The organism is Synechococcus sp. GEYO (assembly GCF_900473955.1).
Classification (GTDB): Bacteria; Cyanobacteriota; Cyanobacteriia; order PCC-6307; family Cyanobiaceae; genus Synechococcus_C.
In genome coordinates this window covers 54,422-97,009 of record NZ_UCNL01000005.1, presented here as the reverse complement: position 1 = coordinate 97,009, position 42,588 = coordinate 54,422, and the positions used below count along the sequence as shown (strand labels likewise).

The window sequence follows — 42,588 nt, the reverse complement described above, 5'->3', positions numbered from 1 at the left end:
GGTGGCTCAACAGCGGCACACGGCCGATGTCACGCAGGTAGGAACGCACAAGGTCCGCATCCGGTAGCAGAGCCAAGGGCGACATCGTCTAATTACGAAACCTATCCATTTCTTAATTTACCATCGTTTACAGGAGCTTCTCGCTAGGAGGAAACTCGGCAGAGACACTGGGTCAAAATGAAAGGACTCTTGGAGTCCCCTGTGACCTCCGCCACCGCCATCAGCAGAACCGCCAACAACATCAGCACTAAGAGCGTCAGCGCTGCACACCTTCTGGTGGTTGAAGACGACACCTCCATCAGAGAAACCGTGAAGGAGGCGCTCAGCGCCGAGGGTTTTGAGGTGAGCGCCTGCAGGGATGGGAACGAAGCCCTGGCCATGCTCACCGGACCGCAAGCCGACAGCATTGATGCCCTGGTCCTTGATCTGATGCTTCCAGGGATGGGTGGGCTAGACCTCTGCCGCAAGCTCAGGCAACTCAATAACACCACGCCGATCCTTGTCATCAGCGCCAGGGACAGCGAAACCGATCGAGTCCTCGGCCTCGAGGTGGGTGCCGACGACTATCTGGTCAAACCATTTGGGCTCAGGGAGCTGGTGGCCCGATGCCGCGCACTGCTGCGCCGCTCCCAGCGACTCAGGCCCGAATCCACGGACAGGGTAGACATCATTGAACATGCCAACCTCTGTCTTTATTGCCAGGAATTCCGGGTTACGCGGGACGGAGAGGATCTCAGCCTTGCTCCCAAGGAATACAAGATTCTGGAACTACTGATGCGCAACCCCAAGCGTGTCTGGAGCCGCGATCAGCTGCTGGAACAAATCTGGGGCATCGACTTCGTCGGAGACACCAAAACCGTCGACGTGCATATCCGATGGTTGAGAGAAAAGATCGAGACCACTCCCTCTTCTCCTGACCACATCCGAACCGTGCGTGGATTCGGTTATCGATTCGGCTGATTGATGTGAGTTCAGCTGCTTCGCTCATACTTGGCATCACGTTCGGTGTGATGAGCGGTTGGGCTTTGCGCAGCCGCTTCAATTTGAACGCCGGATCCCGAAGGCGCTCTGCACAGATCTCGCCGGTGTTGTCCGGTCACTCGCTGAGTACAGCGCAGCTGCTGGCCTGGATCGATGCAGCCACCCAGGGGTGGCTCGTTCTCACACCGGATCTCACCATCGGGTTCATCAACTCAAGAGCGGAACGATTGCTGCAGTTCTCCAGCAATCGGCTCGTGCGCGGACAGGCACTCGACGATGTTCTCAGCGTGCCTCAGCTTGAAGAGGCAATGGTCAGCGTGCGGTATCAACAACGGCCGCAACGCTGTGAATGGGAACAGCAGGGTGTGCCTCTGGAAGCCATCGTTCTGCCCGGTGCGGACGAGTGGTTGCTGGTCCTCCTCCAGAACAGACAATCTCTGGAGGCACAGCAGGAGCAACAGGAACGCTGGGTGAGCGATGTCGCCCATGAACTGAAAACCCCACTCACGGCCCTGATGCTCGTGAGCGATCGACTGGAAACAGCAGTCTCAGCAGATGACGCCATTCTTGTGGAGCGTCTGCAGAAAGAACTCAGACGCCTGCAATTGTTGGTCGAGGATTTACTGGAGCTCTCCAGGCTGGAGAACATCCTTCCCCATGAGCAGGGGGGCTACTCACCGGTCAATCTTGAAGAGCTGGTAGAGGCCGCATGGAACAGCATTCGTCCGCTTGCAGATCAGCACGAGGTGAGGCTCTCCATCAACACCCAAGAGCCAGGACCGCTTTTGGGAGATCAACGCCGATTGCATCGAGCCGTGCTCAATCTGCTCGATAACGCCTTGCGGTTTTCCCCTCAGGGAAGCACCGTGGACGTGAAGATCCTTCCCAGTGGTGGATGGTGGTTGGTCTGTGTCCGGGACCATGGCCCGGGGCTGAGTGAAAGTGATCTCAGCAACATGTTCCAGCGCTTTTACCGCGGCGACCCATCTCGGGTCCGCTCCCACCAAAGTGGCAGCGGCCTCGGACTTGCCATCGTCCAACAGATCGCCGTGAACCATGGTGGCCGAATTCAGGCCAGGAATCATCCTGACGGAGGCTCATCGATTGAACTGTTGTTATCGCGCGGTGACCACTAAGACACAAACGAGCTGAATGCACCAGCGACTTCAGAAATTGATGTCCGCCGCGGGGCACTGCTCACGCCGCCAGGCAGAGGAACTGCTGCGCCAGGGTCGAGTTGACGTCAACGGAACGATCGCAGCACTCGGAGATCAGGCTGATCCCGAAAAAGATCTGATCTGCGTGGATGGGACGCCATTAGCCAAGCAGACTGCGGAGCGAGTGCTGTTGCTCAACAAACCTCCCGGTGTGATCAGCAGCTGCCATGACCCTCAAGGTCGCGAAACAGTGCTGGACCTGATCCCCGCCGAGCTCAGGCAAGGACTGCATCCGGTCGGACGTCTTGATGCCGACAGCCGTGGAGCTTTGTTGCTCAGCAACCAGGGAGAGCTCACCTTGAAGCTCACACACCCCCGCTATGCCCACAGCAAGACCTACAGGGTGACGGTGACCGGAATACCGGATCATTCGAAGCTGGAACGATGGCGACAAGGCCTGGAACTCGATGGCTCTCGAACCCTCCCTGCCAGTGTGAAACTGCTCCACAGCAAACGTGGACACAGCACCCTGGAAGTGATTCTTCGAGAAGGACGTAACCGGCAGATCCGCAGGATTGCCTCGCTGCTCGGTCATTCCGTGCTCGACCTGCAGCGGGTTGCAATCGCTGGACTGGCTCTTGGAGCGACGGAAGAAGGATGCTGGCGCCAGCTATCCAGGCGAGAATGGCAAGGCCTGATCAGCTCTCAGGCAGGTGAGGCGTAAACCGGCCATGGCTTTGTTCAAACGTTCCTTCCCATGGCGCTGGCGTCGAAGTCGCCAGATTGAGACCAATGCAACGGATCAAGCAGCCAAAGAGGCCCCGCTGATCGAAGCTGGTCAACGTCTGAGACAGCACCGTGAACAACGCGGCCTGGGCTTAAGAGATTTATCTCGGGAGGTGCGCATCACAACACCAGTGCTAGAAGCACTGGAACGCGGCTGGTCAGACCGCCTACCAGAACCGGCATACCTGGTGGCAATGCTGCACCGTCTGGAGCAATACCTCCAGCTCGAGCCCAACAGTCTGAGCGGAGCACTGCCTGAAGACTGTTTTCAACAAAGACTGCCCCGAGAGCAGAGGAGGACACGCTTCACGCTTGGAAGCATTGACATCTTCACCACCTGGCAAGGAAGCCTCGTCTACATCGTTGTCATCAGCGTGTCCTTGCTCGCGCTGAATCAACAGCAACGGCAACTGGCGATCGACAACACCAAATTCTTCACTCCTGTTCCTCTGAATCTTCAGCAGGATTCCGATGCACTGTTGCAAGGCCTGCGCCCGATCGCTGAGCTCAGAAGACAGAAACCGACTGACTCCGTCGCAAAACTCCTGGGCGACCAACCGCTGCCTGGTGTGCTTGAAGTCACCCTCAAGCAACCAAGCACGTTGACCCTCAGCAGTGAAGGCGGCGATCGCATTTCACTTCAAGGGGCAACGGGCACGCTCACCCTTCAGCTGTTGCCTCCTCTTGAGCTCAGCGTTCAACCAGCACCAACCGCAGGAGATGTTCGATGGGACGGACTCCCGCAAGAGGCGCTGAAGAATCGACCAGGGATTTATCGCCTTGACCAGACGTCGGCACGCAATCCATAACCCTGAAGTGCACCTTCAACCGCATCGTCAAACGCCGCTAAGCGCCAGTTCCAGTTACCTCCGACCGTGCCTGGGGTGTTGAAGCGGGCGACATCGTCGAGGTGCAGCAGGTCCTGCAGCGAAGCAACCACCAACTGCGCGGATGTCGCGAGACCCAGCTCCAGCAGCTGCCAGCCAGGAGCCTCAATCTGACAGTCGAGACAACTGGCAAAACGAGCACGGGAGTCGCCATCAAGCCGTTGCCACCAGCCCAGAGTTGTGGGGTTGTCGTGGGTTCCTGGATAGACCACCCATCCTGTGCCATGGATATTGGACGGAAGGTAAGGGTTCTGGGGATTGCCATCAAAAGCGAACTGCAGCACTTTCATTCCAGGCAGATGAAAACGATCACGCAGCTGCTCCACATCGGTAGTGATCACCCCGAGGTCTTCGGCCACCAAAGGTAAGCGGCCGCCTGCATCTCGACGCAGACAGCTGAGCAACTCACGACCGGGAGAACGTCGCCAGGTGCCGTTCATGGCTGTGCTGTCCCCACCAGGAACAGACCAGTAAGACGCCAGCGCACGGAAATGATCAAGCCTCAGTCGATCGGCGAGCTGCCACTGACGCCGCAGACGATCCCTCCACCAGCGAAAACCGGTGCAGCGATGCCGGGGCCAGCTGTAAACAGGGGTTCCCCAGAGCTGACCGGTCTCGGAGAAATAATCAGGCGGAACACCACTTTGTTCTCGCAGCCTTCCATCCGCAGCAATGGAAAACAACGAGCGATGACTCCAGACATCAGAGCTGTCGCGAGCCACATAAAAGGGAAGATCCCCGAGAATCTCCACATCAAGCTCACAGGCAAGCTCGCGCAGCCGCGTCCATTGCCGGCTCAGATGCCACTGAAGGAGCTCCTGCTCCAGAAGACGATCCCCATGGGCATCGCGCCACTCCCTTAGCGCGGTCTGATCGTGAACTGCCAACTGTTGAGGCCACTCCCACCAGGGACGACCCTCGTTTTGTTCACGCAGCACCATGAAGGCAGCGTGATCTTGAAGCCAGCGGGACTGATCCCTTCGCCAGCGGTCAAAGTCCGCGTGGTGCGAGTGCGGCAGCTGGTCCCAGCAATGGCGCAATTGCCTGGCCAAAGCTGCAGCCCGCCTGTCTGCGAGTGGGAAATCCAGTAGAGCTTCGGCTGCCTCAACACCCGGAAGAGCCTCTAAATCACCATGTTGAAGAAATCCCTGGTCACTGAGATCCTTGGCATCCAGGAGCCAGGGATTGATGGCAAAACTAGATGGAGAGCTGTAGGGAGACCCCGTTCCGTCTGGTGGTGACAATGGCAAGATCTGCCACACGCCGATTCCCTGCTGAGCAAGAGCCTTGATCCAATCGCGGGCAGGAGCTCCCAACCCTCCGCAAACAGGTGAGCCTGGCAGGGCAGTCGGATGCAACAGAACACCGACGCGACGACGCGGCAGAGAAACAGAGGTCACGCGCGACTCGCTTGGCAAGGCAACGACTGACAATCCAACGACAGGGCCTCAGAACAGAGCGGCATCACCAAGGTCTTGGCCGTCCATCCCGTCACGCACAACGCGTTCAAAAAACTGCTCCAACGTGTCCTTGCCATAGGAGGGCGTCGCTGAACTGTCGTATTGCTGACGCTGTTCGTCCCAGACAAGCATTGACTCCCCAGCGTAGTAGCGGCCGATCTTGCCGAATTCAGCGGCGTCCTCAAGCGAGGGGAACGTCCCGGATAAAAATTCAAGACAGCCAACAGGAAGATCCATCAATGCAATCGGCAGGGAAATCATCCAAGGTTTTTTGCCTAAAGCCTTGAAGAGCATCTCGCCCTGCTGTCGAGCACTTAATGCCTGTCCGGGTCCTCCAATCGGCAAAATTTGATTGATCTTGTCTTGATCAACAACACAATCACTGAGAAAAGACGCCAGATCAGACTCACTGATTGGCTTGCAACTTGCCAGCTCACCATCTCCGAACATCACGTACGGGGCTCCCTTGCGACAACTTTCAACCTGCGCTCCCAGGCTTTTGAAGAACGCCGTCGGGCGAACAATCGAATAGGTCACATCGCTGCCATCGCGAAGCTCAGCCTCCAGCGCAAGCTTCGCCTTCTGAAATTCCAACAGAGGCTTTTGTACACAGATCGCCGACAACAGAACGAAATGCGACAGTCCTGCTTTTTTCCCCTGCTGATACGTGTTGAGGGTGGCCTGGTAGTCAACGGCCCACGAATCCTTGCGTCCGCCAGTGCGCGATGCGAGGCAGCTGATCACCACATCCACTGGCTGATCAAAGGCATGACGCGACAGTGAATCAGCATTCGTGACGTCACCGAAACGAACCTCAGCGCCGGAGAAATCAGCCCTCACGTTGTCCTGATTTTGACGGCCACCCACACCACTGCGCTCACGCGCAAAAGCAACAACGTTGTAACCGCGCGTGATCAGCTCCTTCACCACGAAACGACCGATATATCCCGTCGCACCAAAGACCAAAACACGCACCTTGTCGGGCGAACGGTCTCGGAAGTCGTCGTTCAGAAGCATGGGCATGGGGTCGACACCATCCATTATTCGCTTAGAACCAGGCGAGACTGCGGCTCAGTTCTGGAGGATTCGGGGCAATGAAGGACGAGGGACCGACAGGTGATCCTTCACCAAGCCGATTGAAGCGATGGTTCGGGAGCCATCCCTTCAGAACCATTCTGAGAATCGCTGCTGCTGTGGCGGGAGCGAGCCTGATCGCTGGAGGGCTCGGGGTGATCTGGCCAAAACCTGACCCAATAGCGGCGGAACCGCCCTCCGCGGATGATCCGGCCAGCCTGGCACCACTTCCCAAACGTCCAGTCATGGTGCTGGTCGTGGGCATCGATGCAGATGGCATCCATGATCCAAGCAACAGAGCCGCTCCCCAAGGACCGGCCAATGCCGACAGTCTGATGCTCATCCAGATCAGCCCTGGCGACCCCGTGCAAGTGCTGCAGCTGCCGACAGAACTCGCGGTGAATCTGCCCGGGCGCACAACAATGCAATCGCTGGCTGATGCCTATCCTCTCGGCAGCGTTGCCCTGACTGCCGATGTCATTGCTGAAGTGGTGGGCTTGAAGGAGGGAGAACCAGAACGGTTCGTGGTCATCGCACGCCAAGCTCTTCGCAGTCTTGTGGACGGACTGGGTGAAGTGGAAGTCACGCTCAATCAGTCCTATAAGCACAAGGACTCAGCTCAGAACTACAGCGTGAACCTACAGGCAGGACGGCAAACACTGAACGGCCAGCAGGCCGAACAGTTGGCCCGCTACAGACCTGAGCCCAAAAATGATCAAGCACGGCGCAGCCGGCAACAAAGCCTTCTGAACGGGATTCACGAGCAGCTGAATCAACCCAATGCGATCGCCCTTCTGCCCTATGTGATTGGCGAAGTCAGCGCCCAGATGGAAACAGATCTCACGCCCATGGAGATGATGAGCCTGGCAGCAGCAGCGCTCAGCAGCAATCAGCCGCCGGTGATCACTCAGCTGGAACTGGCACCCCGAACAGGACAGCAAGTGATGCGAGAGCTCAAACCGAACCAGCAGCTTCCGCTCTGGCCAGCACCTCCTGGCGATGCTGCAGACAACTGATCAACCCTCTTGGGTCATCATCAGGACCATGTAGACATCCACACCATGGAAGACCATCGGTGCGTCTTGCAGGGACATCCCATTCGCCGCCAAGTTGCACGAGTCCCAGCAGGGAAAGGTTGAGCGCTCGGGCGAAGGCCACAGACGCTGGGACGATCCCAGCAAAGCGACCATCAGCTCGAGGCTGCGCCAACATCAGCACGGGGATTCGCCAGGCAGCGAGAGCTTCCAACCAGCTGCCCTCGCCGCTTTCGTCCACGCCGGCATCACCGCTCAACCTCAACAAGGTCAAGGCCTTAGAAGCACTGATCTCTGAAGTGAGTTCTCGGAGCAGTGGATGCGGCGCAAGGCCGCAACCCTCTTCCAGGAGAACAGCTCCGAACTCTTTAGCAAGAGAGCGACAGGCTGCGGACATCTGCAGTTCAGGCAGAGCACCGGTGCCGATAACAACCAGGAGGTTCTGGGACATTCCGGCACGTTAAGAGGAGTGATTCAGGAAACGGCCAGGAGGAACGGGACCGCGCACCCTTACGATCGGACAACCAGTTTCTCGTTCGCGGGCATCGTGACCGGATTCCTGACTGCAGCCCGCGCCGAACAGGAGAAGATCCACAACGACACGAGGCGTCTGCGGCTTTTCACTGGAACCTCCAATCCTGCCCTGTCACGTGAAATTGCCGCCTATCTGGGCGTACCGGATGGTCCAAGAGTTTGCAAACGCTTCGCCGACGGTGAGCTCTATGTGCAGATTCAGGAATCCATTCGGGGCTGCGACGTGTTCCTGATCCAGCCCACTTGCGCTCCTGTGAACGATCACCTGATGGAGCTGCTGATCATGGTGGATGCCTGCCGACGCGCCTCCGCCAGACAGGTCACCGCTGTTGTGCCTTATTACGGCTACGCCAGGGCTGATCGCAAAACAGCAGGCCGTGAGTCGATCACCGCGAAGCTGACCGCCAACCTGCTGGCGACCTCCGGTGTTGACCGAGTGCTGGCGATGGATCTCCATTCCGCTCAGATCCAGGGTTACTTCGACATTCCCTGCGATCACATCTACGGCTCTCCAGTTCTTGTCGACTATTTATCCGATCAGGACCTGGGCGAGGTGGTGGTGGTGTCTCCGGACGTGGGTGGTGTCGCACGCGCCAGAGCCTTTGCCAAACAGATGAATGATGCGCCTCTGGCCATCATCGACAAACGGCGCACAGGTCACAACATGGCCGAAAGCCTCACCGTGATTGGTGATGTGCAGGACAAGACCGCCATTTTGATCGACGACATGATCGACACCGGCGGCACAATCTGCGCCGGCGCACGCCTGCTGCGAGAGAAAGGGGCGCGGCGGGTGATCGCCTGCGCCACTCATGCCGTGTTCTCCCCACCTGCGGCGGAGCGTCTCTCAGTAGACGGTCTGTTTGAGCAGGTGGTGGTGACGAACTCGATTCCAATCCCTTCAGACCGTGTGTTCTCACAGCTGAAGGTGCTCTCGGTCGCCAACATGCTTGGCGAAGCGATCTGGCGGATTCATGAGGAGAGCTCCGTTAGCTCGATGTTCCGCTAAATCCGTGTCCAGAGCTCAGCAGCAGCTCCGTCGGACGACCGCAAGCGTGATGGCTGGAATGTTGAGCCTTTGCGCTGCAGCTCCGGCATCAGCACAGCTTCCTTCCGTTCAGCCCAAACGCACCCTGGGAGTCTGGCTGACCAACAGCCCAAGCCGTCTTTACTACGACCGTCAATCTCTCATCCGGGCCATGGATGAGCTGAAAGCAGCAGGCTTCAATGCCATCTATCCCAATGTGTGGAGTCGAGGCACAACCTTTCATCGCAGTCGTTTCGTACCGGTTGAACCAGCATTGAAGAAAGCTGGTCTTCAGCTCGATCCCATCTGCACCCTGACTCAACAGGCTCGTCAACGCGGGATGAAAGTCATCCCATGGTTCGAATATGGACTGATGGAGCCCGCCGATTCGGCGATCGTGCGTCAGCAACCTGAGTGGGTCTTAGCTCGAGCTGACGGCAACACCGTCATGACCATGCATGGCAAAAACATGGTCTGGCTCAACCCCGCCCATCCCGAGGTACGCGAACGTTTTATCGGCCTGGTGGTAGAGGTAATGAAACGCTGCCGAATGGATGGCCTACAGCTGGATGACCATTTCGCATGGCCAGTGAAACTGGGATATGACCCTTACACCTCTGCGTTGTACGAAACGCAGACCGGCGCACCACCGCCGAAGGATCACACCAATCGCTATTGGATGACCTGGAGACGCCGTCAGCTGACAGGCCTGTTGAGGGCACTGAGAGAACGCTTGGAGAAAGAATCTCTGCCTGAACGCATCAGTCTTTCGCCAGGACCTTTTCGATTTGCCTACAACCACTGGCTGCAGGACTGGGAACTCTGGGCAGTTGGAGAACTAATTGATGATCTTGTCGTACAGAACTACGCCTATTCACTCAAAGGGTTTGCCAAAGATCTCAATCAACCTGCTTTGCGTAAAGCGCGTCAGTGGGGATTGCCGGTTCAGATCGGCGTTCTTGCTGGTTTCGGGAAAAGGACAACACCAATCCCTGTCCTTGCCGAAAAAAAACGACTCAGCAATGAACAGGGTTACGGAGTGATTTACTTCTATTGGGAAGGATTGTGGGGAGTTCATAGCGGCAAAGAAGGATCGATCTATCGACGCAAAGCTCTGCAGCAAATGGGTTCTCAGAACCAGTAGCGCGAATCAGCTCTCAAGAGCTGTGCCACCGCCACGAATAACTCAAAGAGGGTCGATGTCATGCCTTACTTGATGACTGGGCTACAAGAGTGGGATGAGTTGAAGACACGCCCCAACTGTCTTCTGGCCCGTACAAGCTTTAAATTCAAATAATGAAGGATCCGACCCTCATTGTTCGAAAGCTGATCAGCGAGCTTCGCGACGAGATGTCAGATGCTGCGAGGGAACTGCGTAATCGAGCCAGCTGGGATCTGCAATGCCCTGTGATTGTGATTGATGCCAGAGAGCATCCCAAACGAGTTCTGAAAACGTCGGTGCGAGGTCTCACTGGAACCATCACAACAAGCAATGTGATCGACAATCCACTGCTGCGATCATTTCTGGCTCGTTCCAAGGAGGTGGGCGCCGACGAAGCCCTTGATGAATTCATGCATGGTCCGGAAGCAGAACACTTCTCCATGCTCTGGGATCGCTATGCCGATGAACGCCAACGTCATGGACTCGCTGTTTGGTCGTATTCCGAAGCAGCCAAATTCGCCCTCAAATCCAAGCAGTGTTTCGAACAAGGGGACATTGCCTGTGTCGCCATCACGGAGGGGAACGATACAGATGATCACGGCATTCTCACGTTTTCAGTGGATTCCAGCTGGCTCTCTTGAAACCAGCGGATACACAACGCTGAATGATCTTTCGCGAGACTTGTCAGCCTTGTTCGAATGGGGGCAAACCAAGAGCGCACATGTCATCAAATCGATCCCGTCTGGACGTCTTGGTGTCTGAGTGCCGGCAGACGTTCGTGGAAGCAGCCATCAAAGTCAGCACTGTGAAGGCGTGGGATTTCTCCTGTCCTTGCGTCGTTCTCGATGGTCGTACGGATGAGATCAAAGCGGTGGTGATCGGCGTAGGAAGCATTGGCAATCTGGTGCCAACATCAGCCGCTATCGATCATCCAGAGGTCAAAGAATGGCTTCGGATCGCCACGGAGAAGAGTCCCGAAGTGGCCTTCGCCGAGATGCTCGATGGCGATGAGGAACACGCCAAACGATTTAATGAGGCTTACGAACGACTGATTGAAGAACGTCGATCCGGAATTAAAGGCCTTTGGTCCGCCGATGATCTCTCATCATTTGTCGCCAGAAGTCAAGCGGCGTTCCCCAAGGCCATCAGCGCGATTGCACTTCTACCTGGGCCAGAAGGTGAAAGTCACAGCATCCTCACGTTTGAGAGTGATATCAAGTCTCTACTGAATTAAAGATCATCAACCAACAAGATTGTTCACCAACAAACACTCTGATTTAAACTACGTATCAAGCCCGCAAGACCTACTTCTATACATACTGAACTCTTTAAAGACGGCTTCAGCCTCGTGAAAGTCTTTGTCTTCCCTTAAAAAATAGAGTTGAGCTTTCCACCATTCCCAGGTGTCTTCATAGATATCTTTTTTCAGGAGATTCTCCAGAACTTCGCTGCTCATTCCTCCTTCCCAGGTCTCTGCAAACTAGAGAGCATCATTCCCGAGTCAATTCAGTTTCACAGGGCGTAACGCAGTGGTGATGAGCGGCACAAAACACCACCCAAACGTTCAAACCTGCTGAACGTTGCACAGCCCAGCACCCTCTGCCGAATCAAAGGAGAATGCGTCAGGCTTCCATCAACGTCACCACTTCACGGGTGTTTGTGGAGAGATCCGCCGAAGCAAGTGTTGACAAGGCCCGCTTCACAGCAGCCTGACGTTCGCTGCCGTAAGTGCGCCAGCGGCTAAACACCTTGGCGAGCCGCGATGCTGTGATGGCATTGCGCTGATCTACGGCGATGATCTGTTCGGCCATGAACTGATATCCACTGCCATCAAGTGCATGGAAGACACGTGGATTACCCACAAGCCCACCCAGCACAGCACGTACTGAATTCGGGGCCATCGGGTCATAACGGGGGTGGTCCAACAAAGCCGCAACCCTCTCAAGAGCATCCGCGCGCGGTGTTGAAGCTTCCAGCGAAAACCAGGTGTCGAAAATCACCGGACGCTCCTGCCAGCGATCGTGGAACGATCGCAGAGCCTGATCGCGTTCATCACAGTCAATCGGCTGCAAGGCCCGCAGGCCTGCACGCGCCAACGTCATCGAGGGGCCTTCCACCGCCTGAGCAGCATCGGAGCGAGCCCCTGAATCACCGGCAGCAGCCAACCAACTCCAGATCAGACCCGTGAGCTGTCGCTCGCCCTGACCCGCAGGCCAGGCTTGATCCAGGCTTGACGCAACGTCATTGAGCCTGGACCTCAGCAACGGTGCCAGCTGGGATCCGAGCAGCTCTCTCAGTTCACAAGTGGCTCTCTCTAGAGCGGGAGGGTCGGCTTCCTTTTGGAGTGACTCAAGTTCGGCAGGACCAGGAAAAGCCAAGAGAGTTGCCAACACGGCAGGGTCTTGTTCGCCGTCAACAGCGAGAAGCTGGCCAAGAGCATCCAGCATCCATGACTCCAGTTCTGACTCAGGAGTTCCTGCTGCACGGGGAAGAATCAGCCGCTTCCACAATTGCTGGCCAGCATCCCAGCGGGCAAAGGCGTCGTTATCCCCGGCAAACAGCGCAAACAGATCGTCGAGGGACTGGCCAGATGCCCAGGTCACCGGAGCCGAAAAACGTCGGAATAACGAGACAACCGGAGGCTGTGCAGCAGGAGACAACCCCTCCAGGACAACGGTCTGTGTCTCCTGATCAAGCACAAACAGCCGTTCTTCTCCAGCACCTTCATTGGCCTGCAGGACAGACCAAAGGACAGGAATCACCAGTGGTTGCTTCCGTTCCTGACCTGGCGTTGGAGCCGTGGACTGCTGCAGCGTCAGGCTCAGACGTCCGGCTTCGCCATCCCAGTGAGATTTCACCGTGACATGAGGCGTTCCCGCCTGGTGGTACCAGAGCCGAAATTGCTCGACATCAAATCCGAGAGGCTGACCATCTGCTCCCGCGCCATCCACAATCGCGTTGACAAAATCCTCTGTTGTGGCGGCTTCTCCGTCGTGCCGCTTGAAATACAAGCTCATACCTCGCATGAAACGTTCAGGCCCAAGCAAGGTCCGCAACATGCGAATCAGCTCCGCCCCTTTTTCATAAATCGTGGTTGTGTAGAAATTATCAATAGCCTGATAAGAGTCCGGCTTCACCGGATGGGCTGTTGGGCCTGCATCCTCACGAAACTGCGTATTGCGAAGCATCGCTGCATCTTCAATCCTCTTCAAAGGTTCGGAATGAAGGTCGGCGGTGAAGCACTGATCTCGAAACACCGTGAGACCTTCTTTCAGCGACAACTGAAACCAATCACGACAGGTAATTCGATTACCAGACCAGTTGTGAAAATACTCATGCCCAACAACACTTTCAATCCGCTCTAGCTCCCCATCTGTTGCGGATTCTGCATCAGCAAGAACCAGCTTGGAATTGAAAATATTCAGACTTTTGTTCTCCATTGCGCCCATGTTGAAGTGGCGCACCGCGACGGTGTTGAACTCATCGAGGTCGTACTCGAGTCCATAAACGGACTCATCCCATGCCATGGAACGCTTCAACGACGCCATGGCATGGGCGGTGAAGGGCTCATCACCTGCTTCCACATGCAGACGCAGCGTGACGTCCCGCCCGGAAGCCGTGGCGTAATGATCCCTGATTTCGCGCAGGTCACCAGCAACGAGAGCAAACAGGTAAGAGGGCTTGGGAAAGGGATCTTCCCAGACCACCTCGTGCCGGGAGGCATCGTTTGCGAGAGCCGAAGCACTGATTTCGTTTCCGTTGGAGAGCAGCACGGGAAACCGTGCGCGATCCGCCTCGATCCGAACCCGGTAGCGGCTCAAAACGTCAGGACGATCTGGATGGAAGGTGATGCGTCGGAACCCTTCTGCCTCACATTGCGTTGTGAGCATTCCGCCACTTTCATACAAGCCTTCCAGTGAGGTGTTGGCCTGAGGATCAAGACGACTGACAGTCGTCAACGTGAAGGGCTGATTTGGCGGTGAAGGGATTTCCAGCTGCTCATCATTCAAGCGATAGCTGCTCGACTCCAGGGGATGCCCATCGAGCGAGATTGACATCAGCTCTAAATCAACTCCACGCAAGATCAGCGGAGTGGCTGCCTTTGAATCAGAGGGCTCAAGGTGCAGATCAGCCGTGACCAAAACCGAATGAGGCTGATGCACCACCACATTCAGCTCAATCCTGGGGATGGCAAATGGGAAAGGCCGATAGTCAGACAAACGCTTGGGCGGGGCAACTCCCGCCCAGCTGATGGCCGACTCAGAGGATGCGGTGGGAACCATGAACAGCTCACTCTGCTTTGATCCTGGCTCCCTGGATCAAGAGGTGGCGGGAGGGAAAACCTCACCAGTCAACAAAAAAGCGCGGGTTTCAGCCCCAGCTTTGCGAAAAATGGTCCTTCAGGGTGGAAAATACGCCGACCGTTCTAATGATTGGAACGTCGATGTCTTGGGAATCACAAAAGAAAAGCTTCAAACAGGCCAAAAAAGTTAATCAATATTTCTCAATTGATTTGAATATCAGCCGCAGCAAAGAGCATAAATGAAACTAACGTTAGAGACCAAATTAACTTAATCAAGAGGCCAGACCTACACCAACAATTACTGGAACAGGCCTGGGCAATCAAATGTCAGCTTCCTGACTGTGACTTCAATAGATTCTCGGCCTTTGTCACCTCTTTCTTGTAATCCTGTGGCAAGTCCTTGCCGCAACGGATGCCAACGACTGGCAACAATTGCATCGCCAGACCATTGGCGACTTCCTCAGCAGTCAACGCCTGCCCTTTCTTAACACCCTTAATCTTGGAACCGTTGACTTCCTTGATGTAACTGACCATTGGAACCATGTTGGCCTGCATTGCAGTCACGAATGGAACCTTGCTTTTCGACAAAATGCACATATTGATTGAAGCGATTGAAACCATCCGCTCGATTTCAATCCCCGTGGCCGGGGTTGTCGATCCAGCTGCCCCTTGAGCGAATGCAATGGAAGTATTGAGAGGAAGCGCTGCGAGAAGCAGAACAGTTCGGAACGCCTTCGGAAGACTGGGACGGGGGATACGCACTGACAGACTTAAGGGAGCGGACCCATGCTGCCTCATATCAGCGAAAAATGGCTAGGAAGTGGTTGCGACAAGATCCATCCCTGACCAACAGCGGAACTGCTCAATATCCGAACAAAGAGGTGCTTCCAGGTTGAGAACAGAACCGGCATTCGTGTCATGACGTTGGTCGGCACTCAGCTCGAACCACTGCCAGACCATAAAGCCAGTCAGGGCTAACGAGGACTTTGAGAACGAGACACCAGTACTGATCCTGACAAACGCTCTGCTTGGGACCGACGTAGATAGCGAAAAAACTCAACTCACTCAGTGTCAATTGGAGCGGAAGCATCTTCAAGACGGGTTTCGTGGTGATGTTCCACGATTTCCAGATCACCTTTCTGCCAGCTGTAGATCGCGCGTGATCGGAAACGATCCTGATCGATCAATCGTGTGTATTCCTGCACATCCCAGTCCAGGTAATGCGATTCGAACACCACTTCATGTTCATCCACCTGGCGAATCCGCGTTCGCGACTCGACTTCTTCGAGATAGGCACGACTGCGTAGCAACTGATGGCCCATCAGCGTTGCTTCCATGACACCTTCACGCTGGTAACGGGGTTTGCGATCGAAGAAATCTGTTTCGTGTTCAGGCCACCAGCTCATGCGGTAGTGGGGCTTGCCAACACGTGATTCCGCAAAAATCTCAACCCGGATCATCATGTCCAGGAAAAGAACTTCCTCATTCTTAAAAACGTATTGACGTCGTGAACGCCAAAGGCCGAGATTTCGCGCAAACCAACGCCTGAGATTGCTGTCGAGGTAAACCCGCTGCGAAGCCTGGGACTCACCATCCGGGGGTGGAGCACCACGGCGTTCAACAGGGAGAAGGGCCATGAAAAGTCCTGACTGACAACAGTCTGTTCAAAATCGTCTTAGCGGTTCTGCTGACCTTTGCAAAAACCCATAAGGTAAGGCTCATCTTTTGGAGCAACACTTGGTGGGCGGGATCGATCCCACACCACGTCAGCAGCTGACTCTGCTCCTGGTCGCAGGTCGTCATCATCTCTCCAGCGGTGATCTGCGTTCGCTGATCCAGTTCCTGGAACAGGAGGACTGCGGTTTTGACGTGACACTCCAGGTGGCTGATCCTGTGGAGCACCCAGAGTTGCTGGAACTCCACCGCTTGGTGGTGACGCCTGCATTGGTGAAGCTTCAGCCAATGCCAAAGCAGGTTTTTGCAGGTAGCAGCATTTTTCAGCAGCTTCGAGGCTGGGTACCTCGCTGGCAACAGGATGAAGTGGTGAGCGGACTTGGTCTGAGCTTGAAGCCCACGGAACTCGACGGAAGTCGCACCCAGCGCGAGCTTCAACTCGAGGATCAGCTGCTGGTGCTGCGGCAGGAAAATGAAACCCTGATTGACCGCCTGCAATCTCAGGAGCGTCTTCTGAGGATGGTGGCCCACGAACTTCGCACGCCCCTAACAGCCGCAACACTGGCACTTCAGAGCCAGCAGCTTGGTCAGATTGATCTCAACCGATTCCGCGACGTCTTGAAACGACGCCTCGATGAAATCGCTTTGCTGTCCAAGGATTTGCTGGAGGTGGGGAGCACACGCTGGGAAGCTCTCTTCAACCCCCAAAGACTTGACCTGGCCAGCATCGCCGCAGAAGCCATCCTTGAACTGGAAAAGCTTTGGCTCGGCAGGGACGTGACCATCAACACCGACATTCCGGCCGATCTGCCGCTCGTCTTCGCTGATCAGCGGCGCATGCGTCAGGTGCTGCTCAATCTTCTGGAGAACGCACTCAAATACACCCAGGACGGCGGCACTATTGCACTAGCCATGGTGCATCGCACCAGTCAGTGGGTGCAGGTGAGTATCAGCGACAGCGGGCCTGGCATCCCCGAAGCAGAACAGCAACGCATTTTTTTGGACCGTGTGCGGCTGCCTCAAACCTCTGGAGGAGCATCGGGATTCGGAGTTGGACTGTCCGTCTGCCGACGAATCGTTGAGGTGCATGGCGGACGCATTGGAGTTGTCTCAGAACCAGGAAAAGGAGCCTGCTTCACCTTCAATGTTCCTGTCTGGCAAGGACAAGGACAAGAGAAGTTGACCGCTGCCTTGACGGAGGGTCAGTCGGAACCGTAATTTCATTTGGTGCTCGGGAGAACACCTGAGAGCACGGCCTCGCCCCCATCGTCTAGAGGCCTAGGACACCTCCCTTTCACGGAGGCGACAGGGGTTCGAATCCCCTTGGGGGTATTGATTGATTTGCTTCATGCAGCATCACATCCAGTCCATGGATGTTTTTTTATGACAATTGATCATTGATTGAGGAGCTCATTTAAGAACCCCAAAAGCTCTACTCAAGAGACTCGCTCAGGCCTCAGTGAATCTGCGAATTGTTTCTTGCTCAACCGCGAGGAGATTGTCATTGAGGTCTTGTCGGAGACGCTGTTCGATCAGTGCAACGGGCATGCCCAGGCATCCCTGAACGGTCAGTTCGTAAAGAACCAGTGTTTGATCAGGAACAGCCTGCAAACGCCAGGCACCCTCGAAACGCCGAAAATCACCTTTCAGCATTTTGAATTGAAGCAATCCTTCGGGACGATGCTCCGTAAGTTCCAGCTGGACTTCAGCCGAGAATTTCAGGCCTAAAACCAGTTGCTGACTGCCAACCTGGGCAAGAGTGACTCGGCTCCCGGAACGCTCAATCAGCTTGCTGCTGCTGAGATTGGGGATGAAATTACTGAGACCTTCATAGTCAGTGAGCACCTGCCAAAGGTGATCGACTGTTTGGTCCGTTCGCAGCTGAACAGCCAGCCGACGAACCCCTTGCGGCAGACGCTCAATGGTCTGCTCAATCGTCTGTTGACGGCCTCTAGTTGCTCGCTGAAGAGTCGTCAATGAGTCGGCGAAGTTCAACCTGAAGAAAGTAACAAAGGAATCCTAAGGAAAGTCAGGCTGAAGACCAGACCGCAATCTGCTGTGAAGGTTGAGTCGACTTAAGGCCGACGTTGATGACACGACTATGATCGCGCGATCTTTCAAGGGAACCGAGATTCCATGCGTGTCAGCTCGGCGGGTACCAGCAGCTACAACGAACGGATGTTCACGCTGGTCGTTGTCTGGCTGCAGGCCGGCAAACACACTCGATCGGAAGAACGCATCACCGTTTCCTACGACCGCCTGCAAACCACTGTTCAGACCATCAATGCCAGAGGTGGCCGGATTCAGTCTGTGATTCCAAACAATGAGCCAATCCAGGCTGGTGAGCAGGCTACAAAAGCTACAACCGCTAAGGCTGTTGCTGCCAAGGCTTCTTCCTCGAAGGCTTCCGCCTCAAAGGGTTCTGCCAAACAGGCTTCAGCAAAGCCTGCATCCAAAGCAGTTTCAGCTAAAGCTTCTACCAAGCCAGTAACCAAAGTGGACGCTTCCAAGGCTCCTGCAAAGCCTGCTCACCAGTCGGTTCCCGTCAATCTTTACAAGCCCAAAACCCCATTCGTGGGAACCGTTCTGGACAACTACAGCCTTCTGCAAGATGGGGCTATCGGACGGGTCCAGCACATCACCTTCGACCTCAGTGGTGGTGATCCACTTCTCGAATATGTCGAAGGTCAATCGATCGGCATCATTCCTGAAGGGACCGACGCCAAAGGAAAGCCACACAAGCTGCGTCTTTACTCGATTGCCAGCACGCGCCATGGAGACGACATGGCGGGCAAGACCGTCTCACTCTGCGTACGCCAGCTCGAATATCAGAACGAGGCAGGAGAAGAGATCAAAGGTGTCTGCTCCACTTATCTCTGCGACATCAACCCTGGAGACAAAGTCAAGATCACAGGCCCAGTCGGCAAAGAGATGCTGCTTCCTGAGGATGAAGAAGCCAATGTGATCATGTTTGCCACCGGCACAGGCATCGCCCCAATGCGCACCTATCTGCGCCGCATGTTTGAAGCCAGCGAACGCGACAAAAACGGTTGGAAGTTCCGTGGTAAGGCATGGCTGTTCATGGGTGCTCCCAAAACTCCAAACCTCCTTTACGACGACGATTTCGAGAAGTATCAGGCTGAATATCCTGACAACTTCCGCTACACGAAAGCGATTAGTCGTGAGCAGAAAAACACCAAAGGCGGTCGCATGTACATCCAGGACCGCGTCCTTGAGCATGCCGATGAAATCTTCTCAATGATCGAAGATTCCAAAACTCACGTCTATATGTGCGGACTGCGTGGAATGGAACCCGGCATCGATGAAGCCATGACAGCGGCTGCATCGTCCAAGGGACTGGACTGGTCAGAGTTACGTCCTCAGCTGAAGAAGGCAGACCGCTGGCACGTTGAGACGTACTGAGTTTTCTCAGTCAAATTCAAGACAAAAGCCCGCCGCATGGTGGGCTTTTTTTTGTTTGGGTTGTCCCGAGACGACGACAAACCGTCGCGGGATGTTCCGGAGCACTGTCAGCGCGGGGATTCCTGGTTAAACCTGCGTCAGAGCTTCCTGTGTCATGAGCGCAACGATGACAAACCCTCTGAGGGTCGGCCTGCGTCAGGAGCGCGTTATCGCTCCCCAATGCCTGGTGATCTTCGGCGCAAGTGGTGACCTCACGCATCGCAAATTGGTGCCGGCCCTGTTCGAGTTGTTTCGACAACGACGCCTGCCCAGTGAATTTGCATTGCTGGGGTGTGCTCGGCGCCCATGGAGTGATGAGGAATTCCGCCAAAAAATGGCGGAAGCCATGGAGACCTCGGTGAATGAGAACCGTGCTGCCTGGGAGCAGTTTTCGGCAGGAATGTTTTACGAACCGGTGGATCTTCAGCATCCCGAGGATCTGGTCAAGCTCGGGCACCGACTGGACGAGATCGACAGGACGCGAGCAACACGCAGCAACCGTACGTTTTATCTATCGGTTTCACCCAAGTTTTATGGCAGTGGCTGCCGCTCTCTCGCCGACGCCGGCCTGCTGAAGGATCCGCAACGTAGTCGTGTGGTGATCGAAAAGCCCTTTGGCAGGGATTACGGAAGCGCCCAGAACCTCAATCGGGTGGTTCAGAGCTGTGGTCAGGAAAATCAGATCTTCCGCATTGACCACTATCTGGGCAAAGAGACCGTTCAGAACATCATGGTTCTGAGGTTTGCCAACACAATTTTCGAGCCGATCTGGAACAGGAACTACATCTCAAGTGTTCAGATCACAGCCGCGGAAACGGTCGGTGTAGAGGAGCGAGCCGGCTATTACGAAACATCAGGTGCACTTAGGGACATGGTGCAGAACCACCTGACCCAGATGCTGGCGATCACTGCCATGGAAACGCCTGGACGCTTTGACCCAGAAGCGATCCGCAGCGAAAAAGCGAAAGTTTTACAGGCGGCACGGCTGGCGGACGAAAACGAACCCTGGAACTGCTGCATCCGCGGTCAGTACGGCCCCGGTGGAACCCAGGACTCACCTCTGCCCGGCTATCGCCAGGAGCATGGCGTCGATGCCAATAGCACCACAGAAACCTATGTGGCGATGAAACTGTTCATCGACAACTGGCGTTGGCAGGGCGTGCCCTTCTATGTGCGCACAGGTAAACGACTGCCGAAGCGCCTCAGCGAGGTGGTGCTCACCTTCAGGGAGGCACCGGTCCATCTCTTTGATGCCGCCGGAGGAGGGCCAACCGCCAATCAATTGGTGTTGAGAATTCAGCCGGATGAAGGTGCTGAATTCCGTTTTGAAGTGAAGTCTCCAGGTTCCGGCATGCGCAGCCGACCTGTGGAGATGGAATTCTCCTACGACGAATCATTCGGAGAGCCATCCGATGAAGGCTATGTGCGCCTGCTAGCCGACGCCATGCTCGGCGATCCCACGCTGTTCACCCGCAGTGATGAAGTGGAAGCAGCCTGGCGTCTCTACACCCCTCTTTTGGAGCTGATTGAAGACAGCCCCTGGCAGCTGCCGATTCACCCCTATGAATCAAGAACCTGGGGACCTGCTGCATCCGATGCCCTCCTTGCCCGTGATGGCTTGCTCTGGCGACGTCCATGACCAGATCCGACTGACCACACCTGTCCCAATCAACCGGCTGCACCATGTCCCCCCAGCTCACACTTCAAACCCCTCTCGAACTGCCGCCCTCTGAGGTCCCCGGCTATCTCGAACAGCTCTGGTCACGGGATCAGCCCAACAACGTCGGTGCCCACACGTTCTGCCTGCTCATCTGGCAACCAGCCTGGGTTGAGCAACAGCTGGTGCGCACCGGCCGCCTGGATGGCCCGATCACTGGCGTGCAGAGGTCGCAGCTGATTGCAGCAGGACGTCAGTCTGTCGTTGATGGCGATCTGCCCATCAGCACACCACCGCTCACCGAAGCAGTGGCGACGTGTCTCGGCCAGATGGACGGGGGGCATACCAGTGAGGATCTGAGAGGCCAGCATGTGGATGCCGCTCTCAGCAATCTGCGCCCGCGGCGCCTGATCACCCTGGCACCCAGCCTTGATTCCGAACAGCCGCTTGAAACACTTGTGGCTGCCTACTGTCCGCTTCCGGAAGAAGGCGGTGGAACTGTTGCCTGCGGGGATGTGGTGGTGTTGCGTGGAGGCAAGCCTGCCCTTCAGGAGGGTCTGGCGATCCTCGATCCTCTGTTGCCAGAGGAGCTGCCCGCCTGGGTGTGGTGGAACGGAGCCCTTGATGAAGCCCCTGAGCTCCTGCAACAACTTGCTAGCTCACCGCGCCGTCTGATTCTCGATTCCGCCCTGGGAGAGCCTGGCTTTTGCCTCAACCTGTTGGCCTCCAGAATCGAAGCGGGGCAGGCAGTCAACGATCTGAATTGGCTGCGCCTTGGCAGCTGGCATCAGACCCTCGCCATGGTCTTCGATCCACCGCATCGCCGCGATGCCCTTGGCCATGTGGTTCAGCTCGACATCGATGTCGAGGGCGACCATCCAGTTCAGGGGCTGTTGCTCGGATCCTGGATCGCCGACCGCCTTGGCTGGGAGCTGCAGCACACCCAGCGCAACCCTGACCAGAGCATCAGCGCCAACTTCAAGCGGACTGATGGAGCTGATGTTCAGATGCGCGTGTCGCCAGTGCCGATGGGGCAACCCAGCATTCATCCTGGTCAGATTGTGGGCCTGCGCCTGATCTGCAAACCAGACAATCAGCCTCCGATCTGCGTGATTCTCTGCGCTGAGTCCGGGGGCTGCATGCGACTCGAAGCTGGTGGAATGGCCAGCATGGAGTTGATTGAAGAGGTCGTTCCAGTGCAGCATTCCCCAGTCGAGGCGGATGTGTCTCGCCAACTGGAAGGCGGTCATGACTCCACCAACCCTCTGCTGGCTGCAGCGGCCCCGCTGGCTGCCAAGCTAATCAGCTAATCCCCCGCTGAGCGGGAGCTCTCCTGATCGCTCCGCTCTAACCATCTCCGCTCACACCATGGCCTGCGTGATCGCTGCTCCGGCCAGCGGCAGCGGAAAAACCCTGCTCAGCCTCTGCCTGATTGCCTGGGCCCGCCAACTTGGGCACAGCATGCAGCCCTTCAAGGTCGGCCCCGACTATCTCGATCCGCAGCTGCTCTCATTAGCGGCGAACCAGCCCTGCCGAAACCTTGACCTGCCTTTATGCGGCGAGGAGTGGGTTCAGCTCAGCTTCAACGGTTATGGCGGGCGTTGTGACATGGCCCTGGTTGAAGGCGTGATGGGCCTGTTCGATGGCATTGGATCCAGCTCGGAGGGGAGTACTGCCGATGTGGCTGTGAGCCTGGGCCTTCCGGTGGTGCTGGTGGTGGATGCTGGAGGTCAGGCCCGATCTCTCGGCGCACTGGTTCGAGGTTTTAAAAATCTTGATCCACGCCTCAATTTTGCTGGCGTCGTGCTGAATCGAGTGAGCAGTCCCAGGCATCGGGAGCTACTTGAGGAGGTGCTCACGGACATCGGTGTGCACTGCCTGGGCTGCCTGCCCGGGGATCCCAACCTGGAGCTACCAAACCGACATCTCGGTCTTGCTCCCGCCCATGAGCTGAGCTCTCTTCAACAGCGACTGGGGCGCTGGTCAGCTCTGGCGGAGCAGCACCTCAACATGGGAGTGTTCGGTCCTCTCCTGAAAGCACCAAGGCCTGGCCCGGACCCGATTCGGCATGTCCTGTCTCCAGAACTGGAGACATCACAGCAACAATCATTGCCCGTGGCCGTCGCACAGGATGAGGCTTTCCATTTCCGCTACCCCGAAATGCAGGAGTGCCTGGAGCTTCTGGGGATGCCAGTGCTGCCCTGGAGTCCCTTAAGCGATACGGCTCCACCAGCAGAAGCGACCGGCCTCATCCTGCCCGGGGGATTTCCAGAGCTGCATGCAGACCAGCTGAGTGGATGCAAAACAACCTTCTCAGCTCTGCACGCATGGATTCGCGACAAGCCGATCTACGCCGAATGCGGAGGGATGCTGCTGCTAGGTCGAGGCCTGGCCGATCCGGACGGAACACTGCATGCGATGGCTGGTCTCCTGCCGTTTGAAGCCAAACGAGGACGGCTGCAGGTGGGCTACCGACAGCTGGAGGCTCGAACCGACAGCCTGCTGATGCGTAAGGGTGAAAGGCTTAGAGGCCATGAATTCCATCGCTGGCAACTGTGCCGTGAATCGGATGAAAGCATTGGCAGCTTTGGGCCGCTGTGGCAGGTTGAAGGTTGGAAAGTTGAGCGAAGAGCTGAGGGATGGAACCTGCCCAATCTCCACGCAAGCTGGGTCCACCTCCACTGGGGCGGATCCTCGACGATCCCCTGCAGATGGCGCGCCGCGCTCGGCTTCGCAGCGAAGCGGAACGTCGCCGCTTTGTGACCCGCCACACCCGGCAGAGATCGGCCACTCTTCAGGAACGTTGGCGTTTTCTGGTGGAAGGAACCGTTCAAGGTGTTGGTTTTCGGCAGGCCTGTCGTCGACGGGCTCTTGAACTGGGCCTCAGCGGCTGGGTCCGCAACCTGGATGACGGCAGAGTGGAAGTGCAAGCCGAAGGTGATCAGCTCCCCCTCAACGAGCTAAGGCTTTGGTGTGAACAGGGTCCCAGCGAAGCGAGGGTTCGTCTTGTTCGGCCCTGCCAGATGCCGATCACCGGTGCCGACTGGTTCGAAATCCGTCACTGAGAACGTGTTGGCCAGAGGTTGTTTGCGAAGCCAAATCAACTCCTGATGGTCACAATCTCAGCAGAGACGGCTGTTTCGGGCCATGACCAATCAACGCCAGCTGTGGCTGCTTCGCCATGGAGCAACCGAGTGGGCTCGCACCGGACGTCACACAGGCAACACCGACATCCCTCTACTGCCAGAGGGAGAAGAGGAAGCCCGGCAACTGGCTCCTGTCTTAAGTCAACAGCATTTCGCGGCTGTCTTTAGCTCACCTCTTCAACGTGCTCGGCGCACCTGCCAACTGGCAGGGCTGGGAGCAAGCATGACCGTAATGAAGGAGTTGCTGGAGTGGAATTACGGAGATTACGAAGGAATCACCACCTCTGACATTCAGCGCAAGGTGCCGGCGTGGAATGTGTTCACCCATGGCTGTCCGAATGGCGAAGACGCTGAAGCCGTGCAAAAACGCTGTGAAACCTCGATACGGCTGGCCATGGAATCGCCCGGAGATGGAGACGTTGCACTATTTGCCCATGGACATCTTCTGCGGGCCTTGGCCGGGACCTGGCTTGGCCTGGGAGCCGTGGGCGGCAAGCTGCTGATGTTGAGCACCGGAAGTCTCTGTCTGCTCGGTTTCGAGCATGGAAATCATGCGATCGTGCGCTGGAATGCGCCCGCTGACGGCCGGTTCTGATGAGCGACACAACCCTCTGGGCGGAACTGCTGGCCTATGGCACCGGCATTGGGCTCTCGCCGATTCATATCGCCGTTCTCTTGCTGCTGCTGCTGGGCCCGAATCCCATCAAACGTGGCGGATGGTTCGTCGCAAGCTGGGTAATCACCACACTTCTTGCCGCCACGCTTCTGGTCACTGTCGGCCATTCCCTTGTGTTGGATATGAGTCATGGCTCCCATCACCGCACGGGCCTGGATCTGCTGGCAGGCGGAGCGCTGGTCGCCATCGGCGGACGGGAACTGATCAAATCCTTCACCGAAGGTTCGGAGCCACCGGTCTGGGCCAAAGGCATCGACCGTTTCCTGGCCATGCCGCTGCCGCTCCTGTTGTTGCTGGGTTCCGTCGGCGAAATCATTAGCCCCGACGACATCGTGCTGTTCGCCAAGTCAGCTGGAGTGGTTCTGTCCGCGCAGTTGCCCACCTGGCAGGAAGCAGTCGGTCTGATTGCTTTCACAATCGGAGCCAGCCTGTTTCTGCTCACTCCTTTGGTTGCCGTTGTGATCGGCCGCGACAAGGTCGTTCCACTTCTCGAGGAAGGGAAAGAACTGCTGTTTGCCCGGGGAAGTCTTGTGGTTGGTGGGGTCAGCCTGGGGCTGGGGATCTACCTGGGATGGCAGGGCGTAAGCGAACTAACAGCGATCTAATCCGCATCGCGAGCCTTAAATAGGGTAGCCATCACCGATTAGCCAATCCCACGTAAAGCCTTGCTCCAGGTGGCTGCATTGCGTTGGCTATCACCCACCAGGTACACCCCATGCCTGGCGCGACTGACTGCCACATAAGCCAGCTGTTGATGGAACACCTGCCTCTCTGGTGCAAGAAATTCAAGGCTGCGAGGGAACACATCATCAGCAACAAAAACCTCACCAAAGCTGCTGCCCTGACTTCGATGCACCGTGAGCACTGCAGCAGGCCCAAGTGATGCAAAAGCATCCCTCACCAAGAAGTAACGGCGCCAAAGTGATCGGCCGCCACGTTTGCCGGCGTTCCTGGCTTCCTGAGCCAGACGCTTCAGCAGTGCATCCAGTTGCTCCCTCGCCTGACTGCCGGAAGGAGGCTGAAGGCGCAGCTTGAGCTCAAGCTCGCCACTGCGAACCTTCGCATTGAGGGTCTCAATCACGGGCACGCCCAGTCCGGCCAACGAGAGCTGCGCTTCACCAGCGACACCGAACTCCGCCAGATCGCAGCGTTCCGGAGACACGTCTTCAACCACGAGTTCTCGGTTGGAGCCCAACACCAGATCGGGTTCCTCACCAGTCTCGCCTCCGTCGCTGGAGGCCGGTGCCATCACCGCAGTGCGCGTGATCAACACCTCGCCTGGCAGCACAGCCATCTGATCAGCCATCTCTCCATGAATGGCCCTGCGGGCATGGGGCACCAACGCTTCCAGGCGGCGATTGGTGTAGCAGAGAATTCTCGCCGCATCGGGGTTATCGCAGGCCGCGGCCCGGCGCAGACCCTCCTGAGCACGCGACAACCAGTCCCCTCGACTCAGCACTCCCACCTGACCGAGATCCGAGCGAACGGGAGGCAGCAGCGGTGGTACTTCGCAGGGCAAGCGACCATCGCGCAGACAACTGGCCAGTTGCAGGACAGGGCCCTGGTGACGAACAACCTCATGCAAGCAGGCGGAAACAGCACGATTCATGCCAAACACCGGGCTTTCGCTTTCACCCACCGGTGGCAACTGGGCCGGATCACCCACAAACACCAGTCGCGTTTTGAACGGGTGGGCACACTGCAAGGCAATGGACAGCAGCGAGCTGTCGACCATCGAGGCCTCATCGACCAGCACCAGTCCGAGATGCTCCAACGCTCCGGCCGTTTGTTCAGTGGGTTCGCACAGCTCCCGATCACCCTGTCGCTTGAGCTTCAGCCGCAACAAGCGATGAATGGTGGAGGGGTACCAAGTGGGCTGAAGGCCTTCGAGGTTGAGTGCCTGCCGTAAAACCCCGACAGCCTTGTGGGTTGGAGCCACAACGGTCCAGCAGAGACCGCTGCTTTCCACTTGCCGCAGCAGGCGCATCGACAGAAAGGTCTTACCACTGCCGGCAAAGCCACTGAGGACGAATGGAAGACCAGCGTCCTGTTGTTGCAGCCAGTCGGAGAAAGCCTCTGCGGCCTTGTGTTGATCCTCGGTGAGGCTCAATTCAGCGTGAGGAAATGACGTCAACCCAGAGCGTTGGTGATCAGTTGCGTCAATTGAAGCGGCGATCCCAGAAAATTGAGGCCAAGCAAGGCAATCATCGGGCCGAGCAGGCTGCCAACCAGCACTTCCGTTCGGGAATGCCCCAGTCGTTCCTTGAGCGGTTTCTCGAAGGGTGTCTGCCAGAGAGATTCCGGCAGGGCATTGAGCCGTTCAGCGGTGAAACCGGCGGCACGCCTCACACCACTGGCGTCATACATCACCACGAACGCCACAGTGGCGGCCAGGGCAAAAATGGACGATGCGAATCCCTCCTGCCAACCCGCCGCAGCGGCTGTACCGCTCACCAGTGCTGCATGGCTCGATGGCATCCCACCGGTTTCGATCAGCACCGCAGGCCTCCAGCGGCGAAAGACGATGAGTTCAATCACCAACTTCGACAGCTGAGCCAGACCGCAAGCTGCAAGACCCCAGGCCAAGACTGCATTATCAAGAATCTGCAGGGGGATACTGAGAGCGACGTCGTCCATCGTCAACGGTCCCGACTGGCCACGTAATCGGCCAAAGCCAGCAGAGGTTGAGCCTTATTTTTCCAGGGCTGCAGGGCAGCTTTAGCTTCTCCCACCAACTCGAGGGCGCGGGTTCTCGAAGGCTCCAGACCGAGCAGCTTGGGATAAGTGGTCTTATCTGCCAGCAGGTCCTTGCCCGCCGTCTTGCCCAGCACCTCACTGCTGGCAGTGACATCAAGAATGTCGTCCACAATCTGGAACGCAAGGCCGATGCCATTGGCATAGGTGCGCATGGCCTGAACTTGGGTATCACTGGCACCACCGATCAAGGCACCAGTCACCACGCAGGCCCTCAGCAAAGCAGCGGTCTTGTGCAGATGGATGTATTCCAACGTCTCCAGGTCGACCTGTTTGCCTTCGCATTCGAGATCAACCACCTGTCCCCCTACCAGACCAGGCGCTCCGGAGACCATGGCAAGTTCTCCGACCACCTTCACCAACCTCTCGGCAGGCACATCGGCACTGCGCACCGACACCATCTCGAAAGCGCGGCTGAGCAGCGCGTCTCCGGCGAGGATCGCCATGGCATCGCCGTACACCCTGTGATTCGTCGGCCGGCCTCGCCTGAGGTCGTCGTTGTCCATCGCCGGTAGGTCGTCATGGATCAACGACATGGTGTGAATCATTTCGACAGCGACCGCCGTGGGCATGGCCTTTGAGGAATCTCCACCCACCAGCTCACAGGCCGCAAGACACAAAATCGGTCGTAATCGCTTTCCCCCCGCCAGCAGGGAGTAGCGCATCGCTTCCCTAAGAGATTCGGGTCGCTCAGGCCCCATCGAGGCGTCCAAAGCAGCTTCGACGCGCTCGCGAGACTGATTCAGATAAGCCTTGAAATCAAAGCTCTGCTGGGGCTCACCCGACGGCGGAACGCCTTCAGGGCTAGTCGCCGTGGCGGTCATGGGGAGCGAAATGCTGGGCGAATTCTGTCAGGCCGGCGGGCACGCAAGCACCATCAGATGATCAAGTCAGCCAGATCGTGATCGACCCCGTGGCGACGGCACCAGGCCACAACGGTGTTCACCAGAAGCATGGTGACGGTCATGGGGCCAACGCCTCCGGGCACGGGCGAAAGCGCGGCAGCAATGGGCTCCAACTCTGCTGCCATCACATCACCACAGAGTCCGCCCTCAGGACGCCGATGGATCCCAACATCCACCACGACCGTGCCTGGGCTCACATACTCTGCTCCAAGCATTTCCGGACGACCGGCCGCCACCACGAGAATCTCTGCCTGACGCGTCAGAGCAGCAAGATCTCTCGTTCGTGAGTGGGCAATGGTCACCGTTGCGTTCGCGGCCTGCAGCATCAGAGCCATGGGCTGCCCCACCAAAATGCTGCGGCCGACCACCACGGCACGACGGCCCGCAGGATCGATGTCCGCACTGCGAAGCATCGCCATCACTCCGGCAGGAGTACAGCTCCGGGGGCCCTGTTCTCCCTTGAGCAACCGGCCAAGATTCAGCGTATGCAGACCATCGGCATCCTTTTCAGGATCAATCGCAGCCAACAACGGTGTTTCATCCAATCCCTGCGGGAGCGGAAGCTGCAACAGGATCCCGTCCACCCTGTGATCAGCATTTAATGCACGGATCGCCTGCAATACCTGATCAGGCGAGGCATCTGCTGGGAGGTGAGACCCATAGCTCTCAACACCAATACGGGCACAGGCCTTTTCCTTGTTGGCCACGTAGACCGCACTGGCAGGATCATCACCCACTCGCAAAACAGCCAAGCCCGGCGGGCGACCGGAAATCTGGCTTGCAGATTGGACCTGAGACTGCAGCCGCAGCTCGAGTGTCTTGGCCAGGACCTTGCCATCCAACCTGAGGGCCATTGCCATCTGATGCATGTGAATCCAGCATGCCGCTCCGGCAGAGCTAGCGTTTGTGCTGAATGCTCCCGGCTGACTTGCGTTCGCATCGCCTTGCACGTCTCTGGAGGTCCTGGCTCAGGAGCGAATCACCTCGCCGCCCGGTGCTGCGCTGGAACAGGTTGCAGAAAGCCACGCTGCTGATCCTCTGTGTTCTGGTGGCGCTGGTGTCCAGCTGGCCCTGGCTGGTGGAACCAGACCTGCGACCAGGCCTGGCCGCTCCCTTTGATGCAGAGGCCCCCAAGGACGCCAGGGTTGTGGACAGCGAAGCCCTGGAGCAGAGGCGCTCAAGCCTGGGATCCAGCACCTTCGTGCAGGTTCTAGACCCTCAGGAAAACGAGCAGATCCGTATGCGGCTGGAGCGACACCTCAGCGAATTGGAACGGGTCGCGAACAGCATCGATGCCGAGCGCATCGGACCTGTGAACCTGTCTCTCAACGAGCAGCAATGGCTGAAGAAACGAACCCAGGATGAGAGTCGGGATTGGGATATGGCTCTTCGCCGAGCGCTCGACCGGATGCTCAGTCAGGGGCTTGTTAACACCCTGGCACTGGAACAGCTCCAACGGGCCAGCGATCTGCAGCTCGAAGACCTCAATCAAGGCACGCCAGCCAGCCGCAGTCTGGGCAGCAAGGTGCTGACCACAACGCTTCAGGGCGCCAGCAACCTTCAGACCGATCCACTGCGAAGTCAGAGACTGATCGAGGAGCTGATCACCCAACAAGGAATCCCCACCATTGAAGTCAATCGCGGCGATCTGATCACCCGCAAAGGCGAGTCGATCAGCTCACAGGCCTACGACGTTCTCGATTTTTTCGGAATGGTGAATCGCCGGCCGAAGCTGGGGATCTGGTTCACCCGTTTCACAGAAGCACTGGCCAGCTGTGGGGTTCTGCTGCTGGTCATGCGCCGCGAACGTCCCTGCCTGGAGGCACCCCATGGCCTGCTGGCTCTGGGTCTGTTGCTGCTGGGTCAGGCCTGCAAACTCTGGTTTGGTGCTTCGGTGAGCCCCCTGGCGGTGATCGTGCCGCCCACCCTTCTCCTGGCTCAGGGCCTTGGCACAACCAGTGCACTGGCCTGGATGGCAGTGGCCAGTCTTCTCTGGCCAACCCCAGTGACTGGCCTCGGGGAAGGGCGCCTGCTGATTGCCGCTGCCACAGCCACCGTCGCTGCATTGCAAGCAGGTCGCTTGCGCAGCAGAGCACAGTTGCTGCAACTCGCCGTCTTGCTGCCGGTGGGTGCATGGCTGGCCGAACTGGTGTTGATGAACCGAGAGGGCCAACCGCTTGCTGGGTCATTGATTCGCTTGCCATCCGATGCAGGGGAACTCGCTTCGGAAGCCTTGCTGCTTGGGCTGGCAATGATGCTGGCGATCCTGGTCATTCCTCTTCTGGAAAGCTCCTTCGGGTTGCTGACAAGAGCACGCTTGATGGAACTTGCAGATCAGGAGCGCCCGTTGCTGCGGCGGCTGTCTTCAGAAGCCCCCGGCACCTTTGAGCACACCTTGATGATCTGCGGCCTTGCCGAGGAGGGTGCGCGGTCGATCGGCGCCGATGTCGACCTGATCAGGACAGGATCTCTTTATCACGATGTGGGCAAGCTTCATGCTCCCAACTGGTTTATCGAGAATCAAACCAGTGGAGAAAACCCACATACTCGGCTCAACGACCCTTTAGCCAGTGCAGGAGTGCTCCAAGCCCATGTGGATGAGGGGTTGAAACTGGCACGACGACATCGGCTTCCTCGCCCGATTGCGGACTTCATTCCTGAACATCAGGGCACCTTGCGAATGGGTTATTTCCTGCATCAGGCCCGGCAGCAGAATCCAGAAATCTCCGAGAAACCCTTCCGTTATCACGGACCGACGCCGCGCTCTAAGGAGACCGGAATCATGATGCTGGCGGACGGCTGCGAGGCTGCATTGCGCTCACTGCCGCCGGACACGAGTGATCAGGAAGCTCGTGAGACGGTCAAGCGGATTGTTGAGGCGCGCATCAGCGACGGACAACTCAGCCAGAGCAGCCTCAGTCGGGCCGAACTGGAACTGGTGATGCATTCGTTCGTCCGTGTGTGGCGAAGAATGCGTCATCGCCGCATTCCCTATCCCATTCCCGCTAAGCGCAGCTTCTCCGCTTGAGCCCACTTCGGAAGTGCAGAACGCACACGCACCCTGCGCTGGTCATAAGGGTCCTGAAAGCTCAACGCATAAGCATGCAGATGCATCGGCCCCTGAAGGTCGGAGGCGGTATAGATGCGATCAGCGCGGATAGGAGCCCCCACAGCAGCCAAATGCGCCCGCAACTGATGGGATCGGCCGGTCAGAGGCCGCAACCACAAACGTGTGCAATCGGTTGACTGCGTCCACTTGCGCCAAAGCGTGCAACAGGGCTTGCCCTCCGGATGCGGTCCATACAAAGGCGGCTGGCGCTGCAGCCTGGCCAGGGGCAGATGAATGCTTCCCCGTCGTCCCAACAAAGGCCTAACCACATCAGCGAGATAAAGCTTGTGAACTCTGCGGGCAGCAAACAGAGCACTGAGCGATCGCAGGCTGCCCTGATTTCTGGCCACAAGAACGAGTCCAGAGGTCTCCCGGTCGAGGCGATGCACCAAGCGAAGCTCAGGGCAATCGTCCTGGAGTCTCGTGATCAAGGAATCACGTTGATGAGAACCCAGACCGGGCTGACTCAGCAGACCGGCTGGCTTATCGACCACCAGATATTGAGGGTGCTCGAGTAAGAGAGCAAAGCCCGCGAGCTGAGGAACGGCTGCTGCCAAGGCTTCAAAGCCTGACGCCACGTCGATGGGCAGGGCGGCACCAATAGATCAGCGCCAGCACATTGATCAACCCGAGCACGACAGGTCCCAACCCCATGGTCTGCGGCTCAAGCCCCAGGACCAGGCGAACAAGGCCATAGGGAATGGCCCCGGCAAGACTCATGGACAAGGCCACGATGGCCAGAATCACACCCCAGCGTCGCTGCGCCAGCAAGCCTGCTGAGGCCACGATGCCCACGATCGCAGCGGGCCAAGCCAGTGAGAAGGCGAGGCTGATGTTGGTGATGGCAATGCCGGAAGAGGATCCTTCTCGAAATGCCAGCAGGCCAATCACAGGCAGAGCGATCAGGTTGGCCACAAGGCCGAGCCAGGTCATCAACCAATAGCCGTTGAGCCGCGGACCCATGGAGAGATGCCACACATCAGCACACCGTAATGTCCGTGCCCGATCCACCTGAACCAGTTCACTGCTCAGGGAGGAGAATCAAGAACATCAGGCGGTTGAGCAACCTTGCGATGACTCAGACGGTCAGCACAGAAACTGCGAAATAGGGCTTCCACCTCATCGGGGGGCATCCCTTGCACAAGCCGTGCCTCGATTTCATCCCGACGCTGCGACTGGTGATACAGACGCAGCTCCTGGAAGGTTGTTTGGGATTGAGATTCGATGCGCGCGAGGGCATTGCCGACCTGGTGATCCGCGAGCAACGGCCCGCCATGACAGTGCTGCATCACATGGGCCGACTCGTGGGCAAGAACGACCCAAACCTGCCTTGGATCGTCCTCGATGTTATTGGCACAGATCAGCAGGGCATTTCGGGGCGCATGGAAAGCACCCAGAAGGGCGGACGGACAATCTTTGGCCACAAGGGTGTGGGTTCCTGCCCTGCGGATCAGAGCGGCGTAGCTTCCGATGCGATCCCAGGTCTCAGCCTTTGATGATCCGGCGAAGAATGGAGCAAACAAAGTGAGGGCAAGAACAGCGAAAGCACGCACTCGAGCCGACGGAGCCAGACCCAGCAAACCAACGTCTCCAGTTCCTGGTCTCATTCAAGACACGCTGGACCAAATTGGCATCCCTTCTGCCTGAATTCAGGTCATGAGACGATTCACGCTGCCCACTTTGTCGCGGAATGACTGAACGCGATCAATCCGTGTATTGACGCGAAGAGTGGCGTGAATCCGCTGCACGCCCTCTTGATGCAAGCGCGCATGGCAGGCCTTCACGCAAGTGAAGACGTCATCCCACTCCCCTTCGATGGCCGTGCCGTCGGGGCCAAGCTGATGCTCAAGCCCGGAAGCCTTGATCACCTCTTGACACAGAGCAATCGAAGGCCCTAACGACACGCCAACCCCAAGCGGAACCAAACAAAGATCAACGCTTACCCGCATGAGCCAATCAGCCAGCTTCAGCCATGGTTGATCGAGATCAGGCCAGAGTGCAAGCGCTGAAAAGCCTGTCAACGCGCTGCGGCTCCGCTTCACGATTCCAAAAGGCAGGCGCTGGGGTAGCCAAGGGTGCGCCATTCCCCGCAACGGGTTTGCACTTCTAAAGCGATTCCTCGCTGAACCACCGACATCGAACGCCCCTGCCCAGCACACCAGCGACTGGCCGCCGCTTCCGCAGCAGCAATGGATTCATAGGGAGCGTCTAAAACCGGATGCGGCTGCCCGTCCAATGCCACGAGCCTGTAGAGAGGGCAGCCGGGCTCAGGCATCTGTCCACTTTTGCATCTGTCTACAGTGTTCCACGGCGTCGAGCGTCGCGCCATCACGAAGTGTGTGCCCAGCCCTCCTTACGCGATGCCAAGTCAAGCTCTCACTGACGCTTACACAGAACTTCTGAGTCGTGCTCCTGCACCTCTGTTCGCCCGAGCAAGACAGCTCTATCTCAACAAATACTGCCTGGATGGGCGGAGCACCCAGAGTCCTTTGCGCCTTTTCGTGGTGCAAGAGACCCTCGATGAACGGGTGGAAGACGATCAGGAGGCAGGCCCTCTCGGCAGGGTTGTCACACTTCAATCCAGCTCGACGGAGCTGGCGATCGTTCACTGGCAGCGGGACGAGCCCCCTGAGCAAACAATGATTGAGACCTACCTTCAGCAGAGCTGGCAACTCCAGCCCTCTCAGCTATCTCCAGTTGAAGAACACTGGTTCCGCAACGGTGGCTATCAACTACGGATGACCTTGCAGGAACCCCTGACATGGGTCCGGTGCAGCCGATATCAAGACACCGACCAATAGTCCCGCAAAGGAAAACCCACGAAAAGCTGAAGTCACCGTCACCAGCTGCACAAAGCTGGCTAGGCAGAGTTCAGGACTCGCAGAGATTCATGATGAGAACATCACTCCTTGAGCGGTATGTTCTGCGCTATGCGAGCACGGGTCATTACCTGCGGGTCAACGACGAAAGCCAGGAAATTGAACGCAGCTCCAGCCCGGATTCAGCCTGGGAATTTCATACTCACGAAGGAGCAGTCACGCACGCACTCTGGATTGGAGAAGTCTTTGGTCAGACGCCCGACGTTGTGAAAATGATCTAAGTGTGGCTGAAAAACAAAATAGAGACTAGATATTGCGACCTCACTCAGCCCGTCATCTGAATGACTTGTTCTAGACCAATTCAAGTGTCTTCAACACCGCGATTCAGAACAGCATGCATACATTTTGTGCACAAAAATGCGACAGCAATCTGCTCTTTAAGTCAACCCTGGATAAAATGCCTGAGGCGTCTTGACTCATCAGCCATACGCCTTTGCAGCTCCGCAGAGGGAGCAGCGGAATCCTCTCTTAACTGAGCGTTGATCACATCATCTTCGGTAATTGAAAGGCCGCGCTCACGGCCGAGCTCGATCAAGGTTTCAACAGAAACCGGCTCTGAGAGGAGCTGCGCCAGCTCCTGCTCCTCAAGGCGTTGCTGGAGAAGGGTATCGAGATCCTGAAGAGACATGAACAGCAGCGAGCAGTGATCACAACCCCATTCCACCAGACCATTGCTAGACATCGCGAAGGACTTTTGAAGACAATGAAAACCATCCGTTTCACGACTGCTCTGCTCGGCCTCAGTGTTGGCCTGATCAGCCTTGAAGCCGGCTTATCTGCGGCACAGGCTGGTTGCAACTTCCTCCCCCCTGTCGGAGGCAATGGCAGCAGCAACATCGTTAAAAAACGGGTCAGTAGAGAGAAGCTGATCGGCCGCACCAACTGGAACACTGACTTTGCCGTCAATGCTCCATACAGCAGCTTCAAGCTTTTCTTCACAGCCGATTCCACAGCCAGCGGAACTTATCCCGTGGAAGCATTCCTGAAATTCACTGACGGCAGCAATCTGCGCGTGGTGAAGGAATCCATGACTCCACCAATCGGCACAGGCAAGCAGTTCGGACCATTCACAGTTCCCCAGGGCAAACAGGTCAACCAGGTGAACTTCAAGATCGGTGCAGGCAGCGATCCCCACTCAACAGGATTCAGCTACCGCATTTCCGTTCAGGGCTGCAACTGAGCCATCCCAGAAAGCAATGCGCGATCGGCTCTGGCTCATAATCCCTGCAGCTGGATTTCCATTCCTGCTGGTGCTGTTCTTTGTTCTCTGGCAGTCTCTGCAACAACAAAATCGCACCGTTCAGGATCTGGTGAGGCAGCTCGAGGAACTCGACCGTTTCGAGCTGCGTGACAGAGAAGGAAACCGCGAGCTGATTGAACAGCAGCTTGGTGTTCTGCAGACACGACAACAAAGGCTTCAGAGACAGATCAGAAATCTGGAGAGCTGGCAGCGTGCTTCCGGTGATCGGGAACGAGCACTCTGGAACAGGCTCCAGGCACCGTTCCCAGCCAATCCGGATGTCGACCTTCCAGACAACCGGGACATGGAGCGAACAGCACCACCCAAACAGCCCTCATCTCAACAGCGCAGCATCAGCCCTTGACAGCATCGCCGCTGGCGCTGGGGAGAATGAAGCGCTGCAAAAGGATGAACAGCAGCAGCACGGGAATGATTGAAACCACGGATCCTGCGGCCACAATTCTCCAATCAAGGGAAAAACTGCTGGCCAGCTGCTGCAGACCCAACGGCAGCGTGAACAGCTGAGGATCATCCAGGATCACAAGTGGCCAGAGGAAATCGCTCCAGGTGCCGATGAACACAAACATGGCCAAAGTGATCAGATCAGCTCGCGCAGCTGGGATCATCACGTTCCACCACTCGCCGAGCTTGCCGCAGCCATCCATGCGGGCGGCTTCTTCCAGCTCAGCTGGAACCCCGAGAAAGCTCTGACGAAGGAGATACAAGCCGAAGGCGGTTGCGGCCTGCGGAATCACGAGAGCCAACAGGGTGTTGCGCAAACCCAACTGCACCATCAGCAGATAAAGGGGGATCATCACCACCTGAAACGGGATCAGGATGGTGGCGACAACCAGCCCCAGAACCAATCCACGCCCTGTGAAGCGCATGCGCGCCAGGGGATAAGCAGCCAGGGAGCAAAACAGCAGATTGGCCACCACAGCCAACAGGCTGACCACGGTGCTGTTGAAGAGATAACGCCAAAGAGGGTTGTCTCGAAACAGCCTTCCATAGGCATCAAGACTGGGTTGCGAGGGCAGCAGGGCAGGGGGGCTGGTGAAAATATCCTCCGCAGGACCCTTCAGTGACGTGCTGACTAACCACAGAAGGGGTACGAGCACGAACAGTGCCAGCAGAATCAGCATCAGAAGCTGGAGCAAAGCCCCGGCACGAAGCCCAGCTTTACTAGCCGGGTCTCGAGTGACGGAGGACTGCATCAGATCAGAGGGTGGGGCGGGCATCCAGAGGTGCGGAATCCCTCTGGGGATGCAAGGCTGGTTGTGCAGACCCAGCCACCAGACGATTCAGAGCATTGACGAAGGCCTGGGCTGCAGCCACAACCACGTCAGTATCGGCGGAATGGCCTGAATACAACTCACCATCGCGGCGCAGCCTGATGGTCACCTCACCGATGGCATCAATGCCTTCGGTCACAGATTTCACGGAGAACTCCACCAGTTCGTTAGGCACACCGGCCAGACCGTTAAGTGCTTGACACACGGCATCGACTGGACCGGTGCCGATGGATGCCATGGTCTGCTCCTTGCCATCCTCATCCGCCAAGGTGACCGTGGCGGTAGGGCTGAGGCTGCTGCCGCAACTCACCTGGACCAGCTTCAGCTGATAGCGAGCCTCCGGCTGCTGAACCTGCTCGCTGACAATGGCTTCAAGGTCGCGATCGGTGATTTCGCGCTTGCGATCGGCAAGGTCCTTGAAACGAGCGAAGGCATCATCGAGATCCTCACGGCTGAGGTCGTAGCCCAACTCTTCCAGACGCGCTCGAACCGCACTACGACCACTGAGCTTGCCAAGTGAAATGCGGTTATCACTGAGCCCGACCGTGCGGGCGTCGACAATTTCGTAAGTAAGCCGGTTCTTGAGAACACCGTCCTGGTGGATCCCCGATTCATGGGCAAAAGCATTCGCGCCCACGATCGCTTTATTGGGCTGCACCACCATGCCGGTGAGATTGGAAACCAGACGTGAGGTTTTGGTGATCTCCTCAGTGCGCACCGCCGTGAGTGGAGTCGGCGAGTCCGCATCTCGGCCAAAGAAGGGATTGAAATAACGGCGGCGCACATGCAACGCCATGACCAGTTCCTCAAGCGCAGCGTTACCGGCTCGCTCACCAATGCCGTTGATCGTGCATTCCAGCTGTCGAGCACCGTTCTTGACAGCCTCCAGAAAGTTGGCGACGGCAAGACCAAGATCGTTATGTCCATGAACGGACAACACCGCCTCACCCATATTGGGAACATGGCGATCAATGCCCGCGATCAGCTCTCCGAACTCGGTTGGAGTGGTGTAACCGACCGTGTCAGGAATATTGATGGTGGTGGCGCCGGCAGCGATCGCTGCCTCAATGACTTCGTAAAGAAATTCAGGGTCACTGCGTCCTGCGTCTTCACAGGAGAACTCAACGTCATCGACCAGGGAATGTGCGTAAGCCACCATGTCTGGGACGATGGCAAGCACCTCCTTGCGACTTTTGCGCAGCTTGTGCTCAAGGTGAATATCGCTGGTTGCGATGAACGTGTGAATGCGTCTCCGTGGTGCCGGAGCCACCGCTTCCGCGCAGGCCTTGATGTCGCCTTTCGACGCCCGCGACAGCCCGCAGATCACTGGCCCGTGTTCTCCACCGACCTGCTGGGCAATGCGCTGGACAGCAGCGAAGTCCCCAGGACTGGCAAAGGGAAAACCCGCTTCAATCACATCGACGCCCAGTCTTGCCAGCTGCTGCGCGATCGCCAGTTTCTCCTCCAGGTTGAGACTGGCTCCCGGTGATTGTTCACCATCCCTGAGGGTGGTGTCGAAGATCAAAACGCGGCCTGGGTCGTGGGCCATGGCAAAAGCCTCGACGCGATTTAGTCGGAATGACTATGGGTAAGCCCACTCTAAGCGAGTCAGCCAGTGGCAATCTTGTAGAACCCGCCCGGAATCCCGGTACATTCACACGATTGATGGGACGGAAAAGTGGCCAACGGGGCACTGGCTCTTGTTCTGCATGCCCATCTGCCGTTCGTCCGCGGCGCGGAAGCTCACTCGCTTGAAGAGGACTGGTTCTTCCAGGCTCTGATCGAGTGCTATCTGCCCCTGCTGGAGACGCTTGAGCGAGCTGCTGCCGATCCGAGGCAGAGACCACAGCTGACCATGGGGCTGTCGCCGACCCTGCTGTCACTACTGGCGGATCCCACTCTCAGAAAGCGTTTTCCCGCCTGGATTCAAGCGCGACTCAACCTGTTGCACCATGCCCCAGCTGACCGACAAGCAGCAGCGGAGCATCTGACCAGCAGCTTCCAGCGCCACCTCGCAGCCTGGCATCGCTGTGATGGCAACCTGATTCCACGCTTCTCAGAACTCCAGCGCCAGGGCGTTCTCGATCTGCTCACGTGTGGGGCGACCCATGGGTATCTACCTCTGCTGAGAGAGCACCCAGAGGTTGTGCGTGCTCAGTTGCGAACTGCCGTTAGGGAGCACCACAGGTTGCTGGGAGAAAGGCCTCTTGGCATCTGGCTGCCCGAATGCGCTTACTACGAAGGACTGGATCGCTGGATGCGCGATGCAGGACTGCGCTACGCCGTTCTCGATGGCCACGGACTTCTGCATGCCCAACCCCGCCCGCGTTATGGGGTGTATGCGCCGATTGTGAGCCGTCAGGGAGTGGCCTTCTTCGGTCGCGACAGTGATGCCACTCTTCCAGTCTGGTCAGCGAAGGATGGCTATCCAGGCGATCCCTGGTATAGGGAATTTCACCGAGATCTGGGTTGGGATTTGCCAGCAGAACAGATTGAAGCCGTAGGTCTGCCAGCCCAGCGTCCGTTGGGACTGAAATTGCATCGCGTCAGCGATCCTGCAGGTGGCCTGGATGGCAAGCAGCCCTATCAGCCCGAACGAGCCCTAGCTCGCACCCGTGACCATGCCCAGCATTTTCTGGAGGGCCGTCGGCGGCAGCTCGACAAGCTCAGCGACGGGATGGCCATCGAACCTCTGCTCGTTGCTCCCTTTGATGCCGAGCTTTTCGGCCACTGGTGGTTTGAAGGTCCAGGGTTTTTGGCCGAACTGTTCCGACAGGCACCAGAACAGAACATCCGATTCACCAGCCTGCGTGGTGTGCTGAACGCCCAACCGAATCTTCAGATGTGCGATCCCTGCCCCTCCAGCTGGGGTAGGGGTGGCTTTCATGATTATTGGCTCAACGAAACCAACGCCTGGATCATTCCTGAATGGAGCCGAGCAGGTCGAGTCATGGTGGATCGCTGCAGCCGCGGTGTGGGCAGCGAACTGGATCTTCGTCTATTGCATCAGGCCGGGCGGGAACTGCTGCTTGCTCAGTCGTCGGACTGGAGTTTCATTCTCAGGGCAGGCACCACAACGGAACTTGCCCGAGAGCGCATTGAGCGTCACCTCGAACGCTTCTGGCGCTTGATCGCCGCAATCGAGCAGCGGGAGCAACTACCAGAGGGATGGCTGGAAGAGCTGGAGGAGGAAGACGCACTCTTCCCATTGATCCAGCCGACTGACTGGAGCAGCCTTAACGCCTGAAGGCTGGAGCCTGCCACTGCGCGGCTCCTAGAACAAGACCTCGCCTGAGTTCCCATGAGGACAGGGCAAACAGTCGCAACATCACGCCCATCAGGCGGGGCAGCGGCAGGGTGTTGGTCAGAAAGCCGAACCAGTCTTCTCTTGCCAGGGAGAAAAAAGTGGAGAAATGGGTCCGAAGCAGCCTTTCGTTGAATCCCATCAAACGACCGAGCCCGAATTGATACAGCTGATGGCGCAGCACCAGCTCCATTGGCCAGAGCCCCTGCCAGCCACGCCGCGCAAGATCGGCTGATCCCAGCGATGGATCCGCCAGAGCTGCTGTGAGGGCATCCGCCAATCCAGGGCCACGACGCAGCAACGCACCCACCATGTAGCCCGACGCTGGATGCACCATGCTCGCCGCACCACCAAAGGCCAGCACCGGCTGGCTGCGATCGGGCAGCGGCAGATTCATGGGGAAGAGGCAGAACTCCTCATGGATAACCTCAGTGATCTGAACTCCCCGGTGATCAAGTCGTTGTTGCAGACGCTGCTTGAGTACGTCGTAGGGAACCGCCGGTGCCAAGGCGAGCGAAGTTTCCTCAACAAAAAACACGCCATCGCCCAGATCCATCGCATAGAGAAACGTGGGCGGTTCGAGGCGCTGCTCCTCACTGAGGTGTTCACAGCGGTAATCCATTAACACAAAGCGGCCCGGTTCAATCGGAGGCTTCAAGAAACGGCCCACCACGCCATAGGCCGCTTGCCCCGCCACCGGCCCCTGATCAGGACGGCGAATGTACGGGCTGCTGGCACCGGATGCATCAATGACAATCCTGGCCTTGCGCACTTCGCCGGAGGCGCAGCGCACCAGAGTGTGCTCTGATCCTGCTTCAACACGTTCGGCGGAGTCCTGATGCCAAGCCACCCCTTGAGCCCGATCGAGCCAATAGCGCTGTAAGGCAGCCCGATCGAACAAGCAGTAGTCGATACCGTGAACCAGAGGTTGATCTGCAGCCTCTGAGCCACCAGCTCCGAAGTAGCTGACCGTGTCGCTCCAGCGATGCTCAATCAGATGCTCAAGGTCGAGGACCTTCAACTCATCGACCCAGATGCCGTAGGTGTTGGGCCATGCTGCATCCACGGGCTCGGGAGCGATGCCCTCAACAGCCACTCCCCGCTGGTTCAGCTCAGAAGCAATGCAGAGGGCAGCTGGACCGCCGCCAATCACCAGCACATCAGCGCAGCGAGCCAAGGTCAGCTGTCCGCCGGCGCACTCTCAGAGTTGACGTCGACATCCTCACTGGAATCAGAGTCGGCTGAGGCGTCATCAAGCTCATGCGTCTCGGCTTCCGGGGGAACAAGCACCACCTTGAGGAGGCGATCACCCTTGTCGAGCTTCTGAAGGCGAACGCCCGTGGCTGCTCGTGATTGCTGAGGAATGGCATCGGCACTGGTCCGGACGATCACCCCTTTTTCACTCACCAGCAGTAACTCTTCACCAGCTCCAAGAACACTCAGACCCACCAGCTGATCAGCATCGGTGCGGAATTTCATGGCCCTAAGGCCCATTCCAGCTCGCTTCTGCAGACGAAATTGCGTCACCGGCACTCTCTTGCCAAGGCCCGCTGCCGAGGCCACGAGGACCCAGGGACCCTCACTGGCAGGAGTACCTTCGTCATCACCGTCGTCGGAGCTGGCAGCGATCTGATCAGCCAGCTCCACCGGCAGCACATCCATGCTCACCAGTTCATCTCCTGAGCGCAGATTCATCGAGCGAACACCACGGGCGGTGCGGCCCAGAGGGCGCAGTTCATCGTCGCTGAGGCGGAAATGAATGGTCATTCCGGCTTTCGAGCCGATGAGCACGCTATCGCCGGGCACGGAGAGCCGTACCCAGGTGAGCGCATCACCATCCTCAAGACCGATGGCGATCAGACCGTTGGAGCGGATGTTGCTGAACGCCGACAGCCGGGTTCGTTTGATAAATCCCCCCTGGGTCAGCATCAACAGATCGGTGTCGTCATTGAACTCAGACACCGCCAGAAGCGAAGTGATCGCCTCCTCCCTGGGAATGGGCAGCAACTGCACCACAGGTGTTCCCTTGGCCGTTCGGCTGCACTGAGGCACGCGATACGCCGGCAGGGCATACGACACACCTCG

46 protein-coding genes and 1 tRNA gene (1 of these 47 running past the window's edge) are annotated in these 42,588 nt (G+C 57.5%); 25 read left to right on the top strand and 22 right to left on the bottom strand.

Annotation, left to right across the window (positions count from 1 at the left end; all coding sequences use genetic code 11):
- On the bottom strand, window positions 1-85 hold an 85-nt coding region (locus DXY37_RS04050; RefSeq protein WP_136975547.1), incomplete at its 3' end, for a sigma-70 factor domain-containing protein.
- Window positions 86-201: 116 nt separating this feature from the next.
- Here DXY37_RS04050 and DXY37_RS04045 point away from each other — a divergent pair.
- The 4 genes from DXY37_RS04045 to DXY37_RS04030 are packed head-to-tail and all read left to right on the top strand — an operon-like array spanning window position 202 to window position 3,733.
- Entirely contained in the window at window positions 202-960 is a 759-nt protein-coding gene (locus DXY37_RS04045; RefSeq protein ID WP_371637840.1) for a response regulator transcription factor, read from the top strand.
- Between the two features lie 50 nt (window positions 961-1,010).
- On the top strand, window positions 1,011-2,117 hold the full coding sequence (locus DXY37_RS04040; protein ID WP_115125499.1) for a cell wall metabolism sensor histidine kinase WalK: 1,107 nt from the start codon (window positions 1,011-1,013) through the stop codon (window positions 2,115-2,117).
- A gap of 16 nt (window positions 2,118-2,133) precedes the next feature.
- A complete protein-coding gene (locus DXY37_RS04035) occupies window positions 2,134-2,862 on the top strand; it encodes a pseudouridine synthase (RefSeq protein ID WP_115125474.1) in 729 nt (242 codons plus the stop codon).
- A gap of 7 nt (window positions 2,863-2,869) precedes the next feature.
- Window positions 2,870-3,733 (top strand): RodZ family helix-turn-helix domain-containing protein, encoded by an 864-nt coding sequence (locus DXY37_RS04030; protein WP_115125473.1) that lies wholly within the window; start codon window positions 2,870-2,872, stop codon window positions 3,731-3,733.
- Here the strand turns inward: DXY37_RS04030 and malQ are convergent.
- On the bottom strand, window positions 3,697-5,229 hold the full coding sequence (gene malQ, locus DXY37_RS04025) for a 4-alpha-glucanotransferase (RefSeq protein WP_115125498.1): 1,533 nt from the start codon (window positions 5,227-5,229) through the stop codon (window positions 3,697-3,699). The genes DXY37_RS04030 and malQ overlap by 37 nt on opposite strands.
- Window positions 5,230-5,259: 30 nt before the next feature.
- Complete coding sequence (locus DXY37_RS04020) at window positions 5,260-6,294, bottom strand: NAD(P)-dependent oxidoreductase (protein WP_371637839.1); 1,035 nt, start codon at window positions 6,292-6,294, stop codon at window positions 5,260-5,262.
- 71 nt (window positions 6,295-6,365) lie between these two features.
- Between DXY37_RS04020 and DXY37_RS04015 the strand changes: the two genes are divergently transcribed.
- Window positions 6,366-7,361 (top strand): LCP family protein, encoded by a 996-nt coding sequence (locus tag DXY37_RS04015; protein ID WP_115125472.1) that lies wholly within the window; start codon window positions 6,366-6,368, stop codon window positions 7,359-7,361.
- On the opposite strand, the gene DXY37_RS04010 is transcribed toward DXY37_RS04015, so the two are convergent.
- On the bottom strand, window positions 7,300-7,830 hold the full coding sequence (locus tag DXY37_RS04010) for a hypothetical protein (protein WP_115125471.1): 531 nt from the start codon (window positions 7,828-7,830) through the stop codon (window positions 7,300-7,302). The genes DXY37_RS04015 and DXY37_RS04010 overlap by 62 nt on opposite strands.
- 96 nt (window positions 7,831-7,926) lie before the next feature.
- On the opposite strand from DXY37_RS04010, the gene DXY37_RS04005 reads away from it, so the two are divergent.
- From DXY37_RS04005 to DXY37_RS03990, 4 genes are all read left to right on the top strand, one after another.
- Window positions 7,927-8,922, top strand: a complete 996-nt coding sequence (locus DXY37_RS04005; protein WP_115125470.1) for a ribose-phosphate pyrophosphokinase — start codon at window positions 7,927-7,929, stop codon at window positions 8,920-8,922.
- Between the two features lie 58 nt (window positions 8,923-8,980).
- A complete protein-coding gene (locus DXY37_RS04000) occupies window positions 8,981-10,084 on the top strand; it encodes a glycoside hydrolase family 10 protein (protein WP_115125496.1) in 1,104 nt (367 codons plus the stop codon).
- Window positions 10,085-10,290: 206 nt separating this feature from the next.
- Window positions 10,291-10,743 (top strand): hypothetical protein, encoded by a 453-nt coding sequence (locus tag DXY37_RS03995; protein ID WP_244276837.1) that lies wholly within the window; start codon window positions 10,291-10,293, stop codon window positions 10,741-10,743.
- Between the two features lie 80 nt (window positions 10,744-10,823).
- Entirely contained in the window at window positions 10,824-11,336 is a 513-nt protein-coding gene (locus tag DXY37_RS03990) for a hypothetical protein (protein WP_115125468.1), read from the top strand.
- Between the two features lie 388 nt (window positions 11,337-11,724).
- Here DXY37_RS03990 and pepN read toward each other — a convergent pair whose 3' ends face one another.
- Entirely contained in the window at window positions 11,725-14,385 is a 2,661-nt protein-coding gene (pepN, locus tag DXY37_RS03985; protein WP_115125467.1) for an aminopeptidase N, read from the bottom strand.
- Between pepN and DXY37_RS03980 the strand changes: the two genes are divergently transcribed.
- Window positions 14,384-14,596 carry a hypothetical protein gene (locus DXY37_RS03980; protein ID WP_115125466.1) on the top strand — a complete coding sequence of 71 codons (213 nt, stop codon included), beginning with the start codon at window positions 14,384-14,386 and terminating at the stop codon, window positions 14,594-14,596. The two genes, pepN and DXY37_RS03980, sit on opposite strands and share 2 nt — an antisense overlap.
- 136 nt (window positions 14,597-14,732) lie before the next feature.
- Here DXY37_RS03980 and DXY37_RS03975 read toward each other — a convergent pair whose 3' ends face one another.
- Together DXY37_RS03975 and DXY37_RS03970 are read right to left on the bottom strand one after the other, a co-directional pair.
- Window positions 14,733-15,167, bottom strand: a complete 435-nt coding sequence (locus DXY37_RS03975; RefSeq protein ID WP_115125465.1) for a hypothetical protein — start codon at window positions 15,165-15,167, stop codon at window positions 14,733-14,735.
- A 299-nt stretch (window positions 15,168-15,466) separates the two neighbouring features.
- On the bottom strand, window positions 15,467-16,042 hold the full coding sequence (locus tag DXY37_RS03970; protein WP_115125464.1) for a hypothetical protein: 576 nt from the start codon (window positions 16,040-16,042) through the stop codon (window positions 15,467-15,469).
- A 103-nt stretch (window positions 16,043-16,145) separates the two neighbouring features.
- On the opposite strand from DXY37_RS03970, the gene DXY37_RS03965 reads away from it, so the two are divergent.
- Together DXY37_RS03965 and DXY37_RS03960 are read left to right on the top strand one after the other, a co-directional pair.
- A complete protein-coding gene (locus tag DXY37_RS03965) occupies window positions 16,146-17,297 on the top strand; it encodes a histidine kinase (RefSeq protein ID WP_115125495.1) in 1,152 nt (383 codons plus the stop codon).
- 41 nt (window positions 17,298-17,338) lie between these two features.
- Window positions 17,339-17,411 (top strand) — tRNA-Glu (locus DXY37_RS03960).
- 117 nt (window positions 17,412-17,528) lie between these two features.
- Here DXY37_RS03960 and DXY37_RS03955 read toward each other — a convergent pair.
- Window positions 17,529-18,056 (bottom strand): SRPBCC family protein, encoded by a 528-nt coding sequence (locus DXY37_RS03955; protein WP_115125463.1) that lies wholly within the window; start codon window positions 18,054-18,056, stop codon window positions 17,529-17,531.
- 159 nt (window positions 18,057-18,215) lie between these two features.
- Here DXY37_RS03955 and DXY37_RS03950 point away from each other — a divergent pair, with 159 nt between their 5' ends.
- The 7 genes from DXY37_RS03950 to DXY37_RS03920 all read left to right on the top strand — a co-directional run bounded on the left by DXY37_RS03950 (window position 18,216) and on the right by DXY37_RS03920 (window position 25,625).
- Window positions 18,216-19,502, top strand: a complete 1,287-nt coding sequence (locus tag DXY37_RS03950) for an FAD-binding oxidoreductase (RefSeq protein ID WP_115125462.1) — start codon at window positions 18,216-18,218, stop codon at window positions 19,500-19,502.
- Between the two features lie 154 nt (window positions 19,503-19,656).
- The gene (gene zwf, locus DXY37_RS03945) at window positions 19,657-21,180 is read left to right on the top strand and encodes a glucose-6-phosphate dehydrogenase (protein ID WP_115125461.1); all 1,524 of its coding nucleotides are present in this window, start codon (window positions 19,657-19,659) and stop codon (window positions 21,178-21,180) included.
- 44 nt (window positions 21,181-21,224) lie between these two features.
- Entirely contained in the window at window positions 21,225-22,508 is a 1,284-nt protein-coding gene (locus tag DXY37_RS03940; RefSeq protein WP_115125460.1) for a glucose-6-phosphate dehydrogenase assembly protein OpcA, read from the top strand.
- A gap of 58 nt (window positions 22,509-22,566) precedes the next feature.
- The gene (locus tag DXY37_RS03935; protein ID WP_115125459.1) at window positions 22,567-23,961 is read left to right on the top strand and encodes a cobyrinate a,c-diamide synthase; all 1,395 of its coding nucleotides are present in this window, start codon (window positions 22,567-22,569) and stop codon (window positions 23,959-23,961) included.
- Complete coding sequence (locus tag DXY37_RS03930; protein ID WP_067097798.1) at window positions 23,910-24,263, top strand: acylphosphatase; 354 nt, start codon at window positions 23,910-23,912, stop codon at window positions 24,261-24,263. The genes DXY37_RS03935 and DXY37_RS03930 overlap by 52 nt, the downstream gene beginning before the upstream one ends.
- 82 nt (window positions 24,264-24,345) lie before the next feature.
- Window positions 24,346-24,939 carry a histidine phosphatase family protein gene (locus DXY37_RS03925; RefSeq protein WP_115125458.1) on the top strand — a complete coding sequence of 198 codons (594 nt, stop codon included), beginning with the start codon at window positions 24,346-24,348 and terminating at the stop codon, window positions 24,937-24,939.
- Window positions 24,939-25,625, top strand: coding sequence for a GAP family protein (locus DXY37_RS03920; protein WP_115125457.1), 687 nt, complete (start codon window positions 24,939-24,941; stop codon window positions 25,623-25,625). The genes DXY37_RS03925 and DXY37_RS03920 overlap by 1 nt, the downstream gene beginning before the upstream one ends.
- A gap of 38 nt (window positions 25,626-25,663) precedes the next feature.
- Here the strand turns inward: DXY37_RS03920 and DXY37_RS03915 are convergent, their stop codons facing one another.
- The 4 genes from DXY37_RS03915 to folD are packed head-to-tail and all read right to left on the bottom strand — an operon-like array spanning window position 25,664 to window position 29,533.
- A complete protein-coding gene (locus DXY37_RS03915) occupies window positions 25,664-27,154 on the bottom strand; it encodes an ATP-dependent RecD-like DNA helicase (protein ID WP_115125456.1) in 1,491 nt (496 codons plus the stop codon).
- A complete protein-coding gene (locus DXY37_RS03910; RefSeq protein WP_115125455.1) occupies window positions 27,151-27,657 on the bottom strand; it encodes a divergent PAP2 family protein in 507 nt (168 codons plus the stop codon). The genes DXY37_RS03915 and DXY37_RS03910 overlap by 4 nt, the downstream gene beginning before the upstream one ends.
- Window positions 27,658-27,659: 2 nt before the next feature.
- Window positions 27,660-28,598, bottom strand: coding sequence for a geranylgeranyl diphosphate synthase CrtE (gene crtE, locus DXY37_RS03905; protein WP_115125454.1), 939 nt, complete (start codon window positions 28,596-28,598; stop codon window positions 27,660-27,662).
- A 53-nt stretch (window positions 28,599-28,651) separates the two neighbouring features.
- Entirely contained in the window at window positions 28,652-29,533 is an 882-nt protein-coding gene (folD, locus tag DXY37_RS03900) for a bifunctional methylenetetrahydrofolate dehydrogenase/methenyltetrahydrofolate cyclohydrolase FolD (RefSeq protein WP_115125494.1), read from the bottom strand.
- A gap of 59 nt (window positions 29,534-29,592) precedes the next feature.
- Between folD and DXY37_RS03895 the strand changes: the two genes are divergently transcribed.
- The gene (locus tag DXY37_RS03895) at window positions 29,593-31,707 is read left to right on the top strand and encodes an HDIG domain-containing metalloprotein (protein WP_115125453.1); all 2,115 of its coding nucleotides are present in this window, start codon (window positions 29,593-29,595) and stop codon (window positions 31,705-31,707) included.
- Here the strand turns inward: DXY37_RS03895 and DXY37_RS03890 are convergent.
- The 5 genes from DXY37_RS03890 to DXY37_RS03870 all read right to left on the bottom strand — a co-directional run bounded on the left by DXY37_RS03890 (window position 31,671) and on the right by DXY37_RS03870 (window position 34,063).
- Window positions 31,671-32,366 (bottom strand): RluA family pseudouridine synthase, encoded by a 696-nt coding sequence (locus tag DXY37_RS03890; protein ID WP_244276835.1) that lies wholly within the window; start codon window positions 32,364-32,366, stop codon window positions 31,671-31,673. The genes DXY37_RS03895 and DXY37_RS03890 overlap by 37 nt on opposite strands.
- The gene (locus DXY37_RS03885; protein WP_067097773.1) at window positions 32,350-32,751 is read right to left on the bottom strand and encodes a hypothetical protein; all 402 of its coding nucleotides are present in this window, start codon (window positions 32,749-32,751) and stop codon (window positions 32,350-32,352) included. The genes DXY37_RS03890 and DXY37_RS03885 overlap by 17 nt, the downstream gene beginning before the upstream one ends.
- Window positions 32,752-32,816: 65 nt before the next feature.
- On the bottom strand, window positions 32,817-33,395 hold the full coding sequence (locus tag DXY37_RS03880; RefSeq protein ID WP_244276833.1) for a hypothetical protein: 579 nt from the start codon (window positions 33,393-33,395) through the stop codon (window positions 32,817-32,819).
- Between the two features lie 42 nt (window positions 33,396-33,437).
- Entirely contained in the window at window positions 33,438-33,737 is a 300-nt protein-coding gene (locus DXY37_RS03875) for an MTH1187 family thiamine-binding protein (protein ID WP_115125491.1), read from the bottom strand.
- Between the two features lie 89 nt (window positions 33,738-33,826).
- Window positions 33,827-34,063, bottom strand: coding sequence for a hypothetical protein (locus tag DXY37_RS03870; RefSeq protein WP_115125452.1), 237 nt, complete (start codon window positions 34,061-34,063; stop codon window positions 33,827-33,829).
- An 85-nt stretch (window positions 34,064-34,148) separates the two neighbouring features.
- Here DXY37_RS03870 and DXY37_RS03865 point away from each other — a divergent pair, with 85 nt between their 5' ends.
- Window positions 34,149-34,589, top strand: a complete 441-nt coding sequence (locus DXY37_RS03865; RefSeq protein ID WP_115125490.1) for a hypothetical protein — start codon at window positions 34,149-34,151, stop codon at window positions 34,587-34,589.
- 92 nt (window positions 34,590-34,681) lie between these two features.
- Complete coding sequence (locus DXY37_RS03860) at window positions 34,682-34,888, top strand: hypothetical protein (RefSeq protein WP_115125489.1); 207 nt, start codon at window positions 34,682-34,684, stop codon at window positions 34,886-34,888.
- A gap of 161 nt (window positions 34,889-35,049) precedes the next feature.
- On the opposite strand, the gene DXY37_RS03855 is transcribed toward DXY37_RS03860, so the two are convergent.
- Window positions 35,050-35,349, bottom strand: a complete 300-nt coding sequence (locus DXY37_RS03855) for a Nif11-like leader peptide family natural product precursor (RefSeq protein WP_371637833.1) — start codon at window positions 35,347-35,349, stop codon at window positions 35,050-35,052.
- Between the two features lie 21 nt (window positions 35,350-35,370).
- Between DXY37_RS03855 and DXY37_RS03850 the strand changes: the two genes are divergently transcribed.
- Window positions 35,371-35,847, top strand: a complete 477-nt coding sequence (locus DXY37_RS03850) for a hypothetical protein (RefSeq protein WP_115125451.1) — start codon at window positions 35,371-35,373, stop codon at window positions 35,845-35,847.
- A 16-nt stretch (window positions 35,848-35,863) separates the two neighbouring features.
- Window positions 35,864-36,271: a signal protein gene (locus tag DXY37_RS03845; protein WP_115125450.1), complete on the top strand. Its 408-nt coding sequence runs from the start codon at window positions 35,864-35,866 to the stop codon at window positions 36,269-36,271.
- Here DXY37_RS03845 and DXY37_RS03840 read toward each other — a convergent pair.
- Both DXY37_RS03840 and DXY37_RS03835 read right to left on the bottom strand, forming a co-directional pair.
- On the bottom strand, window positions 36,261-37,121 hold the full coding sequence (locus DXY37_RS03840) for a carbohydrate ABC transporter permease (RefSeq protein WP_115125487.1): 861 nt from the start codon (window positions 37,119-37,121) through the stop codon (window positions 36,261-36,263). The two genes, DXY37_RS03845 and DXY37_RS03840, sit on opposite strands and share 11 nt — an antisense overlap.
- A gap of 4 nt (window positions 37,122-37,125) precedes the next feature.
- Window positions 37,126-38,748, bottom strand: coding sequence for a 2-isopropylmalate synthase (locus tag DXY37_RS03835; RefSeq protein ID WP_115125449.1), 1,623 nt, complete (start codon window positions 38,746-38,748; stop codon window positions 37,126-37,128).
- A 129-nt stretch (window positions 38,749-38,877) separates the two neighbouring features.
- Between DXY37_RS03835 and DXY37_RS03830 the strand changes: the two genes are divergently transcribed.
- Window positions 38,878-40,446: a glycoside hydrolase family 57 protein gene (locus DXY37_RS03830; protein ID WP_115125448.1), complete on the top strand. Its 1,569-nt coding sequence runs from the start codon at window positions 38,878-38,880 to the stop codon at window positions 40,444-40,446.
- Here the strand turns inward: DXY37_RS03830 and crtL are convergent.
- Together crtL and gyrA are read right to left on the bottom strand one after the other, a co-directional pair.
- Complete coding sequence (crtL, locus tag DXY37_RS03825; RefSeq protein WP_115125447.1) at window positions 40,436-41,680, bottom strand: lycopene beta cyclase; 1,245 nt, start codon at window positions 41,678-41,680, stop codon at window positions 40,436-40,438. The two genes, DXY37_RS03830 and crtL, sit on opposite strands and share 11 nt — an antisense overlap.
- A 2-nt stretch (window positions 41,681-41,682) precedes the next feature.
- Window positions 41,683-42,588, bottom strand: partial view of a DNA gyrase subunit A gene (gene gyrA, locus DXY37_RS03820; RefSeq protein WP_115125446.1) — the 3' portion only. It continues 1,728 nt past the right edge of the window; 906 of the gene's 2,634 nt are visible here — the last part of the coding sequence; the start codon falls outside the window, past its right edge — the gene reads right to left on this strand; it ends in the stop codon at window positions 41,683-41,685.

Excerpts from the sequence above, each read along its gene's own strand:
- DXY37_RS03850 (WP_115125451.1), top strand. The coding sequence starts at position 35,371 with ATGAAAACCATCCGTTTCACGACTGCTCTGCTCGGCCTCAGTGTTGGC.
- DXY37_RS03875 (WP_115125491.1), bottom strand. The coding sequence starts at position 33,737 with ATGCGGGTAAGCGTTGATCTTTGTTTGGTTCCGCTTGGGGTTGGCGTG.
- DXY37_RS04030 (WP_115125473.1), top strand. The coding sequence starts at position 2,870 with ATGGCTTTGTTCAAACGTTCCTTCCCATGGCGCTGGCGTCGAAGTCGC.
- DXY37_RS03970 (WP_115125464.1), bottom strand. The coding sequence starts at position 16,042 with ATGGCCCTTCTCCCTGTTGAACGCCGTGGTGCTCCACCCCCGGATGGT.
- zwf (WP_115125461.1), top strand. The coding sequence starts at position 19,657 with ATGAGCGCAACGATGACAAACCCTCTGAGGGTCGGCCTGCGTCAGGAG.
- DXY37_RS04040 (WP_115125499.1), top strand. The coding sequence starts at position 1,011 with ATGAGCGGTTGGGCTTTGCGCAGCCGCTTCAATTTGAACGCCGGATCC.
- folD (WP_115125494.1), bottom strand. The coding sequence starts at position 29,533 with ATGGCCCTCAGGTTGGATGGCAAGGTCCTGGCCAAGACACTCGAGCTG.
- DXY37_RS03995 (WP_244276837.1), top strand. The coding sequence starts at position 10,291 with ATGTCAGATGCTGCGAGGGAACTGCGTAATCGAGCCAGCTGGGATCTG.
- DXY37_RS03990 (WP_115125468.1), top strand. The coding sequence starts at position 10,824 with ATGTCATCAAATCGATCCCGTCTGGACGTCTTGGTGTCTGAGTGCCGG.
- DXY37_RS03980 (WP_115125466.1), top strand. The coding sequence starts at position 14,384 with ATGAACAGCTCACTCTGCTTTGATCCTGGCTCCCTGGATCAAGAGGTG.
- DXY37_RS03860 (WP_115125489.1), top strand. The coding sequence starts at position 34,682 with ATGAGAACATCACTCCTTGAGCGGTATGTTCTGCGCTATGCGAGCACG.
- DXY37_RS03880 (WP_244276833.1), bottom strand. The coding sequence starts at position 33,395 with ATGAGACCAGGAACTGGAGACGTTGGTTTGCTGGGTCTGGCTCCGTCG.
- DXY37_RS04035 (WP_115125474.1), top strand. The coding sequence starts at position 2,134 with ATGCACCAGCGACTTCAGAAATTGATGTCCGCCGCGGGGCACTGCTCA.
- DXY37_RS03840 (WP_115125487.1), bottom strand. The coding sequence starts at position 37,121 with ATGCAGTCCTCCGTCACTCGAGACCCGGCTAGTAAAGCTGGGCTTCGT.
- pepN (WP_115125467.1), bottom strand. The coding sequence starts at position 14,385 with ATGGTTCCCACCGCATCCTCTGAGTCGGCCATCAGCTGGGCGGGAGTT.
- DXY37_RS03950 (WP_115125462.1), top strand. The coding sequence starts at position 18,216 with ATGCGTGTCAGCTCGGCGGGTACCAGCAGCTACAACGAACGGATGTTC.
- DXY37_RS03855 (WP_371637833.1), bottom strand. The coding sequence starts at position 35,349 with ATGTCTAGCAATGGTCTGGTGGAATGGGGTTGTGATCACTGCTCGCTG.
- DXY37_RS03925 (WP_115125458.1), top strand. The coding sequence starts at position 24,346 with ATGACCAATCAACGCCAGCTGTGGCTGCTTCGCCATGGAGCAACCGAG.
- DXY37_RS03835 (WP_115125449.1), bottom strand. The coding sequence starts at position 38,748 with ATGGCCCACGACCCAGGCCGCGTTTTGATCTTCGACACCACCCTCAGG.
- DXY37_RS03865 (WP_115125490.1), top strand. The coding sequence starts at position 34,149 with ATGCCAAGTCAAGCTCTCACTGACGCTTACACAGAACTTCTGAGTCGT.
- DXY37_RS03870 (WP_115125452.1), bottom strand. The coding sequence starts at position 34,063 with ATGCCTGAGCCCGGCTGCCCTCTCTACAGGCTCGTGGCATTGGACGGG.
- DXY37_RS03930 (WP_067097798.1), top strand. The coding sequence starts at position 23,910 with ATGGCGCGCCGCGCTCGGCTTCGCAGCGAAGCGGAACGTCGCCGCTTT.
- DXY37_RS03895 (WP_115125453.1), top strand. The coding sequence starts at position 29,593 with ATGCTCCCGGCTGACTTGCGTTCGCATCGCCTTGCACGTCTCTGGAGG.
- DXY37_RS03935 (WP_115125459.1), top strand. The coding sequence starts at position 22,567 with ATGGCCTGCGTGATCGCTGCTCCGGCCAGCGGCAGCGGAAAAACCCTG.
- DXY37_RS04015 (WP_115125472.1), top strand. The coding sequence starts at position 6,366 with ATGAAGGACGAGGGACCGACAGGTGATCCTTCACCAAGCCGATTGAAG.
- DXY37_RS03885 (WP_067097773.1), bottom strand. The coding sequence starts at position 32,751 with ATGGGTCCGCGGCTCAACGGCTATTGGTTGATGACCTGGCTCGGCCTT.
- DXY37_RS03910 (WP_115125455.1), bottom strand. The coding sequence starts at position 27,657 with ATGGACGACGTCGCTCTCAGTATCCCCCTGCAGATTCTTGATAATGCA.
- DXY37_RS03940 (WP_115125460.1), top strand. The coding sequence starts at position 21,225 with ATGTCCCCCCAGCTCACACTTCAAACCCCTCTCGAACTGCCGCCCTCT.
- DXY37_RS03920 (WP_115125457.1), top strand. The coding sequence starts at position 24,939 with ATGAGCGACACAACCCTCTGGGCGGAACTGCTGGCCTATGGCACCGGC.
- DXY37_RS04010 (WP_115125471.1), bottom strand. The coding sequence starts at position 7,830 with ATGTCCCAGAACCTCCTGGTTGTTATCGGCACCGGTGCTCTGCCTGAA.
- DXY37_RS04000 (WP_115125496.1), top strand. The coding sequence starts at position 8,981 with ATGTTGAGCCTTTGCGCTGCAGCTCCGGCATCAGCACAGCTTCCTTCC.
- crtE (WP_115125454.1), bottom strand. The coding sequence starts at position 28,598 with ATGACCGCCACGGCGACTAGCCCTGAAGGCGTTCCGCCGTCGGGTGAG.
- DXY37_RS03845 (WP_115125450.1), top strand. The coding sequence starts at position 35,864 with ATGCGCGATCGGCTCTGGCTCATAATCCCTGCAGCTGGATTTCCATTC.
- DXY37_RS04020 (WP_371637839.1), bottom strand. The coding sequence starts at position 6,294 with ATGCCCATGCTTCTGAACGACGACTTCCGAGACCGTTCGCCCGACAAG.